We start from the raw sequence: 56,665 nt of genomic DNA, 5'->3' as shown, positions 1-56,665 counted from the left end.
TGCCGGGCGTTTTCGTTGCGCACCGCGTCAGTGATCGCGCTCCACCGCAAGCCTGGCCAGCGCCCGCAGCGCATCGGCTTCTTCGTGGTAGCCCGCCAGCGCGGCCTGCATGCGGGCCGCCAGTTCGCGCAGCTGCGCCTTCGCTCCCTCCATGCCGAGCAGGGCGGGGAAGGTACTCTTGTCCTGCGCCTGGTCCTTGCCTGCCGTCTTGCCCAGCTGCTCGGAGCTGGCTTCGACGTCGAGGATGTCATCGCGGACCTGGAACGCAAGGCCGAGTGCATCGGCGAATGCGTCCAGCTGCACCCGCTGCGGCTCCGGCGCATCGCCGCACAATGCGCCCATCCGCACCGCAGCACGGATCAGCGCGCCGGTCTTGAGCGCATGCATCCGGGTCAGCGCGGCCAGCGACTGCTGCTGCCCGGTGGCATCGATATCCAGTGCCTGGCCGCCGCACATGCCGGCGGCGCCGGAGGCGTGCGCCAGCGCCTGCAGGCAGGCCACGCGCAGTGTTGCCGGCAGGGGGGCATCGGCCAGCAGGCTGAAGGCGCGGGTCTGCAGGGCGTCGCCGGCCAGGATCGCGGTGGCTTCGTCGAAGGCGATGTGGGTGGTGGGTTTGCCACGGCGCAGCGCATCGTCGTCCATTGCCGGCAGGTCGTCGTGCACCAGCGAATAGGCATGGATCAGTTCCACTGCCATCGCGGCCGCGTCGAGCCTTTCCGGTTGAGCGCCGAACAACTGGCCAGTGGCATAGACCAGCAGCGGACGCATGCGCTTGCCACCGCCGAGGACGGAGTGGCGCATGGCCTGGTGCAGCCGCTGCGGTGCATCGGCCGGCGAGGGCAGGGCTGCATCGAGCTGGCTTTCGATCCGGTCGCGCCAGCGCGCGAACGCCGCCTCAGCCGTCATGGCTGGGCGGATCGAAGGGTTCTGCCGTATCGGGCTGTGCCGGATCGCTGAGCAGCCGGACGCGCAGTTCGGCCTGCTCCAGCGCCTGCTGGCACTGGCGGTACAGGCCCACGCCACGTTCGTAAGCACTGAGCGACGCTTCCAGGCTCAGCTCGCCGGTTTCCATCTGCTCCACCAGCTGCTCCAGCGATTCGAGCGACTGCTCGAACTGGGCAACAGGGGAGGCGTTTTCGGGGGACTTCTTGGCCATGCGGCAAGTGTGGACGGCACGCGCGCAGGGGTCAATTCACCAGCCACCCGGCTGCCACCGCAGCTGGGCGCCGTGAGCGTGCAGCCAGGCCTGCAGCGGTGCGGCGATCACCACATCGGCGGCGGCCAGCAGGTTGCCGTCAGCAAACAGCAGCGGCAGCTGCGCGCGTCGCCAGGGGGCCAGATGTTCACGCTGCAGGCAGTCCTTCAAGGCATGTGCGTGGCTGCGTCCCGGCAGCACGATGCGCTCGCCGCCACGTCGTGCACGCACCTGCATCGGCTGCTGGAACATCGCGGCGCCCAGCAGGCGCAGCTGGCCGCCATCAGGCAAGGCCAGAGGCGCCCGGCCGTCCCACTCCTGCTGCCAGTCCAGCGGCAGGGCAGGCAGCTCGGCCGGTAGCAGATAGGCATGCTCGCGCCATTGCTGGATGACGTGATCCTGCCAGCGCACCCGCGCCTGCCGGTCGCACGCGGAGGGCAGCATTTCCTCGAGCATCTGCTGCAGCACCCGCCCCGGAAGCGGGGCCGCGCCATGGCTGGCCACCCAGGTGCGCAGGACGCGTGCGGCGCGTTCCGGCGATACCTGCCGCAGCAGCTGCAAGGACAGCACGCGCGGGGCTGCTTCCAGGTGTGCGAGCAGTTCAGTGTCCTCCTCCTGCAGAAGGCCGCGGGTGCGTGCGCAATGATCGGCACTGCCGGCCAGGGCCGCTGCGGCGTGCGGCCAGCGCTGGCGCAGCAGCGGCAGGACCTGCAGGCGCAGGAAATTGCGGTCGGCGTACGCGTCGTCGTTGCTGGGGTCTTCGATCCAGTGCAGATCGTGGGCCCGCGCATAGTCATGCAGAGCGTCGCGCGGGACCTGCAGCAGCGGCCGCCACAGCCGGTGGCCGGCGAGCATGCTGTTCCCGCTCATTGCCGCCAGGCCATCGACACCGGAACCGCGCAACGCGCGCAGCAGGAAAGTTTCAGCCTGATCGTCCTGATGCTGGGCCAGGGCCAGCGTCTCTCCGTCGCGCAGAGAGGCGACGAAAGCAGCGCGACGCGCCTGCCGGGCGGCACCCTCCAGGCCCAGACCGGTGCCGGTCTCGACCTGCACGCGCTGTACGACCAGTTCGATGCCCAGGGCCGCGCACTGCTGCTGGCAATGGTGGACCCAGGCATCGGCGTCGGGCTGCAGCCCGTGATGTACGTGTACGGCGCGCAGTCCCACGCCGGCCGCCTGCGTGCAGCGCCGCAGCCAGTGCAGGAGGACGGTCGAATCCAGTCCGCCGCTGTAGCCGACCAGCAGCGGTGCATCGAGGGAAACCAGGGCGGGGAAGGCAGTCACGGGTGAAGTGTAGGGTGATCGGCGGGGGCGCGCCGCGCCTTCGATTCCCGGGCGGGATGCAGCCGGGCATGGCCCGGCTGCACACTGCGTCCGCCGTGCCGTTACTTTCCGTCGGCGCTGCGTTCGAAGGCCTTGGGCGCCGGCAGCTGCACCGGTACGCCCTTGTCGTCGCAGGTGCCCGCCTGGCACAGGCGATCGCGCAGCGCCGGCGTTGCCTGCACGATCATGTGATAGATCGTGTTCTGCTCCAGCGTGCCGCGGATCGCCTTGCTGCCGGGACCGCGCGCCCAGATGCCGACGTCCTCGCCACCATGCGATTCGGACTTCATCGGCACCAGCGCTTCCTGCATGTAGTCCGGATGCTCGGTGTCGACATCATGCAGGTCCGGACGCCCCTTGGCCGGCTCGAAGCTGCTCGGGTTGTGCGGGTAGCGCTTGCTGCCCGCCGGCTGCTGGTTGGTGCTGCCGGTGTGGCCCGGTCCATTGGCGTAGCTCAAGGTGGTGTAGGGCTGGCCGTTGCCGTCCAGCGCGTAGTCCAGCTTGCCGGCGCCGTCCTCACCGCCCTTGTCCTTCACCTTGCCCAGGATCGGGTTGCCGCGTGCGGGGTAGCCGACGAAGTTCAGGGTGTGCGAGTGGTCGGCGGTGACGATGATCAGCGTGTCGTCGGCCGACGTCATTTCCGACGCCACCCGTACCGCATCGGACATCGCCACGGTTTCGGTCAGAGCGCGATAGGCATTGCCGCTGTGGTTGGCATGGTCGATGCGGGCGCCTTCGATCATCAGCACGTAACCTTCCTGATGGCGCGACAGGTTGGTGATCGCAGCAGCGGTCAGCTCGGCCAGGCTCGGCTCACCGGCCGGATCCTGTGGGCACTCGTATTCGTAGCGCATGTGGTCCGGCTCGAACAGGCCGAGGATGGCCGGCGCATTCGCGGCGGCGGCCAGCTGCCTGCTGTTCCACACGTAGGCACCCTGCGGATGCGCCTGCTGCCATTCCTGTACCAGGCTGCGGCCATCCAGGCGCTGGCCGACCTTGTCGTCGTATTCCGGATCGCGCTCTTCCACGGTGGTGAATTCACCGCGACCACCGCCGAGCGCGACCAGCGGGCCGCGGCCATAGCGCGAGGTGGACAGCAGCTGCTGGGCGATGTCCTTGCAGCCGGCGGCCTTGGCCGCTTCGGTCAGATCGGTGTCGTTCTCCCAGTTGCGCTCCGGCGAATGCGCGTAGGTGGCCGCCGGGGTGGCGTGGGTCAGGCGCGCGGTGGACACGATGCCGGTCGCCAGGCCGGCGCTGTCGGCCAGCTGCAGCCACGTGAGCAGGCCCTTGGACAGGCTGTCGGCACAATCGGTGCGGGCGCCTGCGCTGACACCGATCGCGCCCATGTGGGTCTTCACGCCGGTGGTGATGGCGGTCATGGTGCCCGCCGAATCAGGGGTCTGCGAGTCGGTGTTGTAGGTCTTGCTGAACGCGGTGGCGGGGAAGCGTTCCCAGGACAGCAGATTCTCTTCGCCCGATCCGCCCTTCTTCTGGCCTTCGTAGATGCGCGCGGCGGCCACGGTGGTCAGGCTCATGCCGTCGCCGAGGAACAGGATGACATTCCGGGCCTTGCCGGCCATCGCGCCGTTGGCGGCGGCCTGGGCGGCGCCGCTGCGGTACCACCATTGCGGCGTCTCGCCGGCCGGGTGTGCAACCGGCTCGACGGCGACCTTCAGGCCTGCCGGCGCGGAGGCGGGGGTGGTGCTGGCGCAGGCGCCGAGCAGCAGGGTGGTGGCACACGTGGCCAACAGGGAGACGGAACGGCGCATGGACGCTGGGATCTCACAAACTGTAACGGGACGTTCATTATGCCCGCCCTCGCAAGGCACGCCGATGACACACTGATTTGCCGGGCGGACGGTCGTTCTGCGGGCCGCCTTGGGCTATCGTGCCAGCATCCCTTCCTTCCCCCTCTGGATTGCCTATGACGCTGGTCTCTGCCTGGCTGCGGATTCCATTCTGGCAGCGCGTGGTCGGCGGCTTCGTGCTTGGTGCGCTGGCCGGCTGGGCGCTCGGCCCCGCTGCGGAAACATGGTTCGGTCCGCTCGGTGAGCTGTATGTCACCCTGATCAAGATGATCGCGGTGCCGCTGGTGTTCTTCGCGGTCATCAACGCGATCTCGTCACTGCATGGCCAGAAGTCGGTTGCGGCGCTCAGTGGCCGCACCTTCCTGTGGTTCGTGATCACCGCAGCGTTGGCGGTGTGCGTGGGCCTGGGCGTGGGCACCGTGCTGCAGCCCGGTGCCGGTGGCCTGCAGCTGTCCATGGCCAGCAACTATGTGCCGCGCGAGGTTCCCAGCGTGGTACAGGTGCTGCTGGATGTGGTGCCGGCCAACGTCTTCTATGCACTGTCCGGCATCGGCACCCGGGTCAATGCCGCCGGCGAGACCGTGCTGGCCGCTGGCAGGGGCTCGATCCTGCCGGTGATCTTCTTCGCCGGCCTGGTGGGCTTTGCCATCGTCAAGCTGGGCGAGAAGGTGACCGAGGCGCGGAAGCTGGTCGGCCAGATGAGCGACATCATGATCCAGGTGACCCGCTTCGTGCTGGAAGTCACCCCGATCGGTACCTTCGGCCTGATTGCCGGCCTGGTGGGCAGTTACGGTTTCGAGAAGCTGCTGCCGCTGGGGCATTTCGTGCTGGCCCTGTACGTGGCCTGTGCGTTGCACATCGTGGTCGTCTACAGCGCGCTGCTGCTGGCGCACGGCCTGAATCCGCTGAAGTTCTTCCGCGGCGCGGCGCCAGGCATGCAGGTCGCCTTCGTCAGCTCCTCCAGCTTCGCCGCGATGCCGGTGGCGCTGCGTTCGATCACCCACAACCTGGGCGTCAACAAGGACTACGGTGCATTCGCGGTGCCACTGGGTGCGAGCATCAAGATGGACGGCTGCGGCGCGATCTACCCCGCGTTGTGCGCGGTCTTCATCGCCCAGTACAGCGGCGTGCCTTTGACGCCGGAGCAGTACGTGGTGGTGCTGATCGCCTCGGTGCTGGGCAGCTTCGGTACTGCCGGTGTGCCGGGTACGGCCGTGATCATGGCCACCGTGGTGCTCAGTGCCGCCAATCTGCCGCTGGAGACCATCGGTTACCTGTATGCCATCGACCGTATCCTGGACATGATGCGCACCATGACCAACGTGACCGGTCAGATGCTGGTGCCGGTGCTGGTGGCCAAGGAGACCGGCCTGCTCGACCAGTCGGTGTACGACAATCCCTCCAGCAACGTGGGCGTGGATGACCCGGACCCCACGCCGCCACGCAGCTGAGACGCCGCGCAGCGGCCTGTCATGCGAGAGATGAAGGCCCGCCGCTGGCGGGCCTTTTCGTTGTGGGCGTGCCCGCCGGGCCAGGGAAGGGAAGACGCATCCCAGGCATTCCGCGGGCAACGAAAAAGCCGCTGCAGGGCAGCGGCTTTCAGGTATCAGGAGGTGCCTGGAAAGGCGGCGTCAGAGCTCGACGCGGCGCGCCTGCATGAACTTGTTGCCCCAGTAGCCGCTGAGCAGGGTGTCCACCCGCACATCCTTGCCTGCGCTCGGGGCATGCAGGAAGCGGCCGTCACCCACATAGATGCCGACGTGGTCGACCCGGCCCTTGCGACCGAAGAACACCAGGTCACCCGCGGCCAGGGCGGCACGGTCGTTGATCAGCTCGGCGTTGTTGTCATGCGCCATCTCGCGGGAGACGCGCGGCAGTTCGATGCCCAGAGCCGAACGGAAGACGTAGCCGACCAGGCCGCTGCAGTCGAAGCCGCTGTCCGGATTGCTGCCACCCCAGCGATACGGGGTGCCGAGCAGGGTCATCGCCCGCCGCAGCAGCGACTGCACCTTGCCATTGTCGGCGGCGCTGCCGACAACGCTGCCATTGGCAGCGCTGCTGGTGTCGTAGTTGGCGAGCAGGCGGCTCAGATCGCCGGCGACCATGGCCGAGCGGTCCATCAGCGGAATGGTGTCGTTGGCGGCCAGATGCGGCAGCAGGGCGGCCAGCGTGGCACTGGCGGCTGCATCGGTGCGGCTGCGCTGGGGGGCCGCGGCCTCGGCCTTGCCCGTCACACGCACGCCATTGTCGGCGGCCGGGACCGGCGCAGCATCGGCGCGTGAAGGAACGGTCTGCGACCAGGCGGGGAGGCTGGTCAGGCACAGTGCCAAGCCCAGAAGAACAGGGCGGACACTACGCGGGGAAGCGGCGGTCTGGCCTTTGCACGTCAGGTCGTCGGTCGTCACGCGTCGGTCACAGAAAAAAACGATGGGGCATCATGCCCTGTAAAAGCACTGATAAGTTAAAAATTCCGTTATAAAACCGTTATTTTCAATGTGACGCACTTCTCAATTTTGAACATGACGCCTGTTCATTTTAGCGAAGGACGCGTTTGGCCCCTGTGTAGTGGTCCTTCCAGTAGGGCCCGCTAAGCGAGTCCAGGCGCACCGTGCCGCCGGTGCTGGGGGCGTGCACGAAGCGCCCCTCGCCGACATAGATGCCGACATGGGTGACGTTGCCGCGGCTGCCGAAGAACACCAGGTCACCCGTGGCCAGACGCTTCGGATCGATCCTCGGGCCCTGTACGGCGGCCAGGTCGCGCGAGGTGCGCGGCAGCTTCAGATCCAGCATCTCGCGGTAGACATAGGCGACCAGGCCGCTGCAGTCGAAGCCTGATTCGGGGGTGTTGCCGCCGTAACGGTAGGGCGTGCCGACCAGGCTGATGGCACGCATCAGTACTGAATTGGCGGCCTCGGGATTGTCAGGGGTGGTCGCCGGCCAGTGCGCCGACGGCGGGGGCGGCGCCGTCCGGGTGGCCTTGCCGCCGCCGCAGGCGGTCAGCAGCAGGGGCAGGACCAGCAGCAGGGCGGGCACGGACAGCCGGCGCGGGCCGGACGAAACTGGCGTGATGTGCATGTTCTCCGGATAATGCGCCACCTTGGATTGGCCGTCATGATGGCGGCGTCCCCGCCGGGCGACAACCCGCCCCAACCCGTCTGCCTCCGGCAGAACCAGACAGAGTCGCGCATGAAGATCGAAAAAGACCGCGTTGTCCGCTTCCACTACACCGTTTCCGAAGTCGGCCAGGAGCCGATCGAATCGTCCAAGGACCGCGGCGAGCCGCTGGCGATCCTGATCGGTCACGGCAACATCATCCCGGGCCTGGAAAACGCCATGATGGACAAGGAAGCCGGCGCCACCTTCAGTGTCGACGTCACGGCGGCCGACGCCTATGGCGAGCGCCGCGAAGGCCTGTCCCAGCGCGTGCCGAAGAAGCACTTCGGCAATACCAAGCTGGCGCCGGGCCAGCAGGTCGTGCTGCAGACCAACTTCGGCCCGCGTGCGGTGACCGTGCAGAAGGTCGGCATGAGCGTGGTCGACGTCGATCTCAACCATCCGATGGCCGGCAAGGACCTGCACTTCGACGTGGAAATCGTCGACGTGCGCGAAGCCGGCAAGGAAGAGATCGAGCACGGCCACGTCCACGGCGACGGCGGTCACGCGCACTGATCGCCCTGCGATCGTGACGGCAGCAACGGCCCGCTTCGGCGGGCCGTTGCATGTCTGGAACACCGCGCGGTCGTCCACGGCGCGCAGGCGGGCTGCATAATGAGGGACCTGCCCGCCGGACGTCCTGTGAACAGCGCTTCGCCTTCCCTGCAGCCGGTCGCCTCCGGCGACCGCATCGCCGTGCTGGACATACTGCGCGGGGCCGCGTTGCTGGGCATCCTGCTGATGAACATGGAGGCCTTCAGCGGACCGCTGGACCTGGCATTCACTGGTATCGACGTGCGTTGGCAGGGGATCGATTACTGGGCCGACGCCTTCGTCTACGTGTTCGTGCAGGGCAAGTTCTTCACCCTGTTCTCGCTGCTGTTCGGCGCCGGATTCGCAGTGATGGCACAGCGCGCCGAGACCGCCGGCCGCGAGTTCACTCCGTTCTATCTGCGCCGCAGCGCCGGGCTCATGCTGATCGGCCTGTGCCACGCGCTGCTGGTCTGGTCCGGCGACATCCTCGTGCTCTACGCGCTGGCGTCGCTGCCCCTGCTGGCGTGCCGCGAGGCACCGCGCAGCTGGCTGCCTTGGATGGGCGTCATCGTCTACCTCGGTGGCGCGGCGATGATGCTGCTGCTCGGCGCCATGGTTTCACTGGCGACGCCGCAGGACGCGCAGCAGATGCTGGTCGACGCGCAGCAGAGCATCGCCCGGGAGCGCATGGTCTACGGACACGGCAACTGGATCCAGGCCTGCATCCAGCGCCTGCATGAGTTTGGTTCGTCGATGGGGGCGCTGCTGATCACCGGCCCGGCGGTGCTGGGCATGTTCCTGATCGGCAGTGGACTGGCCGGCAGTGGCGCGCTGGCCGCGCCGGAACGCCATCCGCGCCTGTTCGCGGCGCTGCGCTGGGTCGCCTTGCCGCTGGGCCTGCTGGTCACCGTGCTGGGTGTGGCCTGGAAACCTTACCTGGCACCCGGTGCCTACGACCTTGGTGTGACCTCGGCGATGGCGCTGGTGATGATCGGCGCGCTGCCGATGTGCCTGGGCTACCTCGCCTGGATCGTGCAGTGGCGCGCGCGGCTGGGCTGGCTGGCGCCGGTCGGCCGGATGGCGCTGACCCACTACCTGGGGCAGTCGCTGGTGTGCACCTGGGTGTTCTACCACCATGGCCTGGGCTATTTCGACGTGATGCCGCGCAGCGTGCAGCTGCTGTTCGCTGTGCTGCTGTTCGCCGCGCAGGTCGCGCTTTCCCATGCCTGGCTGCGCCGCTTCCGCTTCGGACCGATGGAGTGGCTGTGGCGGGCGATGACCTATCGCCAGTGGCCGCCGATGCGCCGCGAGGCTGGAAGGGGCTGACCGATGCAGGGGGCGCGCGATGACGTGATCGTGATCGGTGCCGGTGCCATCGGCCTGGCGACTGCGCTGGCGTTGTGCGGACAGGGACGGCAGGTACGGGTGATCGATCGTGGCCGCGTGGGCGCAGCGACGTCGTACGGCAACTGCGGCACCGTCACGCCCAGTCATGCACCGCCCCTGGCCGCGCCGGGTGTGCCGCTGCGTGCGTTGCGCTGGATGCTCGACCCACGCGCGCCGCTGTATGTGCGCAGCCGCCTCGATCCCGCGCTGTGGCGCTGGCTGCTGCAGTTCAGCGCGCGCTGCAATGCGCGGCATTGGCTGCAGGCCACCCGCGCGCGCGCTGCGCTGTTGAATGATTCCCGCGTGCGCCTGGCCGAATGGGTGGGAACCCATGGCCTGGACTGTGAATTCGAGACGGGCGGCCTGGATTACGTGTTCGGTGATGCACGCAGCTTCGATCAGCACATCGCCCAGTGCGAGGCGCTGGATGCGCACGGCATTGCGACCCGCTGCATCGATGGCGGCCACTACGCACGCGACAATCCGGCGTTCCATGATCGGCTTGCCGGTGCGATCCATTTCCCCGGCGACGCGCAGCTTCGCCCGGACCGTTTCACTGCGGAGCTGGCGCGGGTACTGCGTGCGCAGGGCGTCGAGATCGACGAGCAGGTCGAGATGCAGGGCTTCAGCGGCGACGCACACGGGGTCCGGGTGCAGGCCGGCGGACGCACGCTGCGCGCGCGCGAACTGGTGCTGGCCACCGGCCCGTGGTCGCCGCGATGGGCACGGCTGCTCGACCTGCGGGTGCCGATCCAGCCCGGCAAGGGGTACTCGCTGACCTGGTCACGCCCGCCGCTGGTGCCGGCCCGTCCGGTGGTGCTCAAAGATCACTCCGTGTTCGTGATCGCCTGGCGCGACGCGCTGCGACTGGGGGGCACGATGGAATTCGCCGGTGCCGACCCGCAGCTGCGTGCGCAGCGCCTGCAGGCGTTGCAGCTGGCCGCTGATCGCCACCTGCGCATGCCTCGTGGCGCGCAGCTGCAGGAGCAGTGGTGCGGCTGGCGTCCGATGAGCGTGGACGATGTGCCGATGATCGGCCGCGCGCCTGCGCATCCTCACGTCTGGCTTGCGGCAGGGCATGGCATGCTCGGCATCAGCATGAGTGCCGGCACCGGCCAGCTGATCGCTGATCTCCTCTGTGGCCGCACGCCAGCGATCGATCCTGCCCCTTACCGACCCGAGCGATTCCGATGAACACGGCTTCCCATGATTACGACCTGATCGTCCTTGGCGGCGGCTCTGCCGGCCTGGCCGGCGCCATCCGCGCCGCGCAGTACGGCAAGCGCGTGGCGCTGCTGGAACCCGGCGAACTGGGCGGGACCTGCGTCAATGTTGGCTGCGTACCGAAGAAGGCGATGTGGCTGGCCGCCGATCTGCACGAGCGTATCGGCCTGGCAAGCGCGATGGGCTTCGATGTGCCGCCACGACCGGCACTGTCGTGGAAGGAACTGGTGATCCATCGCCAGGCCTACATCAGCAACATCCATACCAGCTACCACAAGCGTCTGGATGAAACCGGCGTGGTCCGCATTCCGGCGCGCGGCCACCTGCTCGACGCGCACACGGTGGCCTGCAGCGACGGCGTGCGCTACACCGCCGACCACATCCTGATCGCCACCGGAGCGCACCCGCAGCGTCCGGACATTCCCGGCGCGGAGCTGGGCCTGGTATCCGACGACTTCTTCGAGCTGCGTGCGGCCCCGGCCGAGGTCGCGATCATCGGCGGCGGCTACATCGCGGTGGAGCTGGCCGGGCTGCTGCAGGCGCTGGGCAGCCGGGTGAGCCTGCTGGTACGCGGCAAGCGCCTGCTGGAACGCTTCGACTACGAGCTGACCGATCAGCTGGCGGAAAACCTCCGCCAGCAGGGCGTGCGCATCTACTTTGATTACCGCCTGCGCGAACTGCAGCGCGACGGTGAGCGCGTCCGCGCCTTCGGCCATGATGGCCCCATGGACAGCGTGTTCGACGCGGTGTTCTTCGCCACCGGCCGCCGTGGCAACAGCCGGGGCCTGGGCCTGGAGGCGCTGGGCATCGACATCGGCGAGCACGAGCAGGTGCAGGTGGATGAATGGCAGACCACGGCGGTACCCAGCATCCATGCCGTGGGGGATATCGCGGGCAAGGTGGGCCTGACCCCGGTGGCGGTGGCTGCATCGCGTCGGCTGATGGACCGTCTGTTCGGTGGCCGCCCACAGTCGAAGATGGACTATGAGAATGTGGCCAGCGTGGTGTTTTCGCATCCGCCGCTGGGGGCGGTGGGCATGGGTGAGGAGGAGGCGCGTGCCTGCTTCGAGCAGGTGACGGTCTATCACAGCCGTTTCCGGCCGATGCTGCAGGCACTGGCCAACGGTACCCAGCGCAGCCTGTTCAAGATGGTCTGCGCCGGGCCGGAAGAGCGCGTGGTGGGAGTGCACCTGCTGGGCGAGGCCGCGGACGAGATCCTGCAGGGCTTCGCGGTGGCGGTGAAGATGGGAGCGACCAAGGCCCAGTTCGATGACACGGTGGCGATCCACCCGACCTCCGCAGAGGAAGTGGTGCTGATGCGCTGACGCTGCGGTTGCCGCGTCGGGCCATGCGACAATGGGCGTCCACACGCACCCCCGGGCCGCCCTGCGCGGCCCGCCGCTGTTCCCATGTCAAGCTCCTCCCCGCGCATCGCCACCGCATCCCCACGCATCGCCCTGGGGGGAATCGGCCTGGCGGCGATCGGCGCCGTTGCCGCATCCGGCAAGGCGGTGATCGTCAAGCTCGGCCTGCGCCACGGTGTCGATGCGACCACGCTGCTGGCGCTGCGCATGCTGATGGCACTGCCCCTGTTCGCACTGATGGCGGTGTGGGCTTCGCGCCGTGTCGAGCCGCTGTCGTGGGCAGACCGGGCGCGCGTGCTGTGGCTGGGGTTCACCGGCTACTACCTGTCCAGCCTGCTGGATTTCCAGGGTCTGCAGTACATCAGCGTCACGCTGGAACGATTGATCCTCTACCTCAACCCGACGCTGGTGCTGCTGATCAACGTGCTGCTGGCGCGGCAGCGGCCAGGGCGCTGGCAGGTCGCCGCGCTGGTGCTGAGCTACCTGGGGGTGCTGCTGGCGTTCGGCCACGATCTGCAGCGGGAGGGCGGGCAGATCATCGTCGGCAGCCTGCTGGTGCTGGGCAGCGCGCTCAGCTATGCGCTGTACCTGTTCGGCAGCGGCCAGGTGGTGGCACGGATCGGCGCGGTGCGCCTGACCGCCTATGCCAGCTGCGTGGCCAGCGGTCTGGTGCTGCTGCATTTCGCCATCACCCATCCGCTGCCACTGCTGTGGCAGGCACCTGCACCGGTGCAGTGGCTGTCGCTGGTCAACGCCACGGTCTGCACCGTGCTGCCGGTGCTGGCGATCATGCTGGCGGTGCAGCGCGTGGGTTCCTCGCTGGCAGCGCAGGTCGGTATGCTGGGGCCTGTTTCCACCATCGTGATGAGCCTATGGCTGCTCGACGAACCGATGGGGCCGGCGCAGATCGCCGGCACCGTGCTGGTCCTGCTCGGCGTGCTGCTGGTGACGCGTCTGCGCCGCTGACGCCGGACCAGGCGCGCGCGCGCATCCTGGCGGTGATCCACGCGATCCCGCCGGGACAGGTGATGGGCTATGGACAGGTAGCGATGCGCGCGGGCCTGCCGGGGCGGGCACGCTTGACGGCGCGCATTCTCGGCCAGAACGATGACCCGACACTGCCCTGGCACCGCGTGCTGCGCTCTGACGGGCGCATCGCCATGGCGGAGGGGGCGGCGGGCTGGCGGGAACAGTGGCAGCGGCTGCGCGCGGAAGGCGTGGTGGTGGAGAACGGCCGGGTGCGGATGCCGGCGTCCGACCCGGCGGCGGCGCTGGATGCCGCCGTGTGGGGACCGGGCTGAGCGCGACCGGGGTCTGAACGGGCCGCACGCGGCAGTCGCCGACACGACACGACGGTGCGGCTATGATGGAGACCGTTCCATGCCGGTGTCCCCATGTTCCCGCGACTGCCAACCGTCACCAAGGCCCTGCTGATCGCCAACGCGATCCTGTTCCTGTTGCAGCAGCCGTTCCTGCTCGGCAACCAGACCTTCGAGCCGTTCATGCTGCAGCCGCTGCAGCAGGGCTTCGATGCGTTCTCCCCGGGTGGCAACTTCCAGCCGTGGCAGCTGCTGACCTACGGCTTCCTGCACGGCAGCTTCGGCCACCTGTTCTTCAACATGCTGGCCGTTTTCATGTTCGGTGCGCCGCTGGAACAGACCTGGGGCGAGAAGCGCTTCCTGCTCTACTACCTGGTATGCGTGGCGGGCGCCGGCGTCTGCCAGCTGCTGGTGGGGACGCTGCTGGAGAATCCGGCCACGGTGCTGGGCGCGTCCGGTGGTGTGTTCGGCCTGCTGCTGGCGTACGGCATGTTGTTCCCGAACCAGCGGGTGATGCTGCTGTTCCCACCGATTCCGATGAAGGCGCGCACGTTCGTGATCCTGTTCGGTGTCGGTGAACTGGTGCTGGGCATGACCGGCTGGCAGCCGGGCGTGGCGCACTTCGCGCACCTGGGTGGCATGTTGTTCGGCTGGCTGCTGATCCGCTACTGGCGCGGCCAGCCACCGTTCAACAAGCGCCGTCCCCCCGGCCCGCCGAACCGTCCGAATCATCTGCGCAGCGTCAAATGATCCGCAGGGTCATCTGATGCGGCAGGTGCCAGCCGTGGTTGGCACACCCCTACAGATCCTGCAGGATCACCTGCGCGGCATTGTGGCCCGGCGCGCCGGTCACGCCGCCGCCGGGATGCGTGCCTGAACCACACAGGTAAAGCCCGGGCAGGGCACCGCGGTAGCCGGCCTGGCCGATCATCGGCCGCGCCGAGAACAGCTGGTTGGGACTGAGCGCACCGTGGAAGATATCGCCGCCCACCAGGCCGAACGTCCGCTCCAGATCCAGTGGTGACAGCACTTGCCGACCGAGCACGCTGTCGGCGAAGCCGGGCGCATACCGATCGACGGTGGCGATCATCAGGTCGGCGACGGTATCGCGATGCGTGTCCCAATGCCTACCCCCGGGCAGGACCGGTGCCACATGCTGGCAGAACAGGCTGGCGACGTGCTGGCCCGGTGGCGCCAGCGAATCGTCGAGGGTGCTGGGAATCAGCATCTCCACGATCGGCTCGCGCGACCAGCCGTCGCGCCGCGCATCCAGCCACGCGCGGTCCATGTAGTCGAGGCTGGGCGCCATGATGATGCCGGCACTGAGGTGCTCACCGGCGCCGGGCAGGGCGCGGAAGTCCGGCAGCCGCGACAGCGCCACGTTCATCCGGAAGGTGCCCGAACCGCAGCGCCACTGCGCCATGCGTTCGCGCGTCGCCGCGGGCACCTGCTCCGGGTCCAGCAACTGCTCGTAGAGCAGTTTTGGATTGACGTTGGCCACCACCACGCGCGCGCGCAGTACGTCCCCGCCGGCCAGCTCAACGCCCACCGCGCGTCCGTGCTCGACCAGAAGCCGCTTCACGCCGGCATCCACGCGCAGTTCTGCGCCGGCCGCGCGCGCCGATGCAGCGATGGCCTGGCTGATCGCGCCCATGCCACCGATTGCATGGCCCCAGGCACCCTTCACCCCGTTGCATTGGCCGAACACGTGGTGCAGCAGGACGTAGGCACTGCCGGGCGTGTACGGACTGGCGTAGTTGCCGACGATGCCATCGAATCCGAACAGGGCCTTGATCGGCTCGCTTTCAAACCAGCGGTCCAGATAGTCGGCGGCCGACAGGGTGAACAGATCAAGCAGCTCCTGGCGCAGGGCAGGGGACAGTGCCGCCAGTTCCCGGCCGAGCCGGTCCATCCGCCACAGTGCCGGCAATGCGCGCCAGCCGCCTGCGACGCCGAGGTCCGGCGGCGCGCGCAGGGCCCAGGCGCGCAGCACGTCGGCGAAGACCTCCAGCCTCGCCTCATAGGCTGGCAGGCGCTGCGCATCCCGTTCGGAGAACTTCGCCACCTCGGCCTGGGTCGCGCAGGCCATGCGCGTGCAGCTGCAGCTCGTCGATCACCTTAGGCTGCAGCAGCGAGACGGTGTACGAGGCGACCGAGTTGCGGAAGCCCGGATGGAATTCCTCGGTGACCGCTGCGCCGCCGAGCACGCCACGGCGTTCGAGCACCAGTACTTTCCTGCCGGCACGGGCAAGATAGGCCGCGCAGACCAGGCCATTGTGGCCGCCGCCGACGATGACCGCATCCCACGCGGTCATGCGGTGCGGATCGCCGCTTCGATGGTGGCGATGTCGATCTTCTTCATCGGCATCATCGCGTTGAAGGCGCGCTTGGCCAAGGCCTTGTCCGGGCTGGTCACCGCTTCGATCAGCATGCGCGGACTGATCTGCCATGAGATGCCCCAGCGGTCCTTGCACCAACCGCACTGGCTCTCCTGCCCACCGTTGCCGACGATCGCGTTCCACAGGCGGTCGGTCTCGGACTGGTCCTCGGTCTGGATCTGGAACGAGAACGCTTCGCTGTGCCTGAACGCGGTGCCGCCGTTGAGCCCGACGCAGGGAATGCCGCAGACGGTGAACTCGACCGTCAGCACGTTGCCCTCCTTGCCGTCCGGATAGTCACCCGGTGCGTGATGCACGGCCGTTACCGCGCTGTCGGGCAGGATTCCGGCGTAGAACGTGGCGGCCTCGAGTGCTTCGCTGTCGTACCAGATGCAGATCGTGTTCTTGTGGGCCATGGTCGGGCTCCGCTGCAGGACGAAGGCGCAGCGATAGCATGCCGCGTGTTAATGGCGGATCGTGCTGCATGCGCAAAAAAAAGGGCGCCCGAGGGCGCCCTTCGTGTCACGGCCGGCTGGCTCAGCGCCAGACCTTGATCTGCTCGGCATCGCTGCGCTGCATCGGCTGGCCGGCCTTGCAGCTGAAGGTGGCGCCGAACGCCGGGAGGTTGGCCAGCGTGCCGTTGGTGCGCCACATGCCCGGCGCGCGGATGTCGGCGGTCAGGCGGCGTGCGGCTTCGTTGGGCGACAGCTGCTGCGCCCACAACGCGGCCCAGGCACGGAAGAAGCCCTGCTGCTGGGCCGGCTTGGCCTTCGGCTCCTGTGCGGTGTAGGCCGCCCAGGCCAGTTCCAGGCCGGCGATGTCGGCCAGGTTCTCTTCCTGGGTCAACGTGCCATTGACCTTGGCGCCCTTCACGCCCGGGAACTCATAGGCGCCGTACTGGGCGGCCACACGGCTGCCGAGCAGGGTCCAGGCCGTCTTGTCGGCCGGCGTCCACCAGCTGCGCAGTTCGCCCTTGGCATCGACCAGCGCGCCCTTGGCATCGATGGCACGGGTCAGCTCGTGGCCGACCAGGCCGCCGAAGCTGCCGAACTTGTCGGCGCTGTCGGCCTTGGCGTTGAACACCGGGCCCTGCAGGATGGCCGCGGTGACGATCAGGCGGTTCTGCGCCAGGTCATAGGCCAGCGACGGCTGTTGCGGCAGCACGTCCCAGCGACGGTCGGCATTGCCCTTGCCGATGCGCTTCATCTCCTCGCGATGGCGCCAGGTCGAGGCGATCAGCATGTTGCCACCGAACGAGCCCCGGCCCATCGGCTGCACGGTGTAGTCGAGGTCGCGCAGCGGGGTGCCGATCTCGATCTTCAGCGCCGCCAGCTTGGCCTGTGCTTCAGCCTTGGCTTCGGCACTCATCCACGTGCTGTTCCTGACGGCCTCGATCTGCACCTCGCGGACCTTGTCGACGATCCATGCCGCCTGCCGGCGGTCTTCGGCCGAGAGATGGCGGGCAGCGTACTCGCGGCCGACCATCGGACCGGCCGCCACATTGATGGCATCGAGCACCGCTTCCCAGCGCTGCGGCGGCAGCGTCTGCCCGCGCAGTACGCGGCCGCGGAACTCAAACTCGGCGTCCCGGTAGGCCTTGGACAGGTACGGCGCCATCGAGTCGCCCACGCGCCAGCGCAGGTAGGCCTTCCACTGGTCCGGCTTGAGCTTGGTGACCATGCCATCCAGCTGCTGGAACAGGCCCGGGTCGGCCAGCGATACCAGATCGTCGTTCACACCCTGTACTTTCAGGAAGGCCTCCAGCTGCAGGTTGCGGTAGCGGCTGTTGAGTTCCTTGGTGGAGATCGGGGCGTAGTTGTTGAACGGGTTGTTGATGCCGGCCAGCGACTGTGCATTGCGCGCCAGCTCGGTTTCCAGCGCGATCACCGCCTGCGACTCGGCATCGAGCTTGGCTGCCGGCGTACCGGTCAGTGCCAGGATCTGCTTGACGTAGGTGCGGTAGCGGCCCATCAGCGCGACGGTATCGGCATCGGTGCGGGTATAGAACGCCGGATCCGGCAGACCCATGCCGCCCTGCATGAAGTAGCCGATATGACGGTCCAGTGCCTTCAGGTCGACGTCCGGACCGAAGTTGAAGGCGACCGGGATGCCGACCTGATGCAGTGCAGCGATCGACGCCGGCACATCCTTGGATTTCTTGATCGCATTGATGCGGGTCAGCAGCGGCGCGATCGGATTGGAGCCATCTGCTTCCACCGCCGCTTCGTCCAGGCCGCTGGCCCAGAAGTCGCCCAGCAGCTTCTGCACGTTGCCCTGCGGCGACGTCATGGCCGCATCGAGCAGTTCGCGCTGTTGCTGCCTGCTGCGCTCGACCAGCTGGCCCAGCGCCGTGGTGGCTCCGGTCTGCGGTACCGGGTTGGCCTTCAGCCAGCCAGCGTTGGTTGTGCCGTAGAAGTCGCTGCACTGGGCACTGACGGCCGGGGCGCGGGCGGCCTTTTTCTTTGCGGCGAACGCATCATGGCTCGGGACCAGGGTCGCCAGGCTGATGCCCAGGGCGATGGCAAGCGGACGGAAATTGGGCATGTAGAACGAATCCATGATGGATTGAGGGCGGGCGCACTATAGCAAGCCGCGCATGGGCGCAGCATGCACGTATCACGGTATGCCTGGCGGCCGTGGCGGGTCGCGCAAAAACAAGGGCCCGGGAGATCCCGGGCCCTTGCAGGTCTGCCTTGGCGTCAGCCGTGGCTTACCAGATCACCACCTGCTGCTCGCCGCTGCGCGCCATCGGTGCACCGGCCTTGCACTGGAACGCGGCCGCGAAGGTCGGCAGGTTCGAGGGCGCGCCCATCGCGCGGAACTGCGCCGGTGCGTGCGGATCGGTGGCCAGGCGGACCTTGGCGTTTTCCGGGGTGTACTTGGTACGCCACACGGTGGCCCAGTTGAAGAAGAAGCGCTGATCGCGGGTGAAGCCGTCGACCTTCGGATCTTCCTTGCCGGCCGAGGCCTTCTGCAGCGCATCGTAGGCCGTGGCCAGGCCACCCAGGTCGGCGATGTTCTCGCCCAGGGTCAGGTGGCCGTTCACGGCCTGGCCGTCAACCTTGTACTGGTCGAACTGCTTGACCAGCTTGCCGGTCAGGCCTTCGAAGTTCTTCTTGTCGGCCGGCGTCCACCAGTCTTCCATGTTGCCGGTCGGCCCGAAGCGCGCGCCCTGATCGTCGTAGCCATGGGTCATCTCATGGCCGATCACCGCACCGATGCCACCGTAGTTCAGCGCATCGTCTGCCTTCGGATCGAAGAACGGCGGCTGCAGGATGGCGGCCGGGAACACGATCTCGTTCTGCAGCGGGTTGTAGTAGGCGTTGACCGTCTGCGGGGTCATGCCCCACTCGGTCTTGTCCACCGGCTTGCCGATCTTGGACAGGTTGAACTTGTAGTTGAACTCGTTGGCCGCACGCACGTTGGCCAGGTAGCTGTCGCGCTGGGTCTGCAGGCCCGACCAGTCACGCCACTTGTCCGGGTAGCCGATCTTCGGAGTGAAGGTTTCCCACTTCGCGATGGCCTTGGCCTTGGTTTCCTCGCTCATCCAGCTCAGGCCCTGGATGCGTTCCTTCAGCGAGGCAGCCAGGTTCTTCACCAGTTCTTCCATCTTCGCCTTGGCTTCCGGCGAGAAGGCAACCTTCACGTACAGCTGGCCGAACGCTTCGCCGGCATCGTTCTCGATGGTGCCCAGCACGCGCTTCCAACGCGGCTTCTGTTCCTTCTGGCCGTTGAGGGTCTTGCCGTAGAACGCGTAGTTCTCCTGGACGAAGGCATCGGCCAGGTACGGCGAGGCGCCATCGACGGTGTGGAAGCGCAGGTAGGCGCGCCAGACCGACGGGTCGGTGTCGCCCAGCGCCTTGCTCACTTCCTCATGGAAGGCCGGCATCGCCAGCGAGAACTTCTCCGGCGCAGCAACGCCCTGCGACTTGAAGAACTCGGTCCAGCTGAAGTTCGGGGTCAGCTTGTCGGCGTCAGCCAGGGTGACCGGGTTGTAGTACAGCTCCACATTGCGCGACAGTTCGACGCGCGACTTGGATGCCTTGGCCAGGCGGGTCTCGAACTTGACCACGTCCTCAGCCTGCTTGGCGGCGTCGGCTGCCGGGACGCCGGACAGTTCCAGCACCTTGGCGACGTGCGCCTGGTAGGCCTTGAGCTTGTCGGCGTTCTTGGCGTCGGTGTAGTACGTGCTGTCAGGCAGGCCCAGGCCGCCCTGGCTGGCATAGGCCAGGTTCATGGTCGAGTTCTTGAAGTCGGCCTCGGCGCCGAAGCCGAACAGCACGTTCTCGCCCTTGGCTGCGCTGGTGCGCAGGTAGTCGGCGATGGCGGCCTTTTCCTGCAGGCCGTCGATGGCGGCCAGGTCGGCCTTCAGCGGCTCGATGCCCTGGGCGTTGATCTTGGCCTCATCCATGCCGGTGGCCCACAGGTCGCCGACGATCTTCTCGATGTGGCTCGGGTTCTTGACCTGCGCGACCTGCTCGGCCAGCTGGTGCTGCACTGCCACCGAACGCTCGTCGAGGATGGTGAACGCGCCCCAGCTGGTGCGGTCGCCGGGAATCTCGTTGGCGGCCAGCCACTTGCTGTTGACGTAGTCGCCGAATGCGGTGCAGGCGTCCAGGTTGGTGTCCAGATCGCTGGGCTGGAAGGCGTTGTAGGCCGGCAGCTTGCTTTCATCCAGGGTATAGGTGGTGGCTTCGGCGGCGGCGGGGGCAGGCGCGGCGGCCTCCTTGGCCGGGGTTTCGTTCTTGCCACAGCCGGCCAGCACGGCCGACACGGCCAGGCTGAGCAGCACGATCTTGGGAGTACGCGTGATCACTATGTTTGGCCTCCAGGCCGAGTGAGTCAGGGAAGAGCCGCGGGGACGGCCGTGGGCCGAACGATACGCCGCCAGCCTACCCCGCAAGGGTGTCGAAGGTCATGGGCGGGTGCAAGGGGCTGCGTCGGGCCCTGCAAAAGACAGACCCGGCAAAAGCCGGGTCTGTCGGGGTGCTGCGGACTACGGCCCTATCAGAACTTGTACTTCAGACGCACGAACGGGGTGCGGCCGTACAGGTCGTACTGGGTGGCAAAGGCTGCGGTGTTGCCGTAGCGGGTGCCGGCGCCGGTGGAGATCAGTGCCGGCTTGGTGTTGAACACGTTGGCCACGCCCACCAGGACTTCCCAGTCGGCCTGCTTGTAGCTCAACGAAGCGGTGTGATACACGCGAGCGTCGGCGACCAGATCGCGGTACGAGTCCGGACGGCCCTGGTAGGTGAAGCGCGAGTTGAGGGTGGTGTTCTCGGTCTTGCCGATGTACTGGGTCAGCCAGTTGTATTCCCAGTCGCCGCGGGTCAGGGTCAGGCCCAGGTTGGCAACCAGGTCCGGACGGCCGATCAGGCCAAGCTGATCCGAGGAGGCCAGGCCGCTGGCCTCGGCGCTGTCGAACAGCTGTGCCACGTCTTCCACGGTGTAGGTGACCTGCGAATCCAGGGCGAACTTGCCGAAGCCGAACTCATGTTCCCAGTTCAGGGTCATGTCCCAGCCGCGGGTACGCTGCTGGTTGATGTTCAGGTACTGGGCGTAGATGTTGCGGATCGAATTCGCGTCCGGGCCGGTGGTCGGGTTGCGCTCCAGCAGGTCGCAGTAACGGTTCGGGAAGGTGCTCGAACCGTAGCAGCCGGTGGTGATGTCCAGTGCACCCAGCGAGGTGATCTGGCCGCGGATATCGTAGTCGAAGTAGTCGATCGCCACGCTCAGGTCGGCGAACGACGGAGTGAACACGATACCGGCGCTCTTGGCGCGGGAGGTTTCCGGAACCAGGTTGCCGGCGCCGCCGCTGGTGAACACGGTGGCACTGGAGCCTGCGCCGACGTAATCGCCCGGAATGCCGGCGGCACCGCAGTTGGCACGGATGTTGGTGTTGTCGCTCTCTTCCCAGCGGATGCAGGGATCGATCGCGGTCTGGGACTGGAAGCCGGTCTGGTTGCCCAGGTACAGCTCGTACAGGCCCGGTGCACGATAGGAGGTGCCAACGGTGCCGCGCAGACGCAGCGACGGAATGATCTGCCAGTTCAGGCCGGCCTTCCAGACCTTGTCGCTGCCGCTGACCGAGTCGTACTTGAATATGCGGCCCGAAGCATTGGCGGTGAGCGATTCGATGCCGGTGACGCCCTTGATCAGCGGGATGTCGAACTCGACGAAGGCTTCCTTCACCTTGTCGTTACCCTTGGTCACGTCGGCCGTCGAGGCGCCCCAGAGATCCTTGTAGTTCTCGTCCGGCGTATCTTCGATGGAGTAGTAGCGGTACTCCACACCGAACGCAGCACCCAGTGCACCTGCGGGAAGGTCGAACAGCTCACCGGAGAAGATCGCATTGACCGTCACGGTGTCATAGGTGGTCTTGCCGGTGGCGGTGATGCCCAGGATGTCGACCAGCTCGTCAACCTTGGCGCCGCTCAGGTAACCCGGGTCGAAGTAGTTCGCTGCAGGCGTATCGCCAGCACCCGGACGGGTCAGGTCGCCGGTGATCGAGTTGCGGATGCCCAGCGAGCTGTACTTGCCGCTGGAGCGGCTGGCATTGGCATTGACTTCCCAGCCCCAGCTACCCGTGAACAGGCCATCGAACTTGTTCGCCAGGTAGTAGTAGTCGACCTCGGTCTGCGAGGACGACTTGAATGGAAGCACCGGCTGCGCATAGCCATTGGTGGTGCCCGGGGCTTCCACGACGGGGAAGAACTGGCGCCACTGGAAGTTGTTGGTCTTGCGGTTGTTGTAGAGGAACTGGGTCTTCCAGTTGAACCCATCAAAACCGAAGTCCGAAGCGAAGTAGGCCGACTTGCGCTCCTGGCGGTTGATGATGTGAGACTGACCCCATGCATCGAAGTTCAACGGTTCTTCGTAGTAGGCGACCGGGCTGCCGTTGGCGTAGGTGCGGTTGGCGCGCGGGCGATAGCCCGGGAACGGACCCACGGTGCTGCCGTCCGGCGAGGGAATGTAACGGATCGGCGAGTCGTACTCATCGATGACGTTGATGAGCAGGTTGTTGCAGTTCGCAAGCTTGGTCCCGGCGGTGATCGAGTGATCCTGCCGGTCGATGCGGTTGCCGTTGGCGTCCTTGATCAGATCATTGCCGCAGTTCAGGAAGTCGCGGTCGCCGCGGGTCAGCTCGTTGTGGCGGTACCATTCGACGGCAGCGACGATGCTGCCCTTCTCGAAGTTCCAGCCATTGGCAAGCGAGCCCTGGAAGACTTCACCGCCACCTTCGGTCGGGATACGGCCGGTGACCGTCAGCTCCGGGCGCTCGAAATTCTTCTTGGTGATCAGGTTGACCACGCCGGCCACGGCGTCGGAACCGTAGATGGACGAGGAGCCGTCCTTCACGATTTCCGCACGCTGCAGGATGGCGGTGGGAATGACGTTCAGGTCGAATGCGCCGACCGCGCCGCGGGTACCGGCCGGGCCCGGACGCTGGCCGTCCAGCAGCACCAGGGTGCGGTTGGCACCCAGGCCGCGCAGCGAGAACGTCTGCACGCCGGTACCACCGTCGACGACGAAGCCACCGAACTGGTGGGTGATCTGGGTTTCAGCAGCACCGATAGCGGACTTCTGCAGGAACTCGCCCACCGACACCTGGCCCTGGGCAGCGTTGTGCTCGGTGTCGATGGTGAACACCGGCGACGACGTTTCGTAATCTGCACGACGGATCAGCGATCCGGTGACGGTGATCTTGTCAAGGTCGGTGGCGCGCTGGTTGTGGGCGGAAGTGCTTGACGCCGCGGCTTCCTGCTGGGTGGTCTCCTGGGCCAGGGCCGGTGCAGCCTGCAGGCAGGCCAGCACAGCGAGAGTGAGCGGGACGCGGCTTGGCTTGATGTGGCGGTTGGCGTTGCGCATTTCGATGTGATCCCCACTTGTTATGCTTCGGTTAATGGAGTGTATGTGCCACGTAAAGTAAATGCAACATGAATGGAGAATTGCTGTAACCCGTTGTTGCTAAGGGAAAATTCAGTGAAAGGCGCATGAAAAAACCCCGCCGGTTCAGGCCAGCGGGGTCCATGAACGGGCCAGCGTCCGGTTGCTTACAGGCCGCCCGGTCCGCAGTCCTTGCTGAGGAAGTCCGCCATCAGCGGCAGCGTCGCCCGGTAGTGGCTCGGGTACCACGGCATGCTGTGGGGCATGTCCGGAATCAACTCGAAGCGTGCGGGCACCTTGTCCTTGACGCCGTTGTAGAAATTCCTGGCGTGGGACGCAGGGGTGCGCACATCGCGGTCTCCCACGAAGGTCAACAGGGGGATGGCGGCCTTGGCGGTGTTCTGCATCGGGTCCATGCCCTTCACGGTCTGTCCCTGCAGGATGCGCTGCAGACGGTTCTCGCTCCAGGAAACACCCAGGCGGGCGAGGTCGGTTACGGGGGCGCCGGCAATGGCGCATTGATAGGGCGACGGACTGCGCACGACCGCAGCGGCCGAGGCGAAGCCGCCGTAGGAATAGCCGAAGATCGCGATGCGGTCCTTGGCCGCTATTCCCTGCTGCACAAGCCAGGCAGCCGCATCATCGTTGTCGTCCTGCATCGTCAGGCCCCATTGCTTGTCGCCGGCGATCCAGTGCTCACGCCCGAACCCGGTTGAGCCGCGGTACTGCGGCCGGATCACCGCGTACCCGCGCGAGGTGAAGAACGGTACCCAGCCGGACACATCCCAGCCGGTGTAATCACGGGCCCAAGGTCCGCCGTGCGGATGGACCAGCGCCGGCAACGCCGCGTCGCCGTTCTTCCAACCTGCGGGCAGATCGACGATGGCAGGAATCTTGCGGCCATCGCGGGCGGTGTACGTCACCCAGCGCTGCTCGCCGATCTGCTTGCCATCCACCCAGGGGCGCTCGCTGCCAAGCGTCGTGACCTGCTTGCGATCCACCAGGATCTGGTAGCTGGTGGGCGAGCTGGCGCTGTTGGTGGTGAACAGCACGCGGGACAGATCATCGTTGTAACCGGTGATGGCGATGTACTTGCCCGGATACGCCTGCTTGAGGCCGTCGTACAGGGCCTTCATCTGCGGATCGACATACACCGCTTCACGGCGCGGACCGTCGACATAGAAGCCCAGCACCTGGTTGAAGTTGCTGGGCTTGGTGCCCAGGATCAGGCCGCCGATCGGATACTCGGGATGAGCCGCCAGCGGTTCGTTGTCAAACGTTCTGCTGGCCGGGTCGTACAGTCGGGCCTGCACCTGGTCGGAGAACTTGTCGGTGAGGATGTACAGCTTGCCGTTCTGGTCATCGATGCCGACCACCTCCATCGTGTAGCGATCAGACAGGCGGGTGGTCAGCGTATCGTGCTTCTCGAACTGGCCGCTGGCCTTGTTCTTGACCAGGATCTGCTGCTCGTAGTCGTTCGAGCCGGCCGGCTCGATCTGCGTACGCGTCAGCAGCTCGCCGTTGCGCGGGTGGAACAGGCCCGGGGTGGAGCGGGCGTCGCCACGGAACAGCAGTTCGGTCTGCCCGGTCTTGAGGTTGAACAAGTAATAGCTGGCCGAAAAATTGGTCTGGTTGATCTGCGAGATGATCACCTTGTCCGGATCCAGCGGAAGCGAATGCACCAGGGACGCGGTGCCGGCCAGCTCCAGGCAGCGCTGGGTCTGTTCGCTGATGCCGAGCTTGCGGGTGTTGTCCGCGAAAGCCTCGTCGAACTTTGTCTGGCTGCTGTCGGTGAGGAATGCCTTGGACAGGAACGTCTTGGTTGAGCCGACCGAGTTGCCTTCACCGCAGCCGGACAACTGCGCGGTCAGCTCCTGTCGGCCGATCACCAGGCTGCGACCCGCCTTGAGCGCGCTGGCGGCAATGAACTTCATGCGATCACCGGAAGGCGTGATCGCCACGGGCGCCGAACCGGGCACGTCCAGGTTCCAGTTGGCCAATGCGGTATCGCCATTGTTGCTGCCCGGCGCAGCAATGATCGCAACCAGCTGCTTGCCGTCAGGGCTCATGCTGACAGACTGGATGGCCGGGATCTTGGCGAAATCCTCGACCGGCAACGGTGTGGCGGAGGCGTGGATGACGTGCAGGCCAAGCAGCAGTGCGGTGGTGGCACCCAGGCGGGCACGCGTGAGGCGGGTTTCCATGATCGACAGTTCCTTGTGGCGATTCGCATCAAGATGACCGGAAGATGAACGAGTGCTGCCCTTCCGTCAACTGCACGTGAAAGTTCCCACCTGTGCACCCAGCGGGGCAGAGAGGCAACGCCGCCGTAGGGACGCCGACTTGAGAATCCGTGCGCGGATCTGGGCCAATCCTGAATCAAGTCAGCGTGCGCCCAGCTTGTATGATGTCGGGTTCTCCTTCCTGATTTCCGCCGGAGCCCGCAGTGAACAGTCCGACCCGTCGTCCCCATGCAAGCCAGGTGCAGAAGGGGCTGGCACCGCACGCGCGCATCCGCAACGTGATCGCGGTCGGCTCGGGCAAGGGCGGTGTCGGCAAGTCCACCACGGCTGTCAATCTGGCGGTGGCGCTGCAGCAGCTGGGCGCGCGGGTGGGCGTGCTCGATGCGGACATCTATGGCCCCAGCGTTCCCGCCATGCTGGGCCTGGCCGGCCGCCCGGAAAGCCCGGACAACAAGAGCATCGAACCGCTGCGTGCCTTCGGCGTGGACACCATGTCGATCGGTTACCTGATCGAGGAAGACACGCCGATGATCTGGCGTGGGCCGATGGCGACCTCGGCAATGACTCAGCTGTTCAACGACACCCTGTGGGACGACCTCGACTTCCTGTTGATCGACCTGCCGCCCGGCACCGGTGACATCCAGCTGACGCTGACCCAGAAGATTCCGCTGGCCGGTGCGGTGATCGTCACCACGCCGCAGGACATCGCCACGCTGGATGCGAAGAAGGCACTGAAGATGTTCGAGAAGGTCGAAGTGCCGGTGCTGGGCATCGTCGAGAACATGGCGGTACATACCTGCAGCCAGTGCGGCCACGTCGAGCACCTGTTCGGCGAGGGGGGCGGGGAGCGCATGGCGGCGCAGTACGGCGTGCCGCTGCTGGGATCGCTGCCGTTGCAGATCGGCATCCGTGAGCAGGGTGACGCAGGCACACCGATCACCGCCGCGCAGCCGGATTCCCTGCCGGCCCAGGCCTATCGCCACGCCGCCCAGCGGCTCATCGAGGAAGTGGGCAAGCGCCCGCGTGCCTCGATCCCGATCCTGTCGTCGCTGCTGTAGGGACCGGGCGGGGAGGGCGGTGGCGCCCGGCCCCCTGCTAGAATCCTCGCGCCCCCTCGCACCCAGGACAGAGCATGAGCATCAAGAGTGACCGTTGGATCCGCCGCATGTCCGAACAGCACGGCATGATCGAGCCGTTCGAGGCCGGGCAGGTGAAGCAGGTCAACGGCCAGCGCATCGTCAGCTACGGTACCTCCAGCTACGGTTACGACGTGCGTTGCTCGCGCGAGTTCAAGGTGTTCACCAACATCAACTCGACCATCGTGGACCCGAAGCACTTCGATTCGGGCAGCTTCGTCGACATCACCGCCGACGAATGCATCATCCCGCCCAACAGCTTCGCGCTGGCGCGTACCGTGGAGTATTTCCGCATTCCGCGCGACACCCTCGTGGTGTGCCTGGGCAAGAGCACCTACGCGCGTTGCGGCATCATCGTCAACGTCACTCCGCTCGAGCCGGAGTGGGAAGGCCATGTGACCCTGGAGTTCAGCAACACCACGCCGCTGCCGGCGCGCATCTACGCCAATGAAGGCGTGGCCCAGATGCTGTTCTTCCAGGCGGCGGCCGATGATGTCTGTGAAACGTCCTACAAGGACCGTGGCGGCAAATACCAGGGCCAGACCGGCGTCACCCTGCCGCGTACCTGACGGACCGGTAGCGCCGGGCCATGCCCGGCGTCGCACGATCGAAGGCGGCGCTTGCGCCGCCTTCGCTTATTTGCCGCGGCCGAACAGCATGGCGATGCCGACGCCGACCAGGGCCACCGGCCACCAGGTCAGCAGCAGCTTGGACAGGTTCAGGTGCGTCCAGCCCAGGTTGCTGGCAAGCATGAACAGGCCGATCAGGATCAGCAGGATGGCGGCGACGAGGTTGAATCGCATCGTGTCGGCACAGGCTCAGGAGTGGGCCGGATATCCTAGCCGTTCCTTCCAGTAGGCGACATGCTGCTGCAGGGCGTCCGGTTCGTAGCGGTGCGCAGGACCGCTGCCCCACACCGGTCCCGGCCACGCCGGATCGCCGTCGTGGCGGCCGATCACGTGGAAATGCAGCTGGCGCACGATGTTGCCCAATGCGCCGATATTGATCTTCTCCACCCCGTCGGAGCCCTTCAGGGCCTTGCAGGCGCGGTTGAGTTCGGTGCGCAGCTTGTCCTGCTGGTCGCCGTCCAGTTCGATCCACTCCGTTACCCCGGCCAGACGCGGCACCAGGATCAGCCAGGGAAACCGTTCGTCGTTCATCAACCGCACTTGCGACAGCGGGCCTTGCGCCACCAGAACGCTGTCGGTGGCCAGGCGGGAATCAAGTTCGAAATCGCTCATCCAAGATGCTCCGTGAAGAAGTCCAGGGTGCGTTGCAGCGCCAGGGTGGCGCTGTCTGGATCATACGCATGTCCGACCTCGCGGTTGAAGGCATGGTCGGCCGGGTAGACATAGGTCGCCATCTGCGGCAGCTTCTGGCGATGCGCCTCCACGGCCTCCGGCGGGATGCTGCGGTCCTGCGCGCCGAAGTGGAAGATCACCGGCGCCTTCGGTGTCTCGTCCAGATACTGCACATTGCGTGCGCCGTAATAGCTCACCGAGGGCAGGCCGAGGCGCAGCGCGGACAGCATCGCCACCGTTCCGCCCCAGCAGTAGCCGACCGTGCCGACCTTGCCGAAGGGGGCAAGCCGGGTTGCTGCGGCGCGCACCACTTCCAGTGCCCGTTCAATGCCCAGCGCACTTACCCGTTCCAGGCCCTGTTTCACCCCTTCAGGGTCATAGGGCAGGGCGTCGGGGTCGGCGTCCGGGCCATCGACCAGGTCGAAGAACGACGGCGCCAGCACGGCATAGCCTTCGGCGGCGAAGCGCTCGGCCACGCCACGGATGTGCGGATTGGCGCCGAAGATCTCCTGCACGACCACCAGGCCGCCACGCGGCGTGCCCGCCGGCAGGGCCTGCCAGGCCCGGACCGGGCCATGATGCGTATCCAGGGTGATCCATTCGGACATCGTCGGGTTCCTCGTAGCAGTGGACAGACCTGCATTGTCGGCGCTGGGCGGGTTAGCGCGGCGTCTGCGGCTGTGCGTGATCGGGCGGCTGGCCGTTCAGAGCGCGGCCCTCAACCCCGGTATACTGGCGCCCTTTCAGGCCCCGGCCCCCAGGAACCCCTGCCACTCCGGCAGGGGCCCAGGCCCCCAGAGTCCCGCGATTCCATGTCCCAGCTGAACCCCAAAGTCGGCTTCGTCAGCCTTGGCTGCCCGAAGGCCCTTGTCGATTCCGAGCGCATCCTGACCCAGCTGCGGTCGGAGGGATACGACATCGTCCCGTCCTATGACTCGGCCGACGTGGTGGTGGTCAACACCTGCGGCTTCATCGACTCGGCGGTGACGGAGTCGCTGGACGCCATCGGCGAGGCGATGAACCAGAACGGCAAGGTCATCGTCACCGGCTGCCTGGGCAAGCGCCCCGAACAGATCCGTGAGGCGTACCCGAACGTGCTGGCGGTGTCCGGCCCGCAGGACTACCAGAGCGTGATGGAGGCGGTGCATGAGGCGCTGCCGCCCCGGCATGATCCGTTCGTGGACCTGGTGCCCGACTACGGCATCAAGCTGACCCCGCGCCACTACGCCTATCTGAAGATTTCCGAAGGCTGCAACCACGCGTGCAGTTTCTGCATCATTCCGTCGATGCGCGGCAAGCTGGTCTCGCGCCCGGTCGATGAAGTGCTGCGCGAAGCCGAGCGCCTGGTCCGGGGCGGTGTGCGTGAGCTGCTGGTGGTATCGCAGGACACCTCCGCCTACGGCGTGGACGTGAAGTACGCCGAGAAGATGTGGCGCGACAAGGCCTACCAGACCCGCCTGAAGGCGCTGTGCGAGGGCCTGTCCGAACTGGACGCGTGGGTGCGCATGCACTACGTGTACCCGTACCCGCACGTGGATGACGTGGTGCCGTTGATGGCCGAGAACCGCATCCTGCCGTACCTGGACATTCCGTTCCAGCACGCCAGCCCGCGCATCCTGCGACTGATGAAGCGCCCCGGTGCGGTGGAGAAGACGCTGGAGCGCGTGCAGAACTGGCGTCGCATCGCGCCGGACATCACCGTGCGTTCGACCTTCATCGTCGGTTTCCCGGGCGAGACCGAAGCGGAGTTCGAGGAGCTGTTGTCGTTCCTCGATGAGGCGCAGCTGGACCGCGTGGGTGCGTTCGCATATTCGCCGGTCGAGGGTGCTACCGCCAACGCTCTTCCGGACCCTGTCCCGGAAGAGGTGAAGCAGGAGCGCCTGGCGCGCTTCATGGAAAAGCAGGCACAGATCTCGGCCGCACGTCTGGAGGCCAAGATCGGCACGGTGCAGCAGTGCCTGGTCGATGCCATCGAAGGTGACATCGCCGTGGCCCGTTCCAGGGCCGATGCACCGGAAATCGATGGACTGGTGCATATCCAGAATGCCGACCAGGTGCCGCTGCGCGTAGGCGAATTCATCAACGTGGAAATCACCGAGAGCGACGAACACGATCTGTATGGCGACGCGCTGCCGCCGACCACGCGCCCGGCCTTCGACCTGAAGGTGCTCTGATCATGGCCGAGGGTGCTGCCGGCCACGCTGGCAGCCCTCGGCGATTCGTGCCGCCGCCGCGCGCGGCGGTGGACCCGGCGGTGTTCGATCATCCGCTGTTTGCCCGCGTGCGTGCCTTCCGCGATCTTCTGTCCGGCGACCGCTGGCCGACCGTTGCCGAGCTGGATGCGCGGCTGGCGTTGCGCGGGCGACGACTGGTCGAGCAGGATGCGGCGTTGCTGGCCGATGGCCTGCACTACGAAGTGCGCATCGCGCAGGGGCGTATCGCCACCCGTGCGGCGAGCTGGCACGATCTGTTCAATGCACTGGTGTGGGCGTGTCACCCGCAGCTGAAGCACGCGCTCAACAGGCGGCAATGCCTGCACGTCGCCACGATGCCAACGGGTCAACGTAATCGCGCGCAGGCGGCGCTGACCCAGTTCGACGAGACCGGCGTGATCGTGTGCGTCCAGGACGATGCGCTGATCGCTGCGTGGAACGCCCACGATTGGCCGATGCTGTTCGCGCCGCCGCACTGGCAGGCCGGTCGCATCACCATCGCCGCGGTGTTCGGCCATGCACTGATGGAACAGGCGTTGCTGCCCGGGCGCCTGCTGGTCGGCAAGTGCGTGGTGGTGCGCGGCGATGATGAGGGCGCCTGCATCGAGACCGTGGCCCGGGCGATCGAGCAGGGCGCGACGGTGACCGATCCGCTGCAGCTGCGCCCGCTGCCACTGGCCGGAATCCCCGGCTGGCACCCGCAGCAGGACGCCGCCTTCCATGGCAACGCCGACTACTTCCGCCCGCTGCGGCAGGGCCGCCTGTACCCGCCGCCGCTCTTGCCCCGGTAGCGCCGGACCATGCCCGGCGCTGGATTGACAGCAACGCCGGGAGGGCTCGGTGTTACGAAGACGGGTACTCGACGCTGATCACCGCGAAAGTGAACCGGCCGCCCGGCAGTTCCACCGAGAATTCATCGTCCAGGCGCTTCTTCAGCACGGCCCGCGCCAGCGGCGAGTCGATGCTGATCCAGCCCAGGCCGGCGTCGGTTTCATCCGGCCCAACGATGCGGTAACGGCTGGTCTCACCACTGTCGATGTTCTCCAGTTCGATCCATGCACCGAAGAACACCGCTTGTGGATCGGTCGGCGTGGTATCGACCACGCGCAGCGATTCGAGCCGCTTGGTCAGGTAGCGCACGCGGCGGTCGATTTCACCCAGCTGCTTCTTGCGGTAGGTGTACTCGGCGTTCTCCGAGCGGTCGCCCTCGGCGGCGGCGGCGGCCAGCGCCTTCACCACCTCGGGCCGGCGTACCCGCCACAGGTCGTCCAGCTCGGCTTTCAACCGGGCGTGGCCGGCGGCGGTGATCAGGGCGGTGCTTTTCTCTGCGGGCGGACGCCAACGGGACATGTAATACAGCTTCTTCTCAGGAATACGAAAGGGCCTCAGCGCTTGCCGCCGAAGATGCCGCCCAGGATGCCACGCACGATCTGGTTTCCCAGCTTGGTCCCGACCGTGCGCGTGGTCTGCTTGGCCATGGTTTCGATCATGCCCTGGCGGCGCTTGGTGCCGAAGATCGCATCCTTGATCGCTTGGCCGAATCCACCTTCCTGTGCCTCGTCCTGCTCGCGGCTGCGCGCGGCCGGCGTCTGGGCCTGCTCCACGCTCTTCTGCGCCCGCTGGGCCAGCAGCTCGGCGGCCGATTCACGGTTGACCGCCGTGTCGTAGCGGCTGCCTACCGGACTGCCGGCACGCACCTGTGCGCGCTCGGCCTCGGTGACCGGCCCCATCCGGCAGCGGGGCGGCGCGATCATCGTCTGCTGGACCGGCATCGGCACGCCCTTGTCCTGCAACGTGGAAACCAGTGCTTCACCGGTGCCGAGCTGGCTCAGCACCTTGGCGACATCCAGCTTCGGGTTCGGCACGAAGGTTTCGGCGGCGGTCCTGACCGCCTTCTGGTCGCGCGGCGTGAAGGCCCGCAGCGCGTGCTGCACGCGGTTGCCGAGCTGGCCCAGGATGTTGGAGGGCACGTCGTCGGGGAACTGCGAGCAGAAGTACACGCCCACGCCCTTGGAGCGGATCAGCCGCACCACCTGCTCGATGCGCTGCACCAGCGAGGATGGCGCATCGTCGAACAGCAGGTGGGCCTCGTCGAAGATGAACACCAGCTTGGGCTTGTCGAGGTCGCCCACTTCCGGCAGCTGTTCGAACAGTTCCGACAGCAGCCAGAGCAGGAAGGTCGAGTACAGCTTGGGCTTGAGCACCAGCTGGTCGGCGGCGAGGATGCCGATCACACCGCGGCCGTCGTGATTGACCCGCATGATGTCGGCCAGTTCCAGTGCCGGCTCGCCGAAGAAATTCTCACCGCCGTCCTGCGCCAGCCGCAGCACGGCACGCTGGATCGCTGCGATCGACTGCGCGCTGACCAATCCGTACTCGGTGGAAATGTCCTTGCGCTCTTCGGCGACCAAGCCGAGCAGGGCGCGCAGATCATCCATGTCCAGCAACAGCAGGCCGCGGTCGTCGGCCAGCTTGAACACGATGTCCAGCACGCCGGCCTGGGTGTCATTCAATTCGAGGATGCGCGCGAGCAGGGTCGGCCCCATCTCGCTGACGGTGGTGCGCACCGGGTGGCCGAGTTTTCCGTACAGGTCCCAGAAGATGGCCGGGCTGCCCGCCGGCGCATAGTCGGCCACGCCGATGTCCGCGGCGCGCTTCAGCAGCGCTTCGCTGCCCGTGCCGGGCACGGCCAGGCCGGACACATCGCCCTTCACATCGGCGAGGAACACCGGAACCCCGAGCCGCGAGAATCCTTCTGCCAGGGTCATCAGGGTCACGGTCTTGCCGGTGCCGGTGGCGCCCGCCACCAGCCCGTGGCGGTTGCCGAGTCTCGGCAGCAGGGTGACGGCCACATCGTCGGTGATGCCTTTGCCGAGCAGAATCGGATCCATGGTCCAGCCCTTGTGGTGAATGCGCCCAATGTTAACCGGCAGCGATGACGGCCCGAAGGTCGGCTTGCCCCGACCTTGGCGGCGCCGCTACTCTGCCTGCCTGTTTCGCACACAGTGCCAAAAATGCCCGTTCCTGTCCTGATTTCCCGCACCTGGCCGTTGCTGGCCCTGGCTGGCCTGGTTTCCCTGGCCCCCGATGCCCACGCCCAGCGGGTTTCCGCCCGGGACAAAGTGAAGGTAGATGCCCTGCAGCAGCGCATGACGGCTGCCGAGAAGCGTTACAGCGATGCGCTGCTGCTGGTGGCCAACGCCGACCCCAAGGGCAGCAACGAGGCCGACGCGGCGCTGGAGGACATGGAGGATGTCATCAGTGAGTGCGTGAAGCAGAAGGGTTGCCAGATGAGCAACATGCTGGCCACCTACAAGCGCCTGCTCAAGCGCGATGCCGATGCGGCCGCGGAAGACGAGGGCGGTGAACTGCCCGCCGAGCGGCTGGAAGCCGACCCCGACCATATCGGTCCGTTGACCGCCGACGTGCCGGAAGCCGCACGCGCGGCGGCACTGCTCAACGACAAGCGGCACGCCTTCGACAACATGGTCGAGTACAACCCGGCCGTCCAGGCCGGCATCCGCCGCTGGCTGACCGACATGCGTCCGGCGCTGCTGACCAGCTACGAGAACTACCAGAACCTGCGTGCCGTGATGTGGCCGGAGTGGGAGAAGCGCGGCCTGCCCGAAGCGCTCCTGTTCGGCATCATGGCCAAGGAATCCAATGGCCGCGTGCATGCGTCCTCGCGCGCTGGCGCCGCCGGCCTGATGCAGTTCATGCCGGCCACCGGCCGGCGTTTCGGCCTCGGTCCGGACGGCACCGGGTTCGATACCCGCTTCGATGCCCACAGCGCTGCTGAAGCCAGTGCGACCTATCTCAACGAGCGCATGCGCGAGCTCAACAACAACATCGAGTTGTCGCTGGCCGGGTACAACGGGGGTGAAGGGCGCGCCCTGCGCGTGGCGCGCGAGAATCCGGGGCAGAGCTTCTGGGTCGACCGTGTCTACAACCAGTTCCCCGGTGAAACCAAGGATTACGTGCCGATGGTGATTGCTGCGGCGTGGATCTTCCTGCACCCCCAGCAGTACGGCGTGGAGTTCCCGAAGATCAGCGCGCAGCCGGCCACCCTGCGCCTGGCGCGCTCGACCACCATCTACGAGCTGACGATCTGCCTGGGCAGCCACGGCACCCGTGATGGCTACATGCGTGCGCTGCGCAACCTCAATCCGCGTTATGAGGCTGATGGCTGGATTCCGGCCGGCACCCTGATCAACGCAACCACCCGCATCGCGAGCCTGTATCAGCGCAACTGCGTGAGCGGACCGCGTGCCGACCTGGCGCGCACCCTGATCACGGCCGACCTCAATGCCGCCATCGTGCGGCCAAGCGCTGCCAGCTACACCGGCAGCGTGGCGGTGGGCGGCGTGGTGCCGGTGGCCGATGCAGCCAGTTCGACCAGCGTACCGACCGCACCGGTGGCGGCAGTGGCCGCGCCTCGGCCGGCACCGGCCGCGCGACCGAAGCCGGCACGCAGCTACAAGGTCGGCCGCGGCGAGACGCTGGGCCGCATCGCGGCCAAGTTCCAGTGCGACGTGCCGACGCTGGCACGCGCCAACGGTCTGAAGGCACCGGCCTACAGCCTGCGCCACGGCCAGGTGCTGAAGCTGCAGGGCTGCGAAAAGTAATCTCCACGACCTCTGGAACTGCCATGGACCTTGAAGCAACCCGCAACCTGTTCGCCAATCTGCGCGAAAACACCGACTGGGACATCAGCGGCCCGCTGCTGTGGGGCTATTTCTTCGTGCATTCCACTGCCGAGCCGCTGCAGGCACTGGCCGCGCATCTGCAGGCGCAGGGCTACACCCTGGTGGAGGTGTTCGAGCAGGAGCCGGACGAGGGGGACGCGCCGTTCCATGTGCTGCATGTGGAGCGCGTGGAGGTCCACGACGAAGCGTCGCTGGATCGCCGCAACCAGGAGCTGGCAGCGCTGGCAGCGCAGATGGGTGTGGAAGACTACGACGGCATGGACGTCGGCCCGGCCCCCACCCTGCAGTAGGGGCCTGTGCGTAGTGCCGGGCGCGTGCCCGGCGCTGCGCAGCAAACCGGTGGCGGGATTGTCAGCGCAGCGTGGCCAGCGCCTGGCCCAGCTGCACCGGTGACTCCGCAGCCAGGTGTGGAGCGAACTCCGCCACGCCCGGCGGCAGCAGCACGACCACGGTCGAGCCATAGTTGAAACGTGCCATCTCCGCGAAGCGCTCCAGGCGGATGCCCTGGCCGCGATAGTCCTTGCGGGTGATGCGGTCACCGTACTGAGGGATCTCCTCGCCGCTCCACACTGTCTCCACGCCGGAGACCAGCAGCGCGCCGACCATCACGCTCACCATCGGGCCGAAGCTGGTATCGAAATGGCAGACCAGGCGTTCGTTGCGTGCGAACAGGCGTGGCACGCCTGCCACGGCGGCCGGACCCACGCTGAAAAGGCGGCCTGGCACATGCACGGTCTCGCGCAGGGTGCCGGTCCAGGGCATGTGCACACGGTGGTAGTCGCGCGGGGACAGGTAGATGGTCGCGTACAGGCCGTCGTTGAACGGTTTGGCGTCCTCGGCGCTGCCCAGCAGCTCGGCGGCGGTGAACGACTGGCCCTTGGCCTGGAAGATGCGGCCGGCCTCGATGTTGCCGAGCTGGCTGACACGGCCGTCGGCCGGCATCACCAGGGTGCGCGGATCGGCATCGGCCACGCGTGCGCCCGGTTTCAGCGCACGGGTGAAGAACTGGTTGAAGGTGGCGTAACTGCGCGGGTCGGGGTTGGCGGCTTCGTCCAGATTGACGTTGAACCTGCGGCTGACGGTGTCGATCAGCCAGCGCGACACGCGCGGGTTGTCCGAGTACGCCAGCGAGCGCGCCATCGAGGACAACAGGCGATGGGGCAGGGCGTATGTCAGGGCGGTGGTGAGGCTCATGGGGCGGTTTTCTCGGTCAGCTTCTGCAGGTCGCGGGCGATCGCCGGCGCGTTGAACGGGGGCCGCACCAGGCCGGCGAGCCGGCCCTGCGGATCGAGCACGGCCAGGCTGGCCGAGTGCTCGACGGTGTAATCCTCGGGATTCTCGTCGAAATGCTTGCCCGGCACCTTCTGGAACACGAAGCCCAGTGCGGTGGCGAAGCGTTCCAGCGAAGGGACGTCGGCGGTGGCCGCCAGGGTGTCCTTGTGGAAGCCGTGCGCGTACTCGCCAAGGCGGGTGGCGCTGTCGCGCTCGGGGTCGACGGAAACGAACAGCACCCGCGGACGCAGCCCGTCGGGCAGTGCTTCCCACTGCTGCTGCGCACCGGCCAGTTCGGCCAGGGTGGTCGGGCACACGTCGGGGCAGAAGGTGAACCCCAGGAACACCAGGGTCCAATGGCCCTTCAACTCGCCCGGAATGAGCCGCGTGCCATCGGACTGGGCCAGGTTGAAGTCGGGCAGCTCGCGCGGCTGCGGGTACAGGGTGATCGCTTCGGTGGCCGGCTGGCCGGCCGGGGGCTTCGGAGCAAAGACCTGCTGCGCGGCGAGCAGGCCCAGGCCCGCCGCCAGGGCGATCAGCAGGATGATGCCGACGTTGCGATTGAACATGGGAGCCCCCGCGCGAAGTGGTCCCCATCATACCGGCTGCGGCCTGATCGTTTCCGTCGCAACGGATGCCGGCGCAGGCGCCAGCCCCTATAATCGGGGGCCACTTTGCCCGCAGTACCGCCATGACCGCTGAAACGGCCGCCGAACTCCACACGATCATCGACCTGATCCGCTACGGCACCAGCCGTTTCAACGCCGCCGGGCTGACCTTCGGGCACAGCTACGACAACGCCCTGGACGAGGCGACCCAACTGGTGCTGCACAGCCTGCACCTGCCGCATGACCTGGGCCCGGCGTATGGCCAGGCGCGGTTGCTGCAGGAGGAGAAGGTGCGGGTGCTGGAGCTGTTCCAGCGCCGCATCGACGAACGTATCCCGGCCGCCTACCTGACCGGCGAGGCGTGGTTCGCCGGCCTGAGCTTCAAGAGCGACGCGCGCGCCCTGGTGCCGCGTTCGCCGATCGCCGAGCTGATCGAGTGTGGTTTCGAACCCTGGCTGGCCGGCCGCGACGTCAGCCGCGCGCTGGATCTGTGCACGGGTTCGGGCTGCATCGCCATCGCCATGGGCCACTATTACCCGAACTGGGAGGTGGACGGCGTGGACCTGAGCGACGACGCACTGTCGCTGGCCGAAGAGAACAAGGAGCGCCTGCAGGCGCACAACGTCACGCTGATCAAGTCCGACCTGTTCAGTGGCCTGACCGGCCGCCATTACGACCTGATCGTCACCAACCCGCCGTACGTCACCAACGACGAGACCGATGCCCTGCCGCAGGAATATTCCTACGAGCCGGAAATGGGCCTGCGTGCCGGCGATGACGGCCTGGACCTGGTGCTGAAGATCCTGCGCGATGCGCCGCTGCACCTGAGCGAGGACGGCCTGCTGATCTGCGAAGTGGGCGAGTCCGAGCAGCACCTGGTCAAGCTGCTGCCGGAAGTGGACTTCGCCTGGATCGAGTTCAAGGTCGGGCAGATGGGCATCTTCGCGGTCGAATGCCGCGAGCTGATCGCCCACAGCGCCCGCATCACCGAACTGGCGGCGCAACGGCCGTGAGCTCCAATTCGTTCGGCAAGCTGTTCACCGTCACCACGTTCGGCGAGTCGCACGGGCCGGCCATCGGCTGCGTGATCGATGGCTGTCCGCCCGGGCTGGCGCTGGACGCGGCCGAATTTGCCCACGATCTGCAGCGCCGTGCCACCGGCAAGAGCCGGCACACGTCGGCGCGGCGCGAGGCCGATGAGGTCGAGATCCTGTCCGGCGTGTACGAGGGCCTGACCACCGGCACGCCGATCGCGCTGCTGATCCGCAACACCGACCAGCGCAGCAAGGACTACGCGAACATCGGCCAGCAGTTCCGGCCGGGCCATGCCGACTACAGCTACTGGCACAAGTACGGCATCCGCGATCCGCGGGGCGGTGGCCGTTCCTCGGCGCGCGAGACCACCATGCGCGTGGCCGCGGGCGTGGTCGCCAAGAAGTGGCTGGCCGAGCGCTTCGGCGTCACCGTGCGCGGGCATCTGTCACAGCTGGGCGGGATCACGCCTGCAGGGTTCGACTGGTCGGCAGTGGAAGACAATCCGTTCTTCTGGCCGCACGCCGCGCAGGTGCCGGAGCTGGAGGCGTACATGGATGCGCTGCGCAAGTCCGGCGATTCGGTCGGCGCGCGCGTGGACGTGGTTGCCGACAACGTGCCCCCGGGCTGGGGCGAGCCGATCTACGGCAAGCTCGATGGCGAGCTTGCGGCGGCGCTGATGAGCATCAACGCGGTCAAGGGCGTGGAGATCGGCGACGGGTTCGCCAGTGCGGCCCAGAAGGGCACCGAACACCGTGACCTGCTGACCCCGCAGGGTTTCGCCAGCAATCACGCGGGCGGCATCCTGGGCGGCATTTCCACCGGCCAGCCGGTGGTTGCGTCGATGGTGTTGAAGCCGACCTCCAGCCTGCGCCTGCCGGGCCCATCGCTGGACACCGCCGGCAACGTGGTCGAAGTGGTCACCACCGGCCGCCATGATCCCTGCGTCGGCATCCGCGCCACGCCAATCGCCGAAGCGATGGTGGCGCTGGTGCTGATGGACCAGGCATTGCGTCACCGCGCGCAATGCGGCGATGTCGGCACCATCACGCCCCGCATTCCCGGGCAGGTCGATGGCTGAAACGCGGCCGACGGTGTGGGTGAGCCAGCCGCTGATCGAGGCGGCCATCGCGCCGCTGCGTGATCGCGTGCAGCTGCGCACCACCGACGCCGTCACCGTGTGGTCGCCTGAGCAGATCGCTGCACAACTGGCCAGCGCCGATGGCGCGATCATCACCCTCAACGAGCGTATCGGCGCGGCCGAGCTGGCCAATGCCTCGCAGCTGCAGGTCGTTGCCAACGTCGGCGTGGGCTACAACAACCTGGATGTGACCGCGCTCAGTGCGGCGGGCATCCTGGCCAGCAATACCCCCGACGTGCTTACCGAGACCACCGCCGATCTGGGCTTCGCACTGCTGATGGCCGCCGCGCGCCGGATCACCGAATCCGAACGCTGGCTGCGTGAAGGGCACTGGCAGCAATGGTCGTTCCAGACCATGCTCGGGGCCGACATCCACGGCAGCACCCTGGGCATTCTCGGCATGGGGCGGATCGGCCAGGGCATCGCCCGTCGCGGCGCGCATGGTTTCGGCATGAAGGTGCTGTACCACAACCGCTCGCGACTGCCGGCAGATGCCGAAGCAGCAGTCGGTGCCGCTTATGTCGATCTGGATACGCTGTTGGCGCAGTCCGACCATCTGGTGCTCGTACTGCCTTACACCCCGGCCTCGCACCACCTGATCGACGCCGCTGCGCTGGCGAAGATGAAACCGACGGCCACGCTGGTGAACATCGCGCGCGGAGGCCTGGTCGACGAAACAGCGCTGGCCGATGCACTGGCTCATGGGCGCCTGGCCGCTGCCGGGCTGGACGTCTACGAAGGCGAGCCGGCCGTACGCCCGGAACTGCTGGCGCTGCGCAACGTCGTGCTGACCCCGCACATCGGCAGCGCTTCGCTGGCCACGCGTACGGCGATGGTGCAGCGGGCCGTGGACAACCTGCTGGCCGCGCTCGGCCTGGCCGGCGGGCCGGCGCACATGCCGAGCGCGATCAATGCCGACGCGGCGCTGGCCGCACGTGCCGCCCTGGGCAAAAAAAACGGGAAACGATAGGGAGCCTCCGCGCGTTCCGTCCGAGGAGGTTCCCCGAACCCAGCTGTCGTGCGTGAATTTTTCCCATCCGTTTTCTTGAGAGTTCCCCCATGAGCAATGCACAACGCCGCTTCCATGTCGCCATCGTCGGTGCCACCGGCGCCGTCGGCGAGACCATGCTGGCCATCCTGGCCGAGCGCGGTTTCCCGGTCGGAACCCTGAGCCTGCTGGCCTCCGAGCGTTCGGCCGGTGGTGAGGTCGAGTTCAACGGCGAGAAGGTCAGGATCCAGGACCTGGCGAGCTTCGATCCGAAGGGTGTGGAGATCGCCCTGTTCTCCGCAGGTGGCAGCGTCTCCAAGGAGTACGCACCGAAGTTCGCCGCCGCCGGTGCGGTGGTGATCGACAACTCCTCGGCCTTCCGCTACGACGATGACGTGCCGCTGGTGGTATCGGAGGTCAATCCGGACCAGATCGGCAATCGTCCGCGCGGCATCATCGCCAACCCCAACTGCTCGACCATGCAGATGCTGGTCGCGCTGGCGCCGCTGCATCGTCGCTATGGCATCGAGCGCATCAACGTCTCCACCTATCAGTCGGTGTCCGGTGGTGGACGCTCCGCACTGGAGGAGCTGGGCAAGCAGACCGGCCAGCTGCTGAGTTTCCAGGAGATCGATCCGCAGCGTTTCCCGGTGCAGATCGCCTTCAACCTGATCCCGCACATCGACGACTTCCAGGACAACGGCTTCACCAAGGAAGAAATGAAGCTGGTGTGGGAAACCCGCAAGATCCTGGGCGACGACAGCATCCTGGTGAACCCGACCGCGGTGCGCGTGCCGGTGTTCTACGGCCATTCCGAGTCGGTGGCGATCGAGACCCGCGACAAGGTCACCGTGGCCGAGGCCCGTGCGCTGCTTGAACAGTCGCCCGGCATCGAGGTGGTCGACCGCCATGAAGCCGGCGGCTATCCGACGCCGGTCACCCACGCATCGGGCACCGATGCGGTGTACGTCGGCCGCATCCGCGAGGATCTGTCGCATCCGCGTGGCCTCAATCTGTGGATCGTGTCGGACAACGTGCGCAAGGGCGCAGCCCTGAACGCGGTGCAGCTGGCAGAGCTGGTCGCTGCCGAGCAGCATTGATCGACAGCCCGGGCGCCCTGGGCTGCTCTGTGCGTGCGGACCCCGGTCCGCACGCTTTATAGTGTCGCCCATGAATAAACGGGCCAAGGGCGCATCGCGCCCGCTCACCTATCTGTCTGCCGCACTGCTGGCTCTGGCCAGCAGTCCGGTGTTCGCGCTGGGGCTGGGCGACATCCGCGTCCTGTCCAGACCCGGTCAGCCGCTGCTGGCGGAGATTCCGGTGGTGTCCGCCGATCCTTCGGAGCTGGAGAATCTGCGCGTGGCGCTGGCATCGCCAGCCACGTTCGAACGTGTCGGCCTGCAACAGCCGACCGGCCTGGTGGGCGAGCTCCAGTTCGAGCTGACCCGCAATGCGCAGGGGCGGGCCGTGGTGCGGGTCACCTCGCAGATGCCGGTGGAGACGCAGTCGCTGAGCTTCCTGGTCGAGGCCGACTGGGGGCAGGGACGGTTGGTGCGCGAGTATTCGGCGCTGATCGATGCGCCCTCCAGCGCGCTGGCCGTGGCGGAGCCGGAAATCGTCGCACCGGCCGGCACGCTCTCCAATACCATCGCCCGCGATCCGCCCGCCGAGGCGGCGGTACCGGCGCCTGCACAGGGCGGGACGCCGGCCAGTGCGACCACGGCGGCTGCACCGGTGCGTCCGCGCGCTGCCGCTGCACCGTCGTTGCCGCCGGCTGCCGATGGCAGCATCACCGTGCAGCGCGGGCAGACCTTGTCGCAGATCGCCAGCGCGGTTGCCCGTGGCAACCAGGTCAGCCGCGACCGGGCGATGATTGCACTGCTGCGTGCCAATCCCGAGGCCTTCATCCGGGGCAACATCAACCTGCTCAAACAGGGTGCAGTACTGCGCATGCCCGGCAGTGACGCGCTGGCGGCGGTGGATGCGGCCGAAGCCGGTGCCCTGGTCCGCGAACACGCCGCGCAGTGGCGGCAGGCGCGTACCGTGCCGCAGCCGGCAGGCGTTCCTGCACCTGCGGCCGCTGCGCGGGCTACTACTCCGGCCGCCGCGGCCGGGGCACGACTTGAGATCGCCCCGGCGCTGGCGTCCGACGCCGCGCACGCGGGCACAACCACCGGCACCGGAGCCGGCAGCGAGGGTGACATGCTGGGCAACGAACAACTTCGCCAGGCCCGCGAGGACATCGCCACCCGCGATGCCGAGATCGGCGAGCTGAAACAGCGTGTGGCCGAACTGGAAACGCTGAAGGCACAACAGCAGTCGCTGATCGCGATGAAGGACAACGACCTGGCGGCGGCCCAGCAGCGGCTGGCACAGGCGCCAGGCGCGCGTGACGCCGGAACGCCGTGGTACTGGCTGGGACTGCCGGTGCTGCTGGTGCTGGCAGGCGTCGCATGGTTGCTGCGCCGTCGCAAGCCATCGCCCCTGCCGCCGCTGCGCGAGGAGGACGATGCCGCAGCTCTGGCGGCGGCCGTACCGGCCGGTGCCGCGCTCGATACGCTGGCCGAGCAGTCTGCGTGGTCTACCGCCGATGCCGACAGCGGGCGCCAGGAGCCGGCGATGCCGGCCTGGGCGACGGTCGCCGACGCCCGATCCGAAGACGGATCGGCCGGCACGCAGGGGCAGCCGTCGGACGATGGCACGGACGAGGCACCGTTGCCGGCGCCCGTGACCGACCTGCCGCGCTGGGACGAACCGGTGGACGAGAGGGGTGTTGGCCGGCCGACGGCCCAGGAAGCCGATTCCGGGGTTTCGGTCCCGGACTACGCGCTGCATGCCGAGCAGCAGCCGCAGTTCCGCGGCGTGTTCGACCTGCCCGCCGATCTGCAGGACAACGACGCCCCGTCGGTGGAGGATGCCGGCGACACCTGGTCGCCCCGCGCCGGGCAGGAACGCCTGGAGCTGGCGATCGCCTACCTGGATCTGGGCGACGCACAGACCGCGCGTACCCTGCTGCTGGAGGTTGCCGAAGGGGGCGACCCGGACTGCCAGGCGCAGGCGCGCGAGCTGCTGGCCCGGCTGCCGTGACCGATACCTTCGACAAGGACCCTGCCATGACCCGCGAGCGTCGCATCGACTATGTTGAGTTCGCATCCCGCGACCCGGCCGCCAGCCGTGCCTTCTTCGAGAAGGTGTTCGGCTGGTCGTTCGTCGATTACGGCAGCGACTACACCGCCTTCGACGATGGTCGCCTGCAGGGGGGCTTCTTCCGCGGCCAGCCGCAACGCGCCACCGAAGGCGCCCCACTGCTGGTGCTGTACGCCGATCAGCTGGCTCCGGCCGAAATGGCCGTGCGCCAGGCGGGTGGCGAGGTGGTGCGGCCGGTGTTCTCCTTCCCGGGCGGCAGCCGCTTCCAGTTCGTCGAACCCGGTGGCAATGAACTGGCGGTCTGGTCGGAACGCGATCCGGCCTGAGCGTCGTCCACTCCGCAACATCGAGGTAGCACATGCGTTATGCGCTTGGCGTCGAGTACGACGGCAGCGATTTCAGAGGCTGGCAGAACCTGGGAGAGGGCGGTCCCAGCGTCCAGGCCAGTCTTGAGCAGGCCCTGTCTTCGGTGGCCGACGCGCGGCTGCAGGTGGTCTGCGCTGGCCGAACCGACGCCGGCGTGCACGGCCAGTGCCAGGTCGTGCATTTCGATACCGACGTAGTACGCGACCCGCGCGCCTGGATGCTGGGTACCACCACCCGCCTGCCGCGCTCGATCGCGGTGCGCTGGTGCGTACCGGTGGCGGAGGATTTCCATGCGCGGTTCTCAGCGCGGGCGCGCCGCTACCGTTACCGGCTGCTCAACCGCGAAGTACGGCCGGCGCTGGACCGGCAGACGCTGAGCTGGGAGCGTCGCGCACTGGACGCGACGTTGATGCACACGGCCGGGCAGGCGCTGCTGGGTGAGAACGACTTCAGCGCGTTCCGCTCGGTCCAGTGCCAGGCCCTGCATGCGCGGCGCGAGCTGCAGTCACTGCAGGTCAGCCGCCACGGCGAGGTGATCGAGGTCGCGGTACAAGGCAATGCATTCCTTCATCACATGGTTCGCAATATCGTCGGTTCGCTGATCCTGGTCGGCAGTGGCGAGAAACCGGTGGAGTGGATCGCCGAGCTGCTGGCCGGACGGGATCGCACCGTAGCCGGTCCCACTGCACCGCCGCAGGGCCTGGTGTTTCTTGGACCGCTGTACCCCGACAACTGGCATCTGCCCGCCGAGGTCACGCTATGAGCCGCTCCTACTACCGTACACGCATCAAGTTCTGTGGAATGACCCGTGCCGGCGACGTGCGCCTGGCCGGCGAGCTCGGCGTGGATGCGGTGGGTTTCATCTTCGCCCGCGAGAGCAGCCGCCGGGTTGCGCCCGCCGAAGCGCGTGCGATGCGCCAGGCGATCGCACCGATGGTCGACGTGGTGGCGCTGTTCCGCAACAACAGCAAGGAAGAGGTGCGCGAAGTGCTGCGCACCGTGCGGCCCACCCTGCTGCAGTTCCATGGCGAGGAGGACGAGAGCTTCTGCCGCAGCTTCAACATGCCTTACCTGAAGGCGGTCGCGATGGGGGGACGTGAGGAAGTCAACGCGCGTACCCTGCAACTGCGCTATCCGAGCGCGGCCGGCTTCCTGTTCGACAGCCACGCACCGGGTGGCGGTGGCGGTACCGGCGTTGCATTCGACTGGACCCGCATCCCGACCGGGCTGCATCGGCCATTCCTGCTGGCCGGCGGTCTGACCCCGGACAATGTGTACGACGCGGTGCTGGCGACCCTGCCGTGGGGCGTCGACGTCTCCAGCGGCATTGAACTGGAGCCGGGCATCAAGGACGGCTACAAAATGCGCACCTTCGTCGAGGAAGTGCGCCGCGCCGACTGCACCGTGCTGGAGTAGGACCAGAAGGCGCCGCCGCTGCGGCGGCGTCACGTTACCTCAGCTGGGCCGCGACCCAGTCCGCCAGGGCATCGACGCGTGCGTCGGCCTGGCCTTCCGGCCGGGCCAGGACCCAGAAGCCGCCCGTGGCGGAGAAACCCCACGGGGCCAGCAGCCGGCCTGCCGCGAGATCCTCGGCGACCAGCGGCTCCGGCGCGATCGCTGGCCCCAGCCCGGCCACCGCCGCTTCCAGCAGGTAGTAAAGGTGTTCGAAACCCGTGCCCAGCCGCAGCCGGGCGGGGTCGAGATCGTGCGCCTGCGCCCACGTCGGCCACGCCTGTGGCCGTGAGCTGGTGTGCAGCAGCGTCTCCTGCAGCAGTGCCGAGGGCGGCACATGGCGCAGGCGCTGCGCCGCCGGATGTGACGGTGCCACCACCACGCCCACCCGCTCGGGCGCCAGCTCGCGCACCTGCCAGCCGCGTGGCCACGGCCCCTGCGCCAGCAGCAGGACCGCATCCAGTGCCGCCTGCGCCTCGGTGAAGCTGCCGTCCAGTGCCGACCACTGCAGGCGCACACCGGGCAGTGCGGCCTGCAGGGCGGGGAGGCGAGGAATCATCCAGCGCGCCAGCACGCTGCCGCTGCAGCCCAGTACCAGCGCTGGCGACGCCGCGGGCCGCCGCAGCTCGCGCACGCAGTCTTCGATGCCGGCGAAGGCTTCGCTGCAGGCCGCCTGCAACAGCGTTCCCGATGCGGTCAGGCGCAGGCCACGCCCGGCACGCTGGAACAGGTCCAGGCCGAGATGATCCTCCAGCAGCTTGAGCTGCCGGCTGACCGCACCATGGGTGACATGCAGGTCCTGCGCGGCGCGGCCCACACCGCCGAGACGGGCGGTGGCCTCGAACGCGCGCAGCGCATTGAGTGGCGGCAACAGGGATCGGCTCATGTGAGATTTCCTGACGATATGTGCCAGATAATATCCATTTTCCGGTCATGACCCGTGCGCTAGAGTATCCACCTGTCTGAACCACCGGTCCCCGCCATGTCTGCCTCCCCCATTGCCGACTACCACGCCTTCCCGGATGCCCAGGGCCACTTCGGCCGCTATGGCGGCAGCTTTGTCGCCGAAACCCTGGTCGGTCCGCTGCAGGAGCTGGCCCAGGCCTATGACCAGGCCCGCCAGGACCCCGCGTTCCAGGCGGCCTACGACCGCGATCTGGCTCATTACGTGGGCCGGCCAAGCCCGATCTATCACGCCCAGCGCCTGAGCGACCACGTGGGCGGCGCACAGATCCTGCTCAAGCGTGAGGACCTGAACCACACCGGCGCGCACAAGATCAACAACACCATCGGCCAGGCGCTGCTGGCGGCGCGGATGGGCAAGACGCGCATCATCGCCGAGACCGGCGCCGGCCAGCATGGCGTCGCCAGCGCCACCGTTGCCGCACGCCTGGGCCTGGAGTGCGTGGTGTACATGGGCGCCACCGACATCGAGCGGCAGAAGATCAACGTCTACCGGATGAAGCTGCTCGGCGCGACGGTGGTGCCGGTCACCTCCGGTTCGGCGACCCTGAAGGATGCGCTCAATGAAGCGATGCGCGACTGGGTGACCAACGTGCAGGACACCTTCTACATCATCGGTACCGTGGCCGGCCCGGACCCGTATCCGCGCATGGTGCGCGATTTCAATGCCATCGTCGGCCGCGAAGCACGCGAACAGATGCTGGCCGAGTATGGGCGGCTGCCGGATGCGATCACGGCGTGCGTGGGCGGTGGCAGCAACGCGATCGGCCTGTTCCATGCCTTCCTCAACGACCGCCAGGTCGAGATCGTCGGCGCCGAAGCGGCCGGTGACGGTATCAACACAGGCCGCCATGCCGCCTCGATCGCGGCAGGGCGTCCGGGCGTGCTGCATGGCAACCGCACCTACGTGCTGTGCGACGACGACGGCCAGATCATCGAGACCCACTCGGTGTCGGCCGGCCTGGACTATCCGGGGGTCGGCCCGGAGCACGCGTTCCTGGCCGACAGCGGGCGCGCGCGCTATCTCGGCATCACCGACGAAGAAGCGCTGCAGGCTTTCCATCTGCTGGCACACACCGAGGGCATCCTGCCGGCGCTGGAGTCCAGCCACGCGCTGGCGCAGGCGATCAAGCTGGCGCGCGAGCGTCCGCGCGACCAGATCGTGCTGTGCAATCTGTCCGGGCGTGGCGACAAGGACGTGCATACCATCGCCGCACGCGAAGGGCTGGTGCTGTGAGTCCCATGCTGCGCCATGGTGGCGCGCTGGCACTGGCAGTGGGGCTGGGCGGCTGCACGCCGCCCGATCCGCCGGTGCTGGCGCCCGCGGCGACGTCTCCGGCGGCCATCGCCCCGGCCCGCCAGGTAGCCAGCAATGACGACGATGCCGCCCATCACCCGATCGAGGATGCACCGTTGCCTGCAGCAGGGGAGGTCGCAGATGACGGGGCCGCGCCGACGGTGGCTTCGGTCGCGCTCGACCATGCCGGCGAGGTGCTGATCGGCCAGCCTTTCAGCGAACTGCAGGCCGAGGCGCAGTGGCACTCGGCGGGCCTCGCCGAGGCGACGGCCGGGCGCTGCGACTATTACGAGCGCGGCACGCTGCCCGAGGGCGTGGCGATGCTGGTGCAGGACGGCAGCGTGGTGCGTTTCGACCTGGCTCCGATCGACGATTCGGGCCTGGTGGTGACCCAGCCCGGGCCGTTCGGACTGCGCCTGGACATGCCGCGTGCGCAGGTGCTGCAGCAGATGCCGCAGGGCGTCATCGCCGCTGCCCTGGGCGTTGATGCCGACGCCGGCGAATCCCTGCTCTGGCAGGACCCCGGTTCCGATCTGGCGATCCGCGTGGAGATCGTGGATGGCACCGTATCCAGAATGCATTGGGGCGCCAGCGGCGCCGTTGACCTGATCGAAGGATGTACCTGACATGTCCGTATCCCGACTCGACGCCTGTTTCCAGCGCCTGCGCGAACAGCAGCGCAAGGCACTGATTCCCTTCGTCACCGCTGGCGATCCTCTGCTGGAAGCAACCGTGCCGGTCATGCATGCACTGGTTGAGGCGGGCGCCGATGTGATCGAACTGGGGGTGCCGTTCTCCGATCCGATGGCCGACGGCCCGACCATCCAGCGCAGTTCCGAACGTGCGCTGGCGCGCGGTGCAGGCAGCCGTTACGTCCTGCAGGCGGTAGCGCAGTTCCGCCAGCGCGATGCGCAGACGCCGGTGGTGCTGATGGGCTATCTCAATCCTGTGGAGATCCATGGCTACGCGGCATTTGCCAAGGCCGCGGTGACCGCCGGCGTGGATGGCGTGCTGCTGGTCGACCTGCCGCCGGAGGAAGCCGGCGAGGCCCAGCAGGCCTTTGATGCGGAAGGCCTGGCCCTGGTCCTGCTTGCCTCCCCGACCACCAGCCCGGCACGCGCGGACAAACTGCTCGCGCTGGCGCGGGGCTACCTGTACTACGTCAGTTTTGCCGGTGTCACCGGTGCGTCCGACCGCCTCGACAGCGAGGCCGCCAGCGTGCGCCTGCAGGCGCTGCGCGAACGGGCCACGGTCCCGGTGGTGGCCGGCTTCGGCATCCGCGATGCCGCCAGTGCGGCAGCCATGGCGCGCGAGGCGGACGGTGTGGTGGTGGGCAGCGCCCTGGTCGCGGCATTGGCCGAAGCGACCTCGGCCGAAGAGGCGGCCCAGCGGGCGCTCGCATTCCTGGCGCCCCTGCGCCAGGCCCTGGACGCCTGACGGCAGCGCCCGGCCATGCCCGGCGGTGCGCGCTACGGGGTATCCGCCGGGCGTGGCCCGGCGCTGCCTGCGCTAAACGTACGTCCCAGCATGGTTTTTCCGCCGCCGCCCACAGGCCGGCAAGGGGTGCACGGGCGGGGAAAGCGGAGCTAGACTGTCCGCCTTTGCGGCCCCCGGGCCGCCCTGAACGGAAGTGTCCTCCCGCATGAGTTGGCTCAGCAAGTTGATGCCGTCCGGCATCCGCACCGACAACACCCCCAGCAAGAAGCGCAGCGTCCCCGAGGGCCTGTGGGAAAAGTGCAGCAACTGCGGCAGCGCGCTGTACCGGCCGGAACTGGAAGAGAACCTGGAGGTCTGCCCGAAGTGCGGCCACCACATGGCGATCCGCGCGCGCGCGCGCCTGGCCGCGCTGTTCGATGCGGACAGCACCACCGAGATCGGCGCGCGCCTGGGGCCGACCGACCTGCTGAAGTTCAAGGACCAGAAGAAGTACAGCGAGCGCATCAAGATCGCGCAGAAGAACACCGGCGAGTACGACGCGCTGATCGCCATGCGCGGCCTGCTCAAGGGCCGTCCGCTGGTCGCATCCTCGTTCGATTTCGCCTTCATGGGCGGTTCGATGGGTTCGGTGGTCGGCGAGCGCTTCTCGCTGGCGGCCGAGGCTGCCGTGGAGATCGGTGCGCCTTACGTCTGCTTCTCCGCCAGTGGCGGCGCGCGCATGCAGGAAGGCCTGTTTTCGCTGATGCAGATGGCCAAGACCTCGGCTGCGCTGGGCAAGCTGCGTGAAGCCGGCCTGCCGTACATCTCGGTGCTGACCCATCCCACCACCGGTGGCGTATCGGCCTCGTTCGCGATGCTGGGTGACATCAACATCGCCGAGCCGCAGGCGCTGATCGGATTCGCCGGCCCGCGCGTGATCGAACAGACCGTGCGCGAAAAACTGCCGGAAGGTTTCCAGCGTTCGGAATTCCTGCTGGAGCATGGTGCCATCGACCAGATCTGCGACCGCCGCGAAATGCGTGACCGCCTGTCCGACCTGCTGGCGATGCTGGGCCGCCAGCCGGCGCCGGAGGTGGCTTGATGGGAGGCCGCAAGTACTTCGGTACTGATGGCATCCGCGGACGTGTCGGTGAGGGAGCGATCTCGGCCGACTTCGTGCTGCGCCTGGGCAATGCGTTGGGCCGCGTGCTGGTGGCCCGGCACGGCCATGACGGGCGCCGCCCGATCGTGGTGATCGGCAAGGACACCCGCATTTCCGGCTACATGTTCGAAGCGGCGCTGGAGGCAGGCCTGGTCGCTGCCGGCACCGACGTGCAGTTGCTGGGCCCGATGCCCACCCCGGCGGTGGCGTTCCTGACCCGCACCTTGGGCGTTGATGCAGGCATCGTCATCAGTGCTTCGCACAATCCGCATTACGACAACGGCATCAAGTTCTTCTCCGCACAGGGCGAGAAACTGGACGACGCCACCGAACTGGCGCTGGAAGCCGCACTGGACGTGCCCTTCACCACGGCCGAATCGGAGCGGCTGGGCAAGGCGTCGCGCGCGCGCGAGGCGGTAGGCCGCTACATCGAGTTCTGCAAGGCCAGCGTGCCGCGTGCGTTCGATCTGCGTGGCGTACGCCTGGTGCTGGACTGCGCGCATGGTGCCACCTACCAGATCGCCCCGCTGCTGTTCCGCGAACTGGGTGCCGAGGTCATCGGCATCGGTGCCGAGCCGAACGGGGTGAACATCAATGCCGGCGTCGGTTCGACCCATATCGACAACCTCGCCGCCAAGGTCCGCGAGACCCGTGCCGATCTCGGCATCGCCTTCGACGGTGACGGTGATCGCGTGCTGATGGCTGACGACCAGGGCAATCCGGTCGACGGCGATGACCTGCTGTACATCCTGGCACGCACCTGGCAGGCGGAAGGTCGCCTGCGTGGGCCGGTGGTCGGCACGCTGATGAGCAACTATGGACTGGAGAAGGCGCTGGCCGACCTGCAGATCCCGTTCCAGCGCAGCAACGTCGGCGACCGCTACGTGCACCAGGCGCTGATCGAAGGTGACGGCGTGCTCGGTGGCGAAGCGTCGGGCCATCTGCTGTGCCTGGACCGGGCCACGACCGGTGACGGCATCGTCAGTGCGCTGCAGGTGCTGCTTGCGCTGCGCAGCAGCGGGCAGACACTGCGGCAGGCGTTGCAGCCGCTGGTGAAGGTCCCGCAGAAGACAGTGAACGTGCGGTTGGGCAATGTCTCGGCCAAGACCACCGTGCAGGCCGAAAGCGTGCAGTCGGCACTGCTGGAGGCGCAGCAGGCCGTGGCCGGCCGTGGGCGCGCATTCCTGCGCCCGTCCGGCACCGAGCCGGTGGTGCGGGTGACGGTCGAGGCCGATGACGCAACACTGATGCAGGACACGCTGGATCGCCTGTCGGCCGCAGTGAAGGCCGCCGCCGCGGCCTGAGCCCGCAGGGGGTTCCGCAACGGACAACGCCCCGGACGACCGGGGCGTTGTCTGTTCAGGGGGCCGCTGCTGGGCCGAGGCGGACTCAGGGGCCCGGTACCATCTTCTTCTGGCGGGCCTTGAAGCCGTTGAACAGCGGCGCGATCAACGGGTTGTAGCTCTGCGCGATGCGCTTGCGCAACCAGCTGGCCGGCCGGTTGCGGATCGCGAAGCGGTAGATGCGTTCGGGATCGCCGCCGATCACGTTGCGGCCGAACGGGTGGGTGGTATGCAGGTAACGGAACCCCTGCTCGCGCGCGACTTCGACATGGTCATCGTCGAAGTCACCGTACGGCCAGCACAATGTGTCCGAAACCGCGCCCAGCTTGTCCTGCAGGACCTGGCGCGAGAGTGCCAGGTCGTTGCTGATGCCGGCCCGGCGCTGCGCGCGGTCCAGGTCGTCGCGGCGCAGCCAGCGTGTATGGGTGTGGGTATGGCAATGCACCTCGAAGGTGCCGGCGTCGATCGCCGCGCGCGCTTCGCTCCAGCGCATCATCACATCGTCGCTGCGCCCCTGCTCGTAGATGGCGGCCTCGCAGCCGCGATGGTCCGGCGTTGCCGGCAGTACCGCGCCGGGCAGGCCTGCATGCGGCCGCACCGGGCCTTCGCCCATCCATCCGGTGACCACGAACACCACCGCGTGCATGCCGTACTTCTGCAGGATCGGATGCGCGTAGACCCAGTTGTCCAGGTAGCCATCGTCGAAGGTGATGACGATCGACCGGCGCGGCACCGGCCTGCCGGCCAGGAAGCCGGCGTACTGCTCCAGTGTCAGTGAGGTCCAGCCACTGTTGGCCAGCCAGGCGATCTGGCTTTCGAAATTCTCCGGCGACACCGTGATCATGCCGGGCGACGGACTGACGTGATGGTGCATCAGCACCGGTACGGTTCGGGCATCAGCCATGTCCCAGCTCCTTCAGCCACTGGCGGTAGTAGTGTTCGGTGGTCTCGCCGTGGCCGGTGGGTGTGAAGCGATGCGCAGCGCGCATCCATTCCCAGCCGGCACGGCCCATCTGCCGGCGCCGTTCCGGATCGTCCACCAGCAGGCGCAGAGCGCCCGCCAAGGCAGCATTGTCGCCCAGCCGGGTGAGGATCGCATTGCTGCCGTCCACGACCATCTCCGGCACGCCACCAACCCGCGTCGCCACGATCGGCACGCCGACGTACGCCGCTTCCAGGAACACGGTGCCGGCGGCTTCCTTGTGCGAGGCGAGGGCGAAGATATCGAAGCCGGCCATCAGCCGGCAGGCGCCATCGCGGTAGCCGAGCAGGTGGACCTGCGACTGCAGGCCGTGCTCGGCGCACATCGCCTGCAGGCGCTCCATCACCGGCTGCCCGTCGCCGATCACCACCAGGTGCAGGTTCGGATTGGCCTTGCACAGCGGCACCATTGCCTGCAGCAGATCGGCATGGCCCTTGGGCTCGCGCAGCACCGCCACGCAGCCGACCACGATGTCCTGTTCACTGAAGCCGAGCTCGGCACGGACTTCGGCACGCACGTCCTGCAGGCACTGCCACGGATCTTCCTTGCGGATATCGGTCCAGCGCGGTGGAACCGCGATCGGCGGCACGATGCCGATGCGCTCAGCGGGAATGCCACGGTCGGCCAGCAGCTGCTTGACGAAGCTGCTGACGGTCAGCACCCGGTGCGGCAGGCCGGTATAGGTCAGCAGCGAGTTGACCGGACTCATCAGGTGGCGCGAGCGCACCACCAGCGGCGCACCGCCGAGGCGGGCGCCGGCGGCGGCAATCAAGGCGTCGCGACGGCTGGTGGTGTTCACCACGTCATAGCGTTCGCGGCGCACCAGGCGCGAAACCGACCAGATGCCGCGCAGCAGGCGCGCCAGCCCTCCCATGCGCAGCGTATGCACGGTGAAGCCGTCATCGCGCGCCAGCTGCGCCAGCCGTGCCTCGGGCTGGCACAGCAGCGAGACGTCGTGGCCGCGCGCGCGCATGGCCTGCATGTGGCGGAAGATGTAGATCTCCTGCCCGCCCATTCCCTTGGCGGCTTCGGTGTGCAGGATGCGCAGCGAACGTTTCATGCGGACTCGATCCTTGATATCAACGATTGCGGAAGCGCGTCAGCGCTTCCCAGGCGGAACGGATCGCGGCTGCGTCCGGCGCCTGTTGTGGCAGTGGGCGATAGTGCCGATCCAGCGCGGTGGCATTGCCGAACTTGTCGAACACGTAGAGGGCATCGCCGTGGCGGACGGCGCGCTGCGACCAGCTCTCCACCACCAGGGCACGGAGCCCTTCCGGGGCCGCCAGCAGATCCTGGCCGGTGCTGTAGTCGGCCAGCGGGTTCTCGCAGCCCAGGGCGTGCCGCATCAGCGTGGGCACCCAGTCCTCATGCGAGCTGGTGCGCGCATCACGGCCGGCGGCCTCGCCCGGCCAGTGCAGCACGAACGGCACCTGCAACTGGTAGTCGGAGAAGTTGCCGTTGTGGCCCCAGTAGTTCAGCGCGAGGTCGTTGAACTCCTCTGCGTGATCGCCAGTGACCAGCACGATGGTGTCCTGCTCCAGGCCCTGCGCACGCAGGGTATCGAGCAGCGATCCGACCAGGCTGTCGGCGTAGTGGACGGAGGTGTGATAGCGGTTCAGTTCCGGAGTCGGATCGTGGTCCGGCCCGAACTTGAGGAAGTCGATGTCCGCGGCCATCGGCGTGGCCAGGGGCGGATAGTCGGCCGGCAGGTGGTAGGGCGCGTGGGTGGAGTCGAGGAACACGAAACCGAACCACGGGCGCTGCGCGGCTTGGCTGTTACGGATGTCCTGCTGCAGCGACGCGACGATGGCACGGTCGCGGCCATCGGGCTTCAGCGCCGACGGCCCCTGGTGCAGCTGGTCACGGACATCGGCGAACACGGTGCGGTCGAATTCCGGGCTGTACATCGGCGCGCTGCCGTACAGGTGCAGGTCATAGCCCTGCTGTCCCAGGACCTGGAACAGCTGCGAGCCACGCTGCTCGTCAAGCATGCTTGCCCAGTAGCCACCGGGGAGGCCGTAGAGCAGGCCGAACAGGCCGTAGCGGGTGGCGTTGCCGGTGCTGAAGTGATGCTCGTAAACGCGGGAGGACTGCGCCAATGCCGTGGTGTTCGGCATGATCCGTGGCGTCAGCACATCGTGGCGGAGTGATTCGAGCACCACCATCAGCACGTTCGGCCGCTGGTGGCTCTGGCAGCGCAGCGGATGCAGCGGGTAATGCAGCTGGGCGTGGCGGGGGTCGGGCAGGCCGGCCTGCTGTTGGCTGACCACGCCCAGGCGACGCATGAAGCTCTTGGCGGTGATCGGCTGCGCCCAGGGCAGGTAGTTCCACTGGCTGATCACGTCACGCTCGCCGCGTGCATCGTAATAGGCGGTCGCCACCTGGCCACCTGCCATCAACACGATGACCAGCGTCCATGCCTGCAGGACGTGGCGCCGCCGGGGCAGGGCAGGCAGCAGCTTCCAGCAGGCCCAGGCCAGCAGGGCTTCGGCGGCGAAGATGGCCGATACCAGGGCGATGGCCTGCAGCCAGGTCTTCCAGGACAGTGCGACCTGATCGTGCAGCGCGCCGCCGAACACCATGTTGGCCACCATGGCATTGAGGTGGAAGCGGTACAGCGCGAACACCTTGGCATCGACCAGCAGCAGGCACAGCCACAGGCCCTGCAGCACCACCGCGCCGATGCTCAGAGGGCGCGCGCTGCGGGCCCACAGACCGAGCAGCAGCGGCAGCAGGCCGGCCAGCGCGCCGAACGCCAGCAGGTGGCCGGGCAGGGCAACGGCCAGATACGCCAGGCCGACGGGGCCGCCGGGGTTGTCCCGCAGCGGCACGTTGCCCAGGGTGATGACGGCTGCCAGCACGGCGTTCGCCGCCACGAACAGGGACCACCAGGCCAGCCGGCGCCAGTGCGGGGTGCAACCCGGTCGGGAAGCTGGATCGGCGGCGGGTGGAGCAGAGGGCATCGTCGGTACGTGTTCAGCAGGAGCGGGGCAAGGGGCGGCGCCGTCGCGACCGGGGGATCCGCGCGCGGGTCGCGCATTGTATCGGTTTGTTTCAACGTATCGGTGTCGACCTGCGGGCGATCTGTCACAATGTTCAGGTGGGCCCTGAATGCGGCGGCCCTCCAGACCCAATGACAAGCCAGGAACCGCTGTGAGCCAGATCCCGACCCTCGACATCACCCGTTTTGACAGCGACCGCGAGGCCTTCGTGGCCGAGCTGGGGGCGGCCTATCGCCAATGGGGATTCGCGGGCATCCGCAACCACGGCATTCCGCAGGCCGACATCGACGCGGCCTACGACGTCTTCAAGGCCTTCTTCGCCCTGCCGGAGGAGGTCAAGCGGAAGTACCACGTGGCCGGCGGCGGCGGTGCACGCGGCTATACCCCGTTCGGCGTGGAAACCGCGAAGGGATCCAAGCACTTCGATCTGAAGGAGTTCTGGCATATCGGCCGGGAGATCGGCGACGACTCCAGATACCGCGACGTGATGCCGCCGAACCTGTGGCCGACCGAGGTCGAGGGCTTCCGTGAGCGGGGCTATGGCCTGTACCAGGCGCTGGACAACCTCGGGTCGCGCGTGCTGTCGGCGCTGGCGCTGCACATCGGCCTGCCGGAGGATTTCTTCGCCGACAAGACCAATTTCGGCAACTCGATCCTGCGCCCGATCCATTACCCGCCGATCACCACCGACGACATTCCCAACGTGCGTGCCGGTGCGCATGGCGACATCAACTTCATCACCCTGCTGGTCGGTGCCAGCGCGGCGGGCCTGGAGGTGCAGTCGCACGATGGCAAGTGGGTGCCGTTCACGTCGGATGCGGACACCATCGTGGTCAACATCGGCGACATGCTGCAGCGCCTGACCAATCACGTGTATCCCTCGACCATCCATCGCGTGGTCAATCCCCCGGGCGAGCTGGCCCGCCAGCCGCGCTACTCGGTGCCGTTCTTCCTGCACCCGAACCCGGACTTCCTGATCGACGTGCTGCCGTCCTGCATCACCCCGGAGAACCCGAGCCGGTATCCGGAGCCGATCACCGCCCACGGCTTCCTCGAGGAACGCCTGCGCGAGATCAAGCTGAAGTAATGAAAAGGCCGCCGCGAGGCGGCCTTTTCATTACGGGTAGCGCCGGGCCGTGCCCGGCGAGCGCAGTGGAAGGTGCCCGGCAGGGCGGCACCCTGCACCCGCAGAGGCCAAAGCCAAAGCTAAAGCCAAAGCCAAAGCGGCTCTGGGATGTTCCGTGGGGAGGCGGGGAGGCGTCGGATGGCAGGGACGCCGTAAACCCATCCCTGGGGGCTTGGCCGCGGCATCCATGCCGCGGAC

Annotated in this window: 50 protein-coding genes and 1 pseudogene; 28 read left to right on the top strand and 23 right to left on the bottom strand. The window is 67.4% G+C overall.

Translation table 11 applies throughout. The features are described 5' to 3' along the window. Positions 1-27: 27 nt before the first annotated feature. From ACVOKU_RS16500 to ACVOKU_RS16485, 4 genes are all read right to left on the bottom strand, one after another. Positions 28-906, bottom strand: coding sequence for a polyprenyl synthetase family protein (locus ACVOKU_RS16500; RefSeq protein WP_481560406.1), 879 nt, complete (start codon positions 904-906; stop codon positions 28-30). Further along, a complete protein-coding gene (locus tag ACVOKU_RS16495) occupies positions 896-1,156 on the bottom strand; it encodes an exodeoxyribonuclease VII small subunit (protein WP_065174877.1) in 261 nt (86 codons plus the stop codon). The genes ACVOKU_RS16500 and ACVOKU_RS16495 overlap by 11 nt, the downstream gene beginning before the upstream one ends. A gap of 36 nt (positions 1,157-1,192) precedes the next feature. Further along, positions 1,193-2,479, bottom strand: a complete 1,287-nt coding sequence (gene tilS, locus ACVOKU_RS16490) for a tRNA lysidine(34) synthetase TilS (RefSeq protein WP_481560405.1) — start codon at positions 2,477-2,479, stop codon at positions 1,193-1,195. Between the two features lie 101 nt (positions 2,480-2,580). Further along, a complete protein-coding gene (locus tag ACVOKU_RS16485; RefSeq protein ID WP_481560404.1) occupies positions 2,581-4,287 on the bottom strand; it encodes an alkaline phosphatase in 1,707 nt (568 codons plus the stop codon). 155 nt (positions 4,288-4,442) lie between these two features. On the opposite strand from ACVOKU_RS16485, the gene ACVOKU_RS16480 reads away from it, so the two are divergent. Next, positions 4,443-5,777: a dicarboxylate/amino acid:cation symporter gene (locus tag ACVOKU_RS16480; RefSeq protein ID WP_065181834.1), complete on the top strand. Its 1,335-nt coding sequence runs from the start codon at positions 4,443-4,445 to the stop codon at positions 5,775-5,777. Positions 5,778-5,957: 180 nt separating this feature from the next. Here ACVOKU_RS16480 and ACVOKU_RS16475 read toward each other — a convergent pair whose 3' ends face one another. Together ACVOKU_RS16475 and ACVOKU_RS16470 are read right to left on the bottom strand one after the other, a co-directional pair. Continuing rightward, positions 5,958-6,731, bottom strand: a complete 774-nt coding sequence (locus ACVOKU_RS16475; RefSeq protein WP_481560403.1) for a C40 family peptidase — start codon at positions 6,729-6,731, stop codon at positions 5,958-5,960. A gap of 130 nt (positions 6,732-6,861) precedes the next feature. Further along, positions 6,862-7,401: a C40 family peptidase gene (locus ACVOKU_RS16470; protein ID WP_481560402.1), complete on the bottom strand. Its 540-nt coding sequence runs from the start codon at positions 7,399-7,401 to the stop codon at positions 6,862-6,864. A gap of 111 nt (positions 7,402-7,512) precedes the next feature. Between ACVOKU_RS16470 and ACVOKU_RS16465 the strand changes: the two genes are divergently transcribed. From ACVOKU_RS16465 to ACVOKU_RS16435, 7 genes are all read left to right on the top strand, one after another. Next, complete coding sequence (locus ACVOKU_RS16465; protein ID WP_053516805.1) at positions 7,513-7,995, top strand: FKBP-type peptidyl-prolyl cis-trans isomerase; 483 nt, start codon at positions 7,513-7,515, stop codon at positions 7,993-7,995. 99 nt (positions 7,996-8,094) lie between these two features. Further along, positions 8,095-9,339, top strand: a complete 1,245-nt coding sequence (locus ACVOKU_RS16460) for a DUF418 domain-containing protein (RefSeq protein ID WP_481560401.1) — start codon at positions 8,095-8,097, stop codon at positions 9,337-9,339. 3 nt (positions 9,340-9,342) lie between these two features. After that, positions 9,343-10,593 (top strand): NAD(P)/FAD-dependent oxidoreductase, encoded by a 1,251-nt coding sequence (locus ACVOKU_RS16455; RefSeq protein WP_481560400.1) that lies wholly within the window; start codon positions 9,343-9,345, stop codon positions 10,591-10,593. Beyond that, entirely contained in the window at positions 10,590-11,948 is a 1,359-nt protein-coding gene (gene gorA, locus ACVOKU_RS16450) for a glutathione-disulfide reductase (protein WP_074899444.1), read from the top strand. Before ACVOKU_RS16455 ends, gorA begins: the two co-directional genes overlap by 4 nt. Before the next feature lie 84 nt (positions 11,949-12,032). Continuing rightward, positions 12,033-12,953 carry a DMT family transporter gene (locus ACVOKU_RS16445; protein ID WP_065181839.1) on the top strand — a complete coding sequence of 307 codons (921 nt, stop codon included), beginning with the start codon at positions 12,033-12,035 and terminating at the stop codon, positions 12,951-12,953. Further along, on the top strand, positions 12,860-13,288 hold the full coding sequence (locus ACVOKU_RS16440; RefSeq protein WP_481560399.1) for an MGMT family protein: 429 nt from the start codon (positions 12,860-12,862) through the stop codon (positions 13,286-13,288). Before ACVOKU_RS16445 ends, ACVOKU_RS16440 begins: the two co-directional genes overlap by 94 nt. 93 nt (positions 13,289-13,381) lie before the next feature. Further along, on the top strand, positions 13,382-14,056 hold the full coding sequence (locus tag ACVOKU_RS16435) for a rhomboid family intramembrane serine protease (protein WP_053516819.1): 675 nt from the start codon (positions 13,382-13,384) through the stop codon (positions 14,054-14,056). 49 nt (positions 14,057-14,105) lie between these two features. Here ACVOKU_RS16435 and ACVOKU_RS16430 read toward each other — a convergent pair. The 6 genes and pseudogenes from ACVOKU_RS16430 to ACVOKU_RS16405 form a co-directional block, all read right to left on the bottom strand. After that, a pseudogene (locus ACVOKU_RS16430) lies at positions 14,106-15,621 on the bottom strand (phytoene desaturase family protein). Beyond that, positions 15,618-16,100, bottom strand: a complete 483-nt coding sequence (locus ACVOKU_RS16425; RefSeq protein WP_065181841.1) for a VOC family protein — start codon at positions 16,098-16,100, stop codon at positions 15,618-15,620. Before ACVOKU_RS16425 ends, ACVOKU_RS16430 begins: the two are co-directional and overlap by 4 nt. A 121-nt stretch (positions 16,101-16,221) precedes the next feature. Next, on the bottom strand, positions 16,222-18,228 hold the full coding sequence (locus tag ACVOKU_RS16420) for a M13 family metallopeptidase (protein WP_481560398.1): 2,007 nt from the start codon (positions 18,226-18,228) through the stop codon (positions 16,222-16,224). A gap of 166 nt (positions 18,229-18,394) precedes the next feature. Continuing rightward, a complete protein-coding gene (locus ACVOKU_RS16415) occupies positions 18,395-20,497 on the bottom strand; it encodes a M13 family metallopeptidase (RefSeq protein ID WP_481560413.1) in 2,103 nt (700 codons plus the stop codon). Between the two features lie 194 nt (positions 20,498-20,691). After that, positions 20,692-23,553 (bottom strand): TonB-dependent receptor plug domain-containing protein, encoded by a 2,862-nt coding sequence (locus ACVOKU_RS16410; protein ID WP_481560397.1) that lies wholly within the window; start codon positions 23,551-23,553, stop codon positions 20,692-20,694. A gap of 185 nt (positions 23,554-23,738) precedes the next feature. Next, a complete protein-coding gene (locus tag ACVOKU_RS16405; protein ID WP_481560396.1) occupies positions 23,739-25,775 on the bottom strand; it encodes an alpha/beta hydrolase family protein in 2,037 nt (678 codons plus the stop codon). A 242-nt stretch (positions 25,776-26,017) separates the two neighbouring features. On the opposite strand from ACVOKU_RS16405, the gene apbC reads away from it, so the two are divergent. After that, on the top strand, positions 26,018-26,872 hold the full coding sequence (gene apbC, locus ACVOKU_RS16400; protein ID WP_481560395.1) for an iron-sulfur cluster carrier protein ApbC: 855 nt from the start codon (positions 26,018-26,020) through the stop codon (positions 26,870-26,872). Positions 26,873-26,946: 74 nt separating this feature from the next. Beyond that, positions 26,947-27,519, top strand: coding sequence for a dCTP deaminase (gene dcd, locus ACVOKU_RS16395; RefSeq protein WP_053516832.1), 573 nt, complete (start codon positions 26,947-26,949; stop codon positions 27,517-27,519). Between the two features lie 66 nt (positions 27,520-27,585). On the opposite strand, the gene ACVOKU_RS16390 is transcribed toward dcd, so the two are convergent. Genes ACVOKU_RS16390 through ACVOKU_RS16380 form a run of 3 tightly spaced genes read right to left on the bottom strand, consistent with a single transcriptional unit; the run spans position 27,586 to position 28,859 of the window. Continuing rightward, complete coding sequence (locus ACVOKU_RS16390) at positions 27,586-27,753, bottom strand: LiaI-LiaF-like domain-containing protein (protein ID WP_005410498.1); 168 nt, start codon at positions 27,751-27,753, stop codon at positions 27,586-27,588. Positions 27,754-27,768: 15 nt separating this feature from the next. After that, positions 27,769-28,191 carry an HIT domain-containing protein gene (locus ACVOKU_RS16385; protein WP_053516834.1) on the bottom strand — a complete coding sequence of 141 codons (423 nt, stop codon included), beginning with the start codon at positions 28,189-28,191 and terminating at the stop codon, positions 27,769-27,771. Beyond that, positions 28,188-28,859, bottom strand: coding sequence for a dienelactone hydrolase family protein (locus tag ACVOKU_RS16380; protein ID WP_065174892.1), 672 nt, complete (start codon positions 28,857-28,859; stop codon positions 28,188-28,190). Before ACVOKU_RS16380 ends, ACVOKU_RS16385 begins: the two co-directional genes overlap by 4 nt. A gap of 204 nt (positions 28,860-29,063) precedes the next feature. On the opposite strand from ACVOKU_RS16380, the gene rimO reads away from it, so the two are divergent. Further along, positions 29,064-30,425 carry a 30S ribosomal protein S12 methylthiotransferase RimO gene (gene rimO / locus ACVOKU_RS16375; protein ID WP_053516842.1) on the top strand — a complete coding sequence of 454 codons (1,362 nt, stop codon included), beginning with the start codon at positions 29,064-29,066 and terminating at the stop codon, positions 30,423-30,425. Then, positions 30,422-31,255 carry a DUF3025 domain-containing protein gene (locus tag ACVOKU_RS16370; protein ID WP_481560412.1) on the top strand — a complete coding sequence of 278 codons (834 nt, stop codon included), beginning with the start codon at positions 30,422-30,424 and terminating at the stop codon, positions 31,253-31,255. Before rimO ends, ACVOKU_RS16370 begins: the two co-directional genes overlap by 4 nt. 52 nt (positions 31,256-31,307) lie before the next feature. On the opposite strand, the gene greB is transcribed toward ACVOKU_RS16370, so the two are convergent. Together greB and ACVOKU_RS16360 are read right to left on the bottom strand one after the other, a co-directional pair. After that, the gene (greB, locus tag ACVOKU_RS16365; RefSeq protein WP_053516845.1) at positions 31,308-31,814 is read right to left on the bottom strand and encodes a transcription elongation factor GreB; all 507 of its coding nucleotides are present in this window, start codon (positions 31,812-31,814) and stop codon (positions 31,308-31,310) included. Between the two features lie 35 nt (positions 31,815-31,849). Continuing rightward, a complete protein-coding gene (locus ACVOKU_RS16360; RefSeq protein ID WP_481560394.1) occupies positions 31,850-33,355 on the bottom strand; it encodes a helicase HerA-like domain-containing protein in 1,506 nt (501 codons plus the stop codon). A gap of 123 nt (positions 33,356-33,478) precedes the next feature. Here ACVOKU_RS16360 and ACVOKU_RS16355 point away from each other — a divergent pair, with 123 nt between their 5' ends. Both ACVOKU_RS16355 and ACVOKU_RS16350 read left to right on the top strand, forming a co-directional pair. Continuing rightward, positions 33,479-35,089, top strand: coding sequence for a transglycosylase SLT domain-containing protein (locus ACVOKU_RS16355; protein WP_065174896.1), 1,611 nt, complete (start codon positions 33,479-33,481; stop codon positions 35,087-35,089). Between the two features lie 23 nt (positions 35,090-35,112). Beyond that, positions 35,113-35,460 carry a ribonuclease E inhibitor RraB gene (locus ACVOKU_RS16350; RefSeq protein WP_053516848.1) on the top strand — a complete coding sequence of 116 codons (348 nt, stop codon included), beginning with the start codon at positions 35,113-35,115 and terminating at the stop codon, positions 35,458-35,460. A gap of 61 nt (positions 35,461-35,521) precedes the next feature. Here the strand turns inward: ACVOKU_RS16350 and asd are convergent, their stop codons facing one another. Next, positions 35,522-36,364: an archaetidylserine decarboxylase gene (asd, locus tag ACVOKU_RS16345; protein WP_481560393.1), complete on the bottom strand. Its 843-nt coding sequence runs from the start codon at positions 36,362-36,364 to the stop codon at positions 35,522-35,524. Continuing rightward, positions 36,361-37,011: an SCO family protein gene (locus ACVOKU_RS16340; protein WP_065174897.1), complete on the bottom strand. Its 651-nt coding sequence runs from the start codon at positions 37,009-37,011 to the stop codon at positions 36,361-36,363. Before ACVOKU_RS16340 ends, asd begins: the two co-directional genes overlap by 4 nt. A 122-nt stretch (positions 37,012-37,133) precedes the next feature. Between ACVOKU_RS16340 and prmB the strand changes: the two genes are divergently transcribed. The 8 genes from prmB to ACVOKU_RS16300 all read left to right on the top strand — a co-directional run bounded on the left by prmB (position 37,134) and on the right by ACVOKU_RS16300 (position 45,140). After that, positions 37,134-38,063 (top strand): 50S ribosomal protein L3 N(5)-glutamine methyltransferase, encoded by a 930-nt coding sequence (prmB, locus tag ACVOKU_RS16335; RefSeq protein ID WP_053516852.1) that lies wholly within the window; start codon positions 37,134-37,136, stop codon positions 38,061-38,063. Continuing rightward, the gene (gene aroC / locus ACVOKU_RS16330) at positions 38,060-39,163 is read left to right on the top strand and encodes a chorismate synthase (protein ID WP_481560392.1); all 1,104 of its coding nucleotides are present in this window, start codon (positions 38,060-38,062) and stop codon (positions 39,161-39,163) included. The genes prmB and aroC overlap by 4 nt, the downstream gene beginning before the upstream one ends. Beyond that, positions 39,156-40,193, top strand: a complete 1,038-nt coding sequence (locus ACVOKU_RS16325; RefSeq protein WP_481560391.1) for a 2-hydroxyacid dehydrogenase — start codon at positions 39,156-39,158, stop codon at positions 40,191-40,193. The genes aroC and ACVOKU_RS16325 overlap by 8 nt, the downstream gene beginning before the upstream one ends. 89 nt (positions 40,194-40,282) lie before the next feature. Next, positions 40,283-41,311 carry an aspartate-semialdehyde dehydrogenase gene (locus ACVOKU_RS16320; RefSeq protein ID WP_481560390.1) on the top strand — a complete coding sequence of 343 codons (1,029 nt, stop codon included), beginning with the start codon at positions 40,283-40,285 and terminating at the stop codon, positions 41,309-41,311. Positions 41,312-41,381: 70 nt separating this feature from the next. Further along, the gene (locus ACVOKU_RS16315) at positions 41,382-43,298 is read left to right on the top strand and encodes a motility hub landmark protein FimV (RefSeq protein ID WP_481560389.1); all 1,917 of its coding nucleotides are present in this window, start codon (positions 41,382-41,384) and stop codon (positions 43,296-43,298) included. A gap of 26 nt (positions 43,299-43,324) precedes the next feature. Continuing rightward, positions 43,325-43,684 carry a VOC family protein gene (locus ACVOKU_RS16310; RefSeq protein ID WP_074900255.1) on the top strand — a complete coding sequence of 120 codons (360 nt, stop codon included), beginning with the start codon at positions 43,325-43,327 and terminating at the stop codon, positions 43,682-43,684. 32 nt (positions 43,685-43,716) lie between these two features. Beyond that, positions 43,717-44,487, top strand: a complete 771-nt coding sequence (gene truA / locus ACVOKU_RS16305; RefSeq protein WP_481560388.1) for a tRNA pseudouridine(38-40) synthase TruA — start codon at positions 43,717-43,719, stop codon at positions 44,485-44,487. Beyond that, positions 44,484-45,140 (top strand): phosphoribosylanthranilate isomerase, encoded by a 657-nt coding sequence (locus tag ACVOKU_RS16300; RefSeq protein ID WP_263175201.1) that lies wholly within the window; start codon positions 44,484-44,486, stop codon positions 45,138-45,140. The genes truA and ACVOKU_RS16300 overlap by 4 nt, the downstream gene beginning before the upstream one ends. A gap of 34 nt (positions 45,141-45,174) precedes the next feature. On the opposite strand, the gene ACVOKU_RS16295 is transcribed toward ACVOKU_RS16300, so the two are convergent. After that, positions 45,175-46,062: a LysR family transcriptional regulator gene (locus ACVOKU_RS16295; protein ID WP_481560387.1), complete on the bottom strand. Its 888-nt coding sequence runs from the start codon at positions 46,060-46,062 to the stop codon at positions 45,175-45,177. Positions 46,063-46,158: 96 nt separating this feature from the next. Here ACVOKU_RS16295 and trpB point away from each other — a divergent pair, with 96 nt between their 5' ends. The 5 genes from trpB (at position 46,159) to glmM (ending at position 51,318) form a co-directional block, all read left to right on the top strand. Next, the gene (gene trpB / locus ACVOKU_RS16290; protein WP_053520073.1) at positions 46,159-47,376 is read left to right on the top strand and encodes a tryptophan synthase subunit beta; all 1,218 of its coding nucleotides are present in this window, start codon (positions 46,159-46,161) and stop codon (positions 47,374-47,376) included. Next, positions 47,373-48,062 (top strand): hypothetical protein, encoded by a 690-nt coding sequence (locus tag ACVOKU_RS16285; RefSeq protein WP_481560386.1) that lies wholly within the window; start codon positions 47,373-47,375, stop codon positions 48,060-48,062. The genes trpB and ACVOKU_RS16285 overlap by 4 nt, the downstream gene beginning before the upstream one ends. A 1-nt stretch (position 48,063) precedes the next feature. After that, positions 48,064-48,873, top strand: coding sequence for a tryptophan synthase subunit alpha (gene trpA, locus ACVOKU_RS16280; RefSeq protein ID WP_481560385.1), 810 nt, complete (start codon positions 48,064-48,066; stop codon positions 48,871-48,873). Positions 48,874-49,078: 205 nt separating this feature from the next. Further along, positions 49,079-49,954, top strand: coding sequence for an acetyl-CoA carboxylase, carboxyltransferase subunit beta (accD, locus tag ACVOKU_RS16275; protein WP_053520076.1), 876 nt, complete (start codon positions 49,079-49,081; stop codon positions 49,952-49,954). Beyond that, positions 49,954-51,318 (top strand): phosphoglucosamine mutase, encoded by a 1,365-nt coding sequence (gene glmM / locus ACVOKU_RS16270; RefSeq protein WP_111186387.1) that lies wholly within the window; start codon positions 49,954-49,956, stop codon positions 51,316-51,318. The genes accD and glmM overlap by 1 nt, the downstream gene beginning before the upstream one ends. Before the next feature lie 85 nt (positions 51,319-51,403). Here glmM and ACVOKU_RS16265 read toward each other — a convergent pair whose 3' ends face one another. The 3 genes from ACVOKU_RS16265 to ACVOKU_RS16255 are packed head-to-tail and all read right to left on the bottom strand — an operon-like array spanning position 51,404 to position 55,302. After that, on the bottom strand, positions 51,404-52,261 hold the full coding sequence (locus ACVOKU_RS16265; protein ID WP_128988887.1) for a polysaccharide deacetylase family protein: 858 nt from the start codon (positions 52,259-52,261) through the stop codon (positions 51,404-51,406). Beyond that, complete coding sequence (locus ACVOKU_RS16260) at positions 52,254-53,399, bottom strand: glycosyltransferase family 4 protein (RefSeq protein WP_074899421.1); 1,146 nt, start codon at positions 53,397-53,399, stop codon at positions 52,254-52,256. Before ACVOKU_RS16260 ends, ACVOKU_RS16265 begins: the two co-directional genes overlap by 8 nt. 19 nt (positions 53,400-53,418) lie before the next feature. Further along, on the bottom strand, positions 53,419-55,302 hold the full coding sequence (locus ACVOKU_RS16255) for a DUF3413 domain-containing protein (protein ID WP_481560384.1): 1,884 nt from the start codon (positions 55,300-55,302) through the stop codon (positions 53,419-53,421). A 148-nt stretch (positions 55,303-55,450) separates the two neighbouring features. On the opposite strand from ACVOKU_RS16255, the gene ACVOKU_RS16250 reads away from it, so the two are divergent. After that, positions 55,451-56,428 carry an isopenicillin N synthase family dioxygenase gene (locus ACVOKU_RS16250; RefSeq protein ID WP_111186385.1) on the top strand — a complete coding sequence of 326 codons (978 nt, stop codon included), beginning with the start codon at positions 55,451-55,453 and terminating at the stop codon, positions 56,426-56,428. Positions 56,429-56,665 lie beyond the last annotated feature (237 nt).

It is taken from the genome of Stenotrophomonas sp. STEN147 (assembly GCF_056757995.1).
The sequence above is the reverse complement of the archived record's forward strand: the minus strand, read 5'-3'. Positions and strand labels throughout refer to the sequence as shown.

Bases quoted from the DNA above. Each gene is read 5' to 3' on its own strand.
- asd (WP_481560393.1), bottom strand. From the start codon at position 36,364: ATGAGCCTCACCACCGCCCTGACATACGCCCTGCCCCATCGCCTGTTG.
- ACVOKU_RS16440 (WP_481560399.1), top strand. From the start codon at position 12,860: ATGGCTGCTCGACGAACCGATGGGGCCGGCGCAGATCGCCGGCACCGT.
- glmM (WP_111186387.1), top strand. From the start codon at position 49,954: ATGGGAGGCCGCAAGTACTTCGGTACTGATGGCATCCGCGGACGTGTC.
- ACVOKU_RS16350 (WP_053516848.1), top strand. From the start codon at position 35,113: ATGGACCTTGAAGCAACCCGCAACCTGTTCGCCAATCTGCGCGAAAAC.
- ACVOKU_RS16435 (WP_053516819.1), top strand. From the start codon at position 13,382: ATGTTCCCGCGACTGCCAACCGTCACCAAGGCCCTGCTGATCGCCAAC.
- ACVOKU_RS16500 (WP_481560406.1), bottom strand. From the start codon at position 906: ATGACGGCTGAGGCGGCGTTCGCGCGCTGGCGCGACCGGATCGAAAGC.
- ACVOKU_RS16385 (WP_053516834.1), bottom strand. From the start codon at position 28,191: ATGAGCGATTTCGAACTTGATTCCCGCCTGGCCACCGACAGCGTTCTG.
- truA (WP_481560388.1), top strand. From the start codon at position 43,717: ATGCGTTATGCGCTTGGCGTCGAGTACGACGGCAGCGATTTCAGAGGC.
- ACVOKU_RS16495 (WP_065174877.1), bottom strand. From the start codon at position 1,156: ATGGCCAAGAAGTCCCCCGAAAACGCCTCCCCTGTTGCCCAGTTCGAG.
- ACVOKU_RS16380 (WP_065174892.1), bottom strand. From the start codon at position 28,859: ATGTCCGAATGGATCACCCTGGATACGCATCATGGCCCGGTCCGGGCC.
- ACVOKU_RS16315 (WP_481560389.1), top strand. From the start codon at position 41,382: ATGAATAAACGGGCCAAGGGCGCATCGCGCCCGCTCACCTATCTGTCT.
- ACVOKU_RS16405 (WP_481560396.1), bottom strand. From the start codon at position 25,775: ATGGAAACCCGCCTCACGCGTGCCCGCCTGGGTGCCACCACCGCACTG.
- ACVOKU_RS16325 (WP_481560391.1), top strand. From the start codon at position 39,156: ATGGCTGAAACGCGGCCGACGGTGTGGGTGAGCCAGCCGCTGATCGAG.
- ACVOKU_RS16445 (WP_065181839.1), top strand. From the start codon at position 12,033: ATGTCAAGCTCCTCCCCGCGCATCGCCACCGCATCCCCACGCATCGCC.
- dcd (WP_053516832.1), top strand. From the start codon at position 26,947: ATGAGCATCAAGAGTGACCGTTGGATCCGCCGCATGTCCGAACAGCAC.
- ACVOKU_RS16300 (WP_263175201.1), top strand. From the start codon at position 44,484: ATGAGCCGCTCCTACTACCGTACACGCATCAAGTTCTGTGGAATGACC.
- ACVOKU_RS16340 (WP_065174897.1), bottom strand. From the start codon at position 37,011: ATGTTCAATCGCAACGTCGGCATCATCCTGCTGATCGCCCTGGCGGCG.
- ACVOKU_RS16250 (WP_111186385.1), top strand. From the start codon at position 55,451: ATGCGGCGGCCCTCCAGACCCAATGACAAGCCAGGAACCGCTGTGAGC.
- ACVOKU_RS16480 (WP_065181834.1), top strand. From the start codon at position 4,443: ATGACGCTGGTCTCTGCCTGGCTGCGGATTCCATTCTGGCAGCGCGTG.
- ACVOKU_RS16420 (WP_481560398.1), bottom strand. From the start codon at position 18,228: ATGCCCAATTTCCGTCCGCTTGCCATCGCCCTGGGCATCAGCCTGGCG.
- ACVOKU_RS16355 (WP_065174896.1), top strand. From the start codon at position 33,479: ATGCCCGTTCCTGTCCTGATTTCCCGCACCTGGCCGTTGCTGGCCCTG.
- prmB (WP_053516852.1), top strand. From the start codon at position 37,134: ATGACCGCTGAAACGGCCGCCGAACTCCACACGATCATCGACCTGATC.
- trpA (WP_481560385.1), top strand. From the start codon at position 48,064: ATGTCCGTATCCCGACTCGACGCCTGTTTCCAGCGCCTGCGCGAACAG.
- ACVOKU_RS16460 (WP_481560401.1), top strand. From the start codon at position 8,095: ATGAGGGACCTGCCCGCCGGACGTCCTGTGAACAGCGCTTCGCCTTCC.
- ACVOKU_RS16410 (WP_481560397.1), bottom strand. From the start codon at position 23,553: ATGCGCAACGCCAACCGCCACATCAAGCCAAGCCGCGTCCCGCTCACT.
- ACVOKU_RS16310 (WP_074900255.1), top strand. From the start codon at position 43,325: ATGACCCGCGAGCGTCGCATCGACTATGTTGAGTTCGCATCCCGCGAC.
- rimO (WP_053516842.1), top strand. From the start codon at position 29,064: ATGTCCCAGCTGAACCCCAAAGTCGGCTTCGTCAGCCTTGGCTGCCCG.
- ACVOKU_RS16260 (WP_074899421.1), bottom strand. From the start codon at position 53,399: ATGAAACGTTCGCTGCGCATCCTGCACACCGAAGCCGCCAAGGGAATG.
- ACVOKU_RS16485 (WP_481560404.1), bottom strand. From the start codon at position 4,287: ATGCGCCGTTCCGTCTCCCTGTTGGCCACGTGTGCCACCACCCTGCTG.
- ACVOKU_RS16465 (WP_053516805.1), top strand. From the start codon at position 7,513: ATGAAGATCGAAAAAGACCGCGTTGTCCGCTTCCACTACACCGTTTCC.
- ACVOKU_RS16255 (WP_481560384.1), bottom strand. From the start codon at position 55,302: ATGCCCTCTGCTCCACCCGCCGCCGATCCAGCTTCCCGACCGGGTTGC.
- ACVOKU_RS16360 (WP_481560394.1), bottom strand. From the start codon at position 33,355: ATGGATCCGATTCTGCTCGGCAAAGGCATCACCGACGATGTGGCCGTC.
- ACVOKU_RS16265 (WP_128988887.1), bottom strand. From the start codon at position 52,261: ATGGCTGATGCCCGAACCGTACCGGTGCTGATGCACCATCACGTCAGT.
- ACVOKU_RS16295 (WP_481560387.1), bottom strand. From the start codon at position 46,062: ATGAGCCGATCCCTGTTGCCGCCACTCAATGCGCTGCGCGCGTTCGAG.
- ACVOKU_RS16455 (WP_481560400.1), top strand. From the start codon at position 9,343: ATGCAGGGGGCGCGCGATGACGTGATCGTGATCGGTGCCGGTGCCATC.
- ACVOKU_RS16425 (WP_065181841.1), bottom strand. From the start codon at position 16,100: ATGGCCCACAAGAACACGATCTGCATCTGGTACGACAGCGAAGCACTC.
- greB (WP_053516845.1), bottom strand. From the start codon at position 31,814: ATGTCCCGTTGGCGTCCGCCCGCAGAGAAAAGCACCGCCCTGATCACC.
- ACVOKU_RS16320 (WP_481560390.1), top strand. From the start codon at position 40,283: ATGAGCAATGCACAACGCCGCTTCCATGTCGCCATCGTCGGTGCCACC.
- trpB (WP_053520073.1), top strand. From the start codon at position 46,159: ATGTCTGCCTCCCCCATTGCCGACTACCACGCCTTCCCGGATGCCCAG.
- ACVOKU_RS16390 (WP_005410498.1), bottom strand. From the start codon at position 27,753: ATGCGATTCAACCTCGTCGCCGCCATCCTGCTGATCCTGATCGGCCTG.
- ACVOKU_RS16470 (WP_481560402.1), bottom strand. From the start codon at position 7,401: ATGCACATCACGCCAGTTTCGTCCGGCCCGCGCCGGCTGTCCGTGCCC.
- accD (WP_053520076.1), top strand. From the start codon at position 49,079: ATGAGTTGGCTCAGCAAGTTGATGCCGTCCGGCATCCGCACCGACAAC.
- gorA (WP_074899444.1), top strand. From the start codon at position 10,590: ATGAACACGGCTTCCCATGATTACGACCTGATCGTCCTTGGCGGCGGC.